The sequence below is a fragment of the Pseudomonas sp. R2-7-07 genome (assembly GCF_003852355.1).
Taxonomy (GTDB): Bacteria; Pseudomonadota; Gammaproteobacteria; order Pseudomonadales; family Pseudomonadaceae; genus Aquipseudomonas.
In genome coordinates this window covers 5,430,433-5,486,861 of sequence record NZ_CP027759.1, presented here as the reverse complement: position 1 = coordinate 5,486,861, position 56,429 = coordinate 5,430,433, and the positions used below count along the sequence as shown (strand labels likewise).

Annotated in this window: 50 protein-coding genes and 1 pseudogene (1 of these 51 running past the window's edge); 29 read left to right on the top strand and 22 right to left on the bottom strand. The window is 61.8% G+C overall.

Translation table 11 applies throughout. The features are described 5' to 3' along the window. Positions 1 to 75: 75 nt before the first annotated feature. On the bottom strand, positions 76 to 828 hold the full coding sequence (locus tag C4J86_RS25320; RefSeq protein ID WP_124364861.1) for a DUF2059 domain-containing protein: 753 nt from the start codon (positions 826 to 828) through the stop codon (positions 76 to 78). Between the two features lie 131 nt (positions 829 to 959). Between C4J86_RS25320 and C4J86_RS25315 the strand changes: the two genes are divergently transcribed. Further along, a complete protein-coding gene (locus tag C4J86_RS25315; protein WP_124372483.1) occupies positions 960 to 1,592 on the top strand; it encodes a 2OG-Fe(II) oxygenase in 633 nt (210 codons plus the stop codon). A 125-nt stretch (positions 1,593 to 1,717) separates the two neighbouring features. Here C4J86_RS25315 and C4J86_RS25310 read toward each other — a convergent pair whose 3' ends face one another. Further along, positions 1,718 to 2,197, bottom strand: coding sequence for a transporter substrate-binding domain-containing protein (locus tag C4J86_RS25310; RefSeq protein ID WP_124368739.1), 480 nt, complete (start codon positions 2,195 to 2,197; stop codon positions 1,718 to 1,720). 132 nt (positions 2,198 to 2,329) lie between these two features. On the opposite strand from C4J86_RS25310, the gene C4J86_RS25305 reads away from it, so the two are divergent. Beyond that, entirely contained in the window at positions 2,330 to 2,770 is a 441-nt protein-coding gene (locus C4J86_RS25305) for a DUF4399 domain-containing protein (protein ID WP_124372208.1), read from the top strand. A gap of 68 nt (positions 2,771 to 2,838) precedes the next feature. Here the strand turns inward: C4J86_RS25305 and serA are convergent, their stop codons facing one another. After that, the gene (serA, locus tag C4J86_RS25300; RefSeq protein WP_034116292.1) at positions 2,839 to 4,068 is read right to left on the bottom strand and encodes a phosphoglycerate dehydrogenase; all 1,230 of its coding nucleotides are present in this window, start codon (positions 4,066 to 4,068) and stop codon (positions 2,839 to 2,841) included. Positions 4,069 to 4,434: 366 nt separating this feature from the next. Between serA and C4J86_RS25285 the strand changes: the two genes are divergently transcribed. The 4 genes from C4J86_RS25285 (at position 4,435) to C4J86_RS25270 (ending at position 8,656) form a co-directional block, all read left to right on the top strand. Beyond that, positions 4,435 to 5,829: an FAD-binding oxidoreductase gene (locus C4J86_RS25285; protein ID WP_124372207.1), complete on the top strand. Its 1,395-nt coding sequence runs from the start codon at positions 4,435 to 4,437 to the stop codon at positions 5,827 to 5,829. 24 nt (positions 5,830 to 5,853) lie between these two features. Continuing rightward, entirely contained in the window at positions 5,854 to 6,519 is a 666-nt protein-coding gene (locus tag C4J86_RS25280; RefSeq protein ID WP_124372206.1) for a fumarylacetoacetate hydrolase family protein, read from the top strand. 181 nt (positions 6,520 to 6,700) lie between these two features. Then, complete coding sequence (locus C4J86_RS25275; protein ID WP_124368735.1) at positions 6,701 to 7,627, top strand: SdiA-regulated domain-containing protein; 927 nt, start codon at positions 6,701 to 6,703, stop codon at positions 7,625 to 7,627. Positions 7,628 to 7,747: 120 nt separating this feature from the next. After that, a complete protein-coding gene (locus C4J86_RS25270) occupies positions 7,748 to 8,656 on the top strand; it encodes an SdiA-regulated domain-containing protein (protein WP_124364855.1) in 909 nt (302 codons plus the stop codon). Here C4J86_RS25270 and C4J86_RS25265 read toward each other — a convergent pair whose 3' ends face one another. Both C4J86_RS25265 and rpiA read right to left on the bottom strand, forming a co-directional pair. Then, positions 8,657 to 10,603 carry an autotransporter domain-containing protein gene (locus C4J86_RS25265; RefSeq protein ID WP_124372205.1) on the bottom strand — a complete coding sequence of 649 codons (1,947 nt, stop codon included), beginning with the start codon at positions 10,601 to 10,603 and terminating at the stop codon, positions 8,657 to 8,659. Between the two features lie 336 nt (positions 10,604 to 10,939). Then, positions 10,940 to 11,611 (bottom strand): ribose-5-phosphate isomerase RpiA, encoded by a 672-nt coding sequence (gene rpiA, locus C4J86_RS25260; protein WP_124372204.1) that lies wholly within the window; start codon positions 11,609 to 11,611, stop codon positions 10,940 to 10,942. A gap of 138 nt (positions 11,612 to 11,749) precedes the next feature. Here rpiA and ilvA point away from each other — a divergent pair, with 138 nt between their 5' ends. Genes ilvA through C4J86_RS25240 form a run of 4 tightly spaced genes read left to right on the top strand, consistent with a single transcriptional unit; the run spans position 11,750 to position 15,458 of the window. Next, the gene (gene ilvA, locus C4J86_RS25255; protein ID WP_124372203.1) at positions 11,750 to 13,264 is read left to right on the top strand and encodes a threonine ammonia-lyase, biosynthetic; all 1,515 of its coding nucleotides are present in this window, start codon (positions 11,750 to 11,752) and stop codon (positions 13,262 to 13,264) included. Positions 13,265 to 13,304: 40 nt separating this feature from the next. Then, positions 13,305 to 13,718 (top strand): DUF2269 family protein, encoded by a 414-nt coding sequence (locus C4J86_RS25250; RefSeq protein WP_124372202.1) that lies wholly within the window; start codon positions 13,305 to 13,307, stop codon positions 13,716 to 13,718. Positions 13,719 to 13,728: 10 nt separating this feature from the next. Continuing rightward, the gene (locus C4J86_RS25245) at positions 13,729 to 14,994 is read left to right on the top strand and encodes an SDR family oxidoreductase (protein ID WP_124372201.1); all 1,266 of its coding nucleotides are present in this window, start codon (positions 13,729 to 13,731) and stop codon (positions 14,992 to 14,994) included. Further along, the gene (locus C4J86_RS25240) at positions 14,991 to 15,458 is read left to right on the top strand and encodes a DUF2269 domain-containing protein (protein WP_124372200.1); all 468 of its coding nucleotides are present in this window, start codon (positions 14,991 to 14,993) and stop codon (positions 15,456 to 15,458) included. The genes C4J86_RS25245 and C4J86_RS25240 overlap by 4 nt, the downstream gene beginning before the upstream one ends. Positions 15,459 to 15,553: 95 nt before the next feature. On the opposite strand, the gene C4J86_RS25235 is transcribed toward C4J86_RS25240, so the two are convergent. After that, positions 15,554 to 16,210: an HAD family phosphatase gene (locus C4J86_RS25235; RefSeq protein WP_124372199.1), complete on the bottom strand. Its 657-nt coding sequence runs from the start codon at positions 16,208 to 16,210 to the stop codon at positions 15,554 to 15,556. A 143-nt stretch (positions 16,211 to 16,353) separates the two neighbouring features. On the opposite strand from C4J86_RS25235, the gene C4J86_RS25230 reads away from it, so the two are divergent. Next, entirely contained in the window at positions 16,354 to 16,833 is a 480-nt protein-coding gene (locus tag C4J86_RS25230) for an RNA pyrophosphohydrolase (RefSeq protein ID WP_003176750.1), read from the top strand. A 22-nt stretch (positions 16,834 to 16,855) separates the two neighbouring features. Then, complete coding sequence (gene ptsP, locus C4J86_RS25225) at positions 16,856 to 19,135, top strand: phosphoenolpyruvate--protein phosphotransferase (RefSeq protein WP_124364847.1); 2,280 nt, start codon at positions 16,856 to 16,858, stop codon at positions 19,133 to 19,135. A gap of 126 nt (positions 19,136 to 19,261) precedes the next feature. On the opposite strand, the gene C4J86_RS25220 is transcribed toward ptsP, so the two are convergent. After that, a complete protein-coding gene (locus C4J86_RS25220; protein ID WP_124372198.1) occupies positions 19,262 to 20,008 on the bottom strand; it encodes an NRDE family protein in 747 nt (248 codons plus the stop codon). Positions 20,009 to 20,226: 218 nt separating this feature from the next. Between C4J86_RS25220 and lgt the strand changes: the two genes are divergently transcribed. Continuing rightward, the gene (gene lgt, locus C4J86_RS25215) at positions 20,227 to 21,039 is read left to right on the top strand and encodes a prolipoprotein diacylglyceryl transferase (RefSeq protein WP_122542012.1); all 813 of its coding nucleotides are present in this window, start codon (positions 20,227 to 20,229) and stop codon (positions 21,037 to 21,039) included. 51 nt (positions 21,040 to 21,090) lie between these two features. Continuing rightward, positions 21,091 to 21,924 carry a thymidylate synthase gene (locus C4J86_RS25210; RefSeq protein ID WP_124364845.1) on the top strand — a complete coding sequence of 278 codons (834 nt, stop codon included), beginning with the start codon at positions 21,091 to 21,093 and terminating at the stop codon, positions 21,922 to 21,924. A 68-nt stretch (positions 21,925 to 21,992) separates the two neighbouring features. Here the strand turns inward: C4J86_RS25210 and cadR are convergent, their stop codons facing one another. After that, on the bottom strand, positions 21,993 to 22,433 hold the full coding sequence (gene cadR, locus C4J86_RS25205) for a Cd(II)/Pb(II)-responsive transcriptional regulator (protein WP_124364844.1): 441 nt from the start codon (positions 22,431 to 22,433) through the stop codon (positions 21,993 to 21,995). Between the two features lie 85 nt (positions 22,434 to 22,518). On the opposite strand from cadR, the gene C4J86_RS25200 reads away from it, so the two are divergent. From C4J86_RS25200 to C4J86_RS25175, 6 genes are all read left to right on the top strand, one after another. Further along, positions 22,519 to 24,771, top strand: a complete 2,253-nt coding sequence (locus tag C4J86_RS25200) for a heavy metal translocating P-type ATPase (RefSeq protein ID WP_124372197.1) — start codon at positions 22,519 to 22,521, stop codon at positions 24,769 to 24,771. 16 nt (positions 24,772 to 24,787) lie between these two features. Continuing rightward, complete coding sequence (locus C4J86_RS25195) at positions 24,788 to 25,651, top strand: LysR family transcriptional regulator (protein WP_124372196.1); 864 nt, start codon at positions 24,788 to 24,790, stop codon at positions 25,649 to 25,651. Between the two features lie 262 nt (positions 25,652 to 25,913). Next, positions 25,914 to 26,978: a putative 2-aminoethylphosphonate ABC transporter ATP-binding protein gene (locus C4J86_RS25190; protein WP_124372195.1), complete on the top strand. Its 1,065-nt coding sequence runs from the start codon at positions 25,914 to 25,916 to the stop codon at positions 26,976 to 26,978. A gap of 7 nt (positions 26,979 to 26,985) precedes the next feature. Continuing rightward, complete coding sequence (locus C4J86_RS25185; protein WP_177413174.1) at positions 26,986 to 28,692, top strand: putative 2-aminoethylphosphonate ABC transporter permease subunit; 1,707 nt, start codon at positions 26,986 to 26,988, stop codon at positions 28,690 to 28,692. A gap of 20 nt (positions 28,693 to 28,712) precedes the next feature. Then, positions 28,713 to 29,735 (top strand): putative 2-aminoethylphosphonate ABC transporter substrate-binding protein, encoded by a 1,023-nt coding sequence (locus C4J86_RS25180; protein WP_124364839.1) that lies wholly within the window; start codon positions 28,713 to 28,715, stop codon positions 29,733 to 29,735. A 128-nt stretch (positions 29,736 to 29,863) separates the two neighbouring features. Then, a complete protein-coding gene (locus tag C4J86_RS25175) occupies positions 29,864 to 30,994 on the top strand; it encodes a TIGR03364 family FAD-dependent oxidoreductase (protein WP_124372193.1) in 1,131 nt (376 codons plus the stop codon). 7 nt (positions 30,995 to 31,001) lie between these two features. On the opposite strand, the gene C4J86_RS25170 is transcribed toward C4J86_RS25175, so the two are convergent. Together C4J86_RS25170 and C4J86_RS25165 are read right to left on the bottom strand one after the other, a co-directional pair. Beyond that, on the bottom strand, positions 31,002 to 32,369 hold the full coding sequence (locus C4J86_RS25170; RefSeq protein ID WP_124372192.1) for a DUF3482 domain-containing protein: 1,368 nt from the start codon (positions 32,367 to 32,369) through the stop codon (positions 31,002 to 31,004). Beyond that, the gene (locus C4J86_RS25165; protein ID WP_124372191.1) at positions 32,362 to 33,741 is read right to left on the bottom strand and encodes a DUF2868 domain-containing protein; all 1,380 of its coding nucleotides are present in this window, start codon (positions 33,739 to 33,741) and stop codon (positions 32,362 to 32,364) included. Before C4J86_RS25165 ends, C4J86_RS25170 begins: the two co-directional genes overlap by 8 nt. A gap of 69 nt (positions 33,742 to 33,810) precedes the next feature. Between C4J86_RS25165 and C4J86_RS25160 the strand changes: the two genes are divergently transcribed. Further along, positions 33,811 to 34,323 (top strand): dihydrofolate reductase, encoded by a 513-nt coding sequence (locus C4J86_RS25160; protein ID WP_124372190.1) that lies wholly within the window; start codon positions 33,811 to 33,813, stop codon positions 34,321 to 34,323. Positions 34,324 to 34,407: 84 nt separating this feature from the next. Here the strand turns inward: C4J86_RS25160 and C4J86_RS25155 are convergent, their stop codons facing one another. After that, positions 34,408 to 35,799 (bottom strand): L-cystine transporter, encoded by a 1,392-nt coding sequence (locus tag C4J86_RS25155; RefSeq protein WP_124372189.1) that lies wholly within the window; start codon positions 35,797 to 35,799, stop codon positions 34,408 to 34,410. A gap of 241 nt (positions 35,800 to 36,040) precedes the next feature. On the opposite strand from C4J86_RS25155, the gene C4J86_RS25150 reads away from it, so the two are divergent. Further along, entirely contained in the window at positions 36,041 to 37,099 is a 1,059-nt protein-coding gene (locus C4J86_RS25150) for a haloacid dehalogenase-like hydrolase (protein WP_124372188.1), read from the top strand. 193 nt (positions 37,100 to 37,292) lie between these two features. Here the strand turns inward: C4J86_RS25150 and ilvD are convergent, their stop codons facing one another. Together ilvD and C4J86_RS25140 are read right to left on the bottom strand one after the other, a co-directional pair. Further along, on the bottom strand, positions 37,293 to 39,134 hold the full coding sequence (gene ilvD, locus C4J86_RS25145; protein WP_057723488.1) for a dihydroxy-acid dehydratase: 1,842 nt from the start codon (positions 39,132 to 39,134) through the stop codon (positions 37,293 to 37,295). A gap of 309 nt (positions 39,135 to 39,443) precedes the next feature. Then, the gene (locus C4J86_RS25140; RefSeq protein WP_053127951.1) at positions 39,444 to 40,640 is read right to left on the bottom strand and encodes a class I SAM-dependent rRNA methyltransferase; all 1,197 of its coding nucleotides are present in this window, start codon (positions 40,638 to 40,640) and stop codon (positions 39,444 to 39,446) included. A 295-nt stretch (positions 40,641 to 40,935) separates the two neighbouring features. Here C4J86_RS25140 and C4J86_RS25135 point away from each other — a divergent pair, with 295 nt between their 5' ends. Beyond that, entirely contained in the window at positions 40,936 to 41,748 is an 813-nt protein-coding gene (locus tag C4J86_RS25135) for an HDOD domain-containing protein (RefSeq protein ID WP_177413172.1), read from the top strand. 21 nt (positions 41,749 to 41,769) lie between these two features. Next, the gene (gene mutM / locus C4J86_RS25130) at positions 41,770 to 42,582 is read left to right on the top strand and encodes a bifunctional DNA-formamidopyrimidine glycosylase/DNA-(apurinic or apyrimidinic site) lyase (protein WP_124364828.1); all 813 of its coding nucleotides are present in this window, start codon (positions 41,770 to 41,772) and stop codon (positions 42,580 to 42,582) included. Positions 42,583 to 42,698: 116 nt separating this feature from the next. On the opposite strand, the gene C4J86_RS25125 is transcribed toward mutM, so the two are convergent. The 5 genes and pseudogenes from C4J86_RS25125 to C4J86_RS25105 form a co-directional block, all read right to left on the bottom strand. After that, positions 42,699 to 42,950, bottom strand: coding sequence for a YfhL family 4Fe-4S dicluster ferredoxin (locus C4J86_RS25125; RefSeq protein WP_003195146.1), 252 nt, complete (start codon positions 42,948 to 42,950; stop codon positions 42,699 to 42,701). Between the two features lie 102 nt (positions 42,951 to 43,052). Next, on the bottom strand, positions 43,053 to 43,532 hold the full coding sequence (gene coaD / locus C4J86_RS25120; RefSeq protein WP_049711086.1) for a pantetheine-phosphate adenylyltransferase: 480 nt from the start codon (positions 43,530 to 43,532) through the stop codon (positions 43,053 to 43,055). Positions 43,533 to 43,635: 103 nt separating this feature from the next. Next, complete coding sequence (locus C4J86_RS25115) at positions 43,636 to 45,231, bottom strand: GMC family oxidoreductase (RefSeq protein WP_124372186.1); 1,596 nt, start codon at positions 45,229 to 45,231, stop codon at positions 43,636 to 43,638. Between the two features lie 37 nt (positions 45,232 to 45,268). Next, positions 45,269 to 45,814 (bottom strand): twin-arginine translocation pathway signal protein, encoded by a 546-nt coding sequence (locus C4J86_RS25110; protein ID WP_124372185.1) that lies wholly within the window; start codon positions 45,812 to 45,814, stop codon positions 45,269 to 45,271. 27 nt (positions 45,815 to 45,841) lie between these two features. Next, positions 45,842 to 47,284: pseudogene (locus C4J86_RS25105) on the bottom strand (coniferyl aldehyde dehydrogenase); the annotation flags it as partial. Between the two features lie 129 nt (positions 47,285 to 47,413). Between C4J86_RS25105 and C4J86_RS25100 the strand changes: the two are divergent. Further along, positions 47,414 to 48,085: a TetR/AcrR family transcriptional regulator gene (locus C4J86_RS25100; protein ID WP_124372183.1), complete on the top strand. Its 672-nt coding sequence runs from the start codon at positions 47,414 to 47,416 to the stop codon at positions 48,083 to 48,085. Between the two features lie 33 nt (positions 48,086 to 48,118). After that, a complete protein-coding gene (locus C4J86_RS25095) occupies positions 48,119 to 48,973 on the top strand; it encodes a sulfurtransferase (protein WP_124372182.1) in 855 nt (284 codons plus the stop codon). Between the two features lie 297 nt (positions 48,974 to 49,270). On the opposite strand, the gene C4J86_RS25090 is transcribed toward C4J86_RS25095, so the two are convergent. From C4J86_RS25090 to C4J86_RS25075, 4 genes are all read right to left on the bottom strand, one after another. After that, positions 49,271 to 50,266, bottom strand: coding sequence for a hydrolase (locus tag C4J86_RS25090; protein ID WP_124368707.1), 996 nt, complete (start codon positions 50,264 to 50,266; stop codon positions 49,271 to 49,273). A 132-nt stretch (positions 50,267 to 50,398) separates the two neighbouring features. After that, entirely contained in the window at positions 50,399 to 51,004 is a 606-nt protein-coding gene (gene rsmD, locus C4J86_RS25085) for a 16S rRNA (guanine(966)-N(2))-methyltransferase RsmD (RefSeq protein WP_124364821.1), read from the bottom strand. Further along, on the bottom strand, positions 51,004 to 52,494 hold the full coding sequence (locus C4J86_RS25080; protein WP_124372181.1) for a pitrilysin family protein: 1,491 nt from the start codon (positions 52,492 to 52,494) through the stop codon (positions 51,004 to 51,006). The genes rsmD and C4J86_RS25080 overlap by 1 nt, the downstream gene beginning before the upstream one ends. Then, a complete protein-coding gene (locus C4J86_RS25075) occupies positions 52,487 to 53,842 on the bottom strand; it encodes a pitrilysin family protein (protein ID WP_124372180.1) in 1,356 nt (451 codons plus the stop codon). The genes C4J86_RS25080 and C4J86_RS25075 overlap by 8 nt, the downstream gene beginning before the upstream one ends. 231 nt (positions 53,843 to 54,073) lie before the next feature. Here C4J86_RS25075 and ftsY point away from each other — a divergent pair, with 231 nt between their 5' ends. The 3 genes in view from ftsY to ftsX are tightly spaced (each overlapping or abutting the next) and all read left to right on the top strand, a layout consistent with a single transcriptional unit that may run on beyond the window. Next, the gene (ftsY, locus tag C4J86_RS25070; RefSeq protein WP_124372179.1) at positions 54,074 to 55,453 is read left to right on the top strand and encodes a signal recognition particle-docking protein FtsY; all 1,380 of its coding nucleotides are present in this window, start codon (positions 54,074 to 54,076) and stop codon (positions 55,451 to 55,453) included. Then, complete coding sequence (gene ftsE / locus C4J86_RS25065; protein WP_003213784.1) at positions 55,450 to 56,121, top strand: cell division ATP-binding protein FtsE; 672 nt, start codon at positions 55,450 to 55,452, stop codon at positions 56,119 to 56,121. Before ftsY ends, ftsE begins: the two co-directional genes overlap by 4 nt. After that, positions 56,118 to 56,429, top strand: partial view of a permease-like cell division protein FtsX gene (gene ftsX / locus C4J86_RS25060; RefSeq protein WP_124368703.1) — the start only. It continues 711 nt past the right edge of the window; 312 of the gene's 1,023 nt are visible here — the first part of the coding sequence; its start codon is at positions 56,118 to 56,120; its stop codon lies beyond the right edge, outside the window. Before ftsE ends, ftsX begins: the two co-directional genes overlap by 4 nt.

Genomic DNA, 56,429 nt, shown 5'->3' with positions numbered 1-56,429 from the left:
GATAGCGGTGTATCAGTCAACTTATGTGTAGCTGACACACCGCAATCGGGAGCAAGCCCCCTCCCACATTTTTTTCTACTGCGTAAGACTGGAGGTGCTTTGGCCGACCGCAAGGCCTGCGCGGATGGCGGCGAGCGCTGCCTGGTAATACGCCTTGCCTTCCGGCGATTCGGCAAACGTCGCGAATTCTTCCAACTCCGGGTCAGACAAATCCCGATAGACATACAACAGCGTGTTATTCAGATCCTTGTCGATCTGCTGCATCAGCCGCTCACGCTGCCCATTCAACATGCCCTGAGCCTGACCACCGCCCAACAGGCCGGGGATCATCTGGCTCAAGCTGTCCGCCGCCACGCCGGCAATCGCCAGGCTGACTTCGGCGCCCGCTTCCCGCGCGGGCAAGGCCTGGGCCAGGTGGCCGATGATCAGGCTGCGGGTGGCGTCGGCTTGGATTTTCGGCAGGCCCTGGGCGTTTTTCGCCAATTGGTCGCGACGTGTGGCGAGCAGTTCGGCGGCGACAATCTTGCGGCCCAGGGGCGACTGGAAAAAAGCCAGCGCCGGTTTCGGGTCCGCCAGGTGCTTGCGCAACTGGGCCTCGGCGCGCTGGTCCATGGCCTGGGCCGCGAAGCGTTTGTTGCTGTTGTCCACCAGCGCCTGGTACACCGCCGGCGGCAGGCTGTTGCGGTAGCGCTGTTGGGCGGCACTGAGGGCGTCATTGAAATGCGCACGTTGTTCGGCCCAGCCGGCAACCTTGTACAACTGGTCATGGCCGTCTGCCCAGGCGGGCAAAACGCAGAACATCAGCAAGGAAAGAAACAAACGACGCATAAGGACTCCTGTCAGTCGGCCACTATTGTCCGTGTCGGGCGTAGGATTTGTCGAGAAGTCCTATCGGTCACCTGACTAAAGTGTATTCGAGCGCCCGACGGCGCTGTCGGATTTACAGGCGTATGGATACTATGCGCGCCATGCAAATGCCCCTTGATCACCCCCTGCTGCAACGCATTGTCGACGACCTGGCCGAACAAGGCTGGTCGCAGCAGAATGCCTTCCTGCCCCAGGCTCTGACCCTGGAGCTGGCGGCTGAGTGCCGTAAACGTGCGGCTGAAGGTGAGCTGGCGCCGGCGGCGGTGGGGCGCGGGCCCGCCCAGGAAATTCGCGAGGGGATTCGCGGCGACCACATCCAATGGCTGGAAGAGGGCGATGCCGCCGTTTGCGATACCTACATGGCGATAATGGACGGCCTGCGCCTGGCCATGAACCGTGGCCTGTTCCTTGGCCTGGAAGACTTCGAAAGCCACTTCGCGATGTACCCGCCCGGGGCGTTCTACCTCAAGCATGTGGATCGTTTTCGCGACGATGACCGGCGCATGGTCTCGGCCGTGATCTATTTGAACGACGCCTGGCTGCCCGAACACGGCGGGCAGTTGCGCATGTACCTCAAGGGCGGCATCGAACACGACGTGGTGCCCACCGGCGGCAGCCTGGTGGTGTTCCTCTCCGGCGAAGTGCCCCACGAGGTCCTGCCTGCCACGCGTGAACGCCTGTCCCTGACCGGCTGGTTCCGTCGGCGCGGTAACGAGCCGTTTTAAGCCGGCGTCAAGTCTTGCCTGGAACAAAATGTGGGAGGGGGCTTGCCCCCGATAGCGGTGGCTCAGTCAGCTAATTTTTTGTGCCTGACACTCCGCAATCGGGGGCAAGCCCCCTCCCACATGGGTTATCGCGTATTTCCGTCGAGCCACTTCTCTTCCAGCGCCTTTAACCGACCATCATCCTTCACCCGCTTCAACGCATTGTCCAGGCTGCTCTTGAACGCCGGATTGCCTTTCTGGAACGGGATCACCAGCTCCGGCGTCTGGTGATACGCCGCGCTGAAATCGAACTGATCCTCAAGCTCGGCAGTCATAGCGATATGGTTAAGCGCCACGTCATATTTGCCGGTCGCCACGCCAGGCAACAGGTCGGCATCATCGGTGGTGATAAACGAGGAGCGTACGTCCATCTCCTTTGCCAGCAGTTCACCCAGCTCAACCTCAAAGCCGGTGAGCTTCTCGCCTTCCTTGAAATTGTAAGGCGGGGTGTTGGCTTCAAGGGCGATGCGCAGCTCACCGCGATCGTTGACATCATCGATCAGCTCGGCGTGAGCCGGGGCGCTTAGAAGGGGAAGCAGCAGTAACAGGCCAGGCGAAAAGCGCATGGTCACTCCTAAAGAATTCGTACGGGCGAGACGCCGTTCAGCATCGCTTTGCTATGGTGTCGAGTGCCTTGGACAGCAATTTGTCGCGAAGTTGTCATAACCCTACAGATTTCACGAAAACTGGAGAAGCGAATGAAAGCCCTTTTGTCCCGTGCAACCCTGGCCTCTTTGATGCTGGGTGCTTCGATGTTGGCCACTGCCGCCGACGGCATCCCGCGCAGCGCACCACCTGAAGGCGCGAAAGTATTCATCGTCTCGCCCAAGGACGGCGCCACCGTCGATAAGACCTTCACCGTAAAATTCGGCATGGAAGGCCTGCAACTGGCGCCGGCCACCGACCAGACCGCCGGCACCGGCCACCACCACCTGCTGATCGACCAGAAAGAATTGCCTGATGCGAAACTGCCGATTCCGGCCACCGACACCGTGATCCATTACGGCAAGGCTCAGACCGAAACCGAATTGACCCTGACGCCCGGCAAGCACACCTTGCAACTGGTGGCCGGCGACAAACTGCACATGCAGTTCAACCCGACGGTCGCCTCGAAAGTCATCACGGTTAACGTCAAGTAAGCGCTGTTCAGGCAAAAAAATGGGAGACCCCCTGCGGGTCTCCCATTTTTTATGCCGCATTTAAAGCGTCAGAACAACACACGGCTGCGAATAGTGCCGTTGATGTGCTGCAGCTTCTCTTGCGCCAGGTCCGAGTACTCGGCGTCGACGTCGATCACCACGTAGCCGACCTTCTCGTTGGTCTGCAGGAACTGACCGGAGATGTTGATGCCGTTTTCCGCAAAGACCTTGTTGATCTCCATCATCACACCCGGAATGTTCTGGTGGATGTGCAGCAGGCGGTGCTTGCCAGGGTGAGCCGGCAGGGCCACTTCCGGGAAGTTCACGGACGATACCGAGGTACCGTTGTCGCTGTACTTGACCAGTTTTTCCGAGACTTCCAGGCCGATGTTGGCTTGGGCTTCAGCGGTAGAGCCGCCGATGTGCGGGGTCAGGATCACGTTGTCCAGGCCGCGCAACGGGCTTTCGAAAATGTCGTCGTTGGAGCGTGGCTCTACCGGGAACACGTCGATGGCGGCGCCGATCAGGTGCTTGTCCTTGATCGCCTCGGCCAGGGCGTCCAGCTCGACCACTGTGCCGCGCGCGGCGTTGATCAGGATCCCGCCTTTCTTGATGGCGCGGATTTCCTTCTCGCCGATCATCCACTGGGTCTCGGCAGTTTCCGGAACGTGCAGGGTGACGATGTCGGACATGCCCAGCAGCTCGGTCAGGCTCGACACCTGGGTGGCGTTGCCCAAGGGCAGCTTGGTCAGGGTGTCATAGAAGAACACCTGCATCCCCAAGCCTTCTGCCAATACCGACAGTTGAGTGCCGATCGAACCGTAACCGACGATACCCAGCTTTTTGCCGCGGATTTCGAAGGAGTTGGCCGCGCTCTTGATCCAGCCGCCACGGTGGCAGGAAGCGTTCTTCTCGGGGATACCGCGCAACAGCAGGATGGCCTCGGCCAGCACCAGCTCCGCCACGGAACGGGTGTTGGAGTACGGTGCGTTGAACACCGCGATGCCGCGTTCGCGTGCTGCGTTGAGGTCGACCTGGTTGGTGCCGATGCAGAAGCAGCCGACCGCCACGAGTTTCTTGGCGTGGTCGAAGATCTCTTCGGTCAACTGAGTGCGGGAGCGAATGCCGATAAAGTGCGCGTCGGCGATCTTTTCCTTGAGCTGGGCTTCCGGCAGAGAACTGGTGATGTACTCAATGCTGGTGTACCCGGCGGCTTTCAGAACGTCGACAGCCGATGGGTGGACGCCTTCCAGAAGAAGGAACTTGATCTTGCTCTTATCGAGAGAAGTCTTGCTCATCTGCGTAAACCTGTATCCCGGAGAAAAATGGCAGGGAATCGAGCAGCCGGATGTGCCCTGATTCACCAATACTGTTCCTGTTTGACGGCGTCTGTTGCCGTCATGCTGCGTTGCCGCTCCTCCCCATAGCCAGCTATGAGTCGTCGCGGCGCCTTGCCTGACGACAACAGCCACTCGTCATACAGAAACGTATTGGCGAATCAGGGCACAGAGCTGACCCGGACGGCAGGAAAGCCGTCACCGCAGAAACGCCCTTGGGCTCTGTCCTGCGGGGGCGGTATGCTAGCATACGCGCCCCGCTAAACACCTATTCCTGCGACGTGAAGCGTTCTCAGGATGACCATGAATTGTTCGAGAGTTCTGTCGATGACCCATCCTGCCCTGATTGATGAGCTGAAGACCCTGGTTGAGCCCGGCAAAGTGCTGACCGACGCCGACTCCCTGGAGGCTTACGGCAAGGATTGGACCAAACACTTCGCGCCCGCGCCGTGCGCCATCGTCTTTCCCAAGACCACCGAGCAGGTGCAGGCCATCGTCCGTTGGGCCAATACCCACAAGGTGGCGCTGGTGCCATCCGGTGGGCGCACTGGCCTGTCGGCGGCGGCGGTGGCGGCCAATGGCGAAGTGGTGGTGTCGTTCGACTATATGAACCAGATTCTCGACGTGAACCTTACCGACCGCACTGCGGTGTGCCAGCCGGGTGTGGTCACCAAGCAATTGCAGAACGTCGCCGAAGAAAATGGCTTGTACTACCCGGTGGATTTCGCATCGTCCGGTTCCAGCCAGATTGGCGGCAATATCGGCACCAATGCCGGCGGGATCAAGGTGATTCGCTACGGCATGACCCGTAACTGGGTGGCCGGGATGAAAGTCGTCACTGGCAAAGGCGATGTGCTGGAACTGAACCGTGACTTGATCAAGAACGCCACTGGCTACGACATGCGCCAGCTGTTCATCGGCGCCGAAGGGACCCTGGGCTTCGTGGTGGAAGCCACCATGCGCCTGGACCGTGCGCCGAAAAACCTGACCGCCATGGTGCTCGGCACCACCGACTTCGACTCGATCATGCCGGTGCTGCACGCCTTCCAGAGCAAGCTGGACCTGACCGCTTTCGAATTTTTCTCCGACAAGGCCCTGGCCAAAGTCCTCGGGCGTGGCGACGTGCCAGCGCCGTTCGAAACCGATTGCCCGTTCTACGCGCTGCTGGAATTCGAAGCCACCACCGAGGAAGTCGCCAATCACGCCCTCGAGACCTTTGAACATTGCGTCGAGCAAGGCTGGGTGTTGGATGGCGTGATGAGCCAGAGCGAGACCCAGCTGCATAATCTGTGGAAGCTGCGCGAATATATCTCCGAGACGATTTCCCACTGGACGCCGTACAAAAACGATATTTCGGTCACCGTTTCCAAAGTGCCGGCCTTCTTGAAAGAAATTGACGCTATCGTCGGCGAGCACTACCCGGATTTCGAAATCGTCTGGTTCGGCCACATTGGCGACGGTAACCTGCACCTGAACATCCTCAAGCCGGAAACCCTGAGCAAGGACGAATTCTTCGCCAAGTGCGCCACCGTGAACAAATGGGTGTTCGAGACCGTCGCCAAATACAACGGCTCGATCTCCGCCGAACATGGCGTGGGCATGACCAAGCGCGATTACCTGACTTACAGCCGCTCACCGGTTGAAATCGAATACATGAAGGCGGTGAAAGCGGTGTTCGACCCGAACGGGATCATGAACCCAGGCAAGATCTTCGCTGTTTAAGGACGCTTTTTAAGGAGTCGCTCCATGAGCTATCAGCACAAGTATATCGACGGCACCAGCATCCACTTTCCGGTAGGCAAAGTGGTGTGTATCGGGCGTAACTACGCCGAACACGCCAAGGAACTGGACAACCCGGTGCCGACCGAGCCGTTGCTGTTCATCAAGCCGGGCAGTTGCGTGGTGCCGCTGGAAGGCGGTTTCACTATTCCTGCCGAGCGCGGTTCGGTGCATTACGAAGCGGAAATCGCCGTGTTGATCGGCAAGCCGTTGTCGAACAACCCAAGCCGCGAAGAAGTGCTGGACGCCATCTCCGGCTTCGCCCCGGCCCTGGACCTGACCTTGCGCGACAAACAGGCCGAGTTGAAGGCCAAGGGCCTGCCGTGGGAGATCGCCAAGTCGTTCGACGGCGCGGCGGTGATTGCGCCTTTTGTGGTCGGCAGCACGTTCGCGGACGTGACCGATATCGGCATTCGCCTGACCATCAACGGCGAAGTCCGCCAGAACGGCAACAGCGCGCAGATGCTCAACCCGATCGTGCCGATGATCCAGCACATGGCCGGCTGCTTCTCCCTGCAGGCGGGTGATGTAATCCTGACCGGCACCCCGGCTGGCGTAGGGCCGCTGAATGTCGGCGACAAGCTGGTGCTGGAGTTGTCGGGCGTCAACCGCTTCGAGAGCGTCGTGCGCTGAAAAAATGTGGGAGGGGGCTTGCCCCCGATAGCGGTGTGTCAGTGAGTACATTTGGCACTGACACACCGTAATCGGGAGCAAGCCCCCTCCCACATGGGTTTTGCATTTTTTTCACACGCCATCCGCATAATTCCAGCTTCTTGCTCTATTCCCTACAGCTGACTTCCGGAAAAAGCCCTCAATGGCCGTGCCTCTGCCCACCTCCAAACCTACGCTTCGCTCTCGCTTGACCATGCGCTGGTATTCCTGGGTGTTTCTGGCCGGTGCGATCCTGTATGGCATCGCCTGGGCCATGCACTGGGATGATCGCGGTGTGTTGTGGGTGCTGGAGGGCTTTGAAAGCCCGGCCGAACGCCGGGAAAGCGTGTGGCTGCCGGACTATCACGCGGTCATCGACGCCAAGTTGCTGCCCGGTATGGAGAAGGACGAGGCCTCGGACCTGTCCTACAACCCAAGCACCAAAACCCTGTTCTCCGTGATGGGGAAGAACCCGTTCCTGGTGGAGCTGAGCCTGCAAGGCGACGTACTGCGCAAGATGCCCCTCAACGGCTGGAACAATCCGGAAGGCCTGACGGTGATGGAGAATGGCTTGATGGCCGTGGTCGATGAGCGCGAGCACAGCCTGACCATCGTCAAGGTTGACGCCGGCACCACGGCGTTGAACAAGGCCGATTTCCCCAGTTATGACCTGGGCCCGTCCAAGGACCAGAACAAAGCCTTTGAAGCAATCACCTGGGACCCGCGCAACCAGCAGCTGGTGCTGGGCGAAGAGCGCCCACCGGCACTGTTTACCTGGAAGAGCGACGGCAGCCAGACCCTGGCAGGCGACAAGCAGAAACGGGCGAGTACCGAACTGGACGTGCGCAACCTGTCCGCCCTGGCCGTCGACCCGCGTACCGGGCACTTGCTGGTGCTGTCCGCCGACTCCCACCTGCTGCTGGAGCTGGATGAAACCGGCGAGCAAGTCAGCTTCATGACCCTGCTGGGCGGTTTCAACGGCCTCAAGGACACCATCCCGCGTGCCGAAGGCGTAACCATGGACGAGAGCGGTACGCTGTATATCGTCAGCGAGCCAAACCTGTTCTATCGGTTTGAAAAACAGAAATAACCTACGTCTTACGTCGGACGCGTCTTAAAAAGCGGCATTCACCAGACAGCCCGTTGCGTTTAAGTTTAAATTCAGGCGATCTTGATATCTATTCGCCAGTTTTTCTCTGAGCCCGCCACGATGCGTCGATTTGCCCGCCCCAAACCTGCTCTTTTAATCCTGCTGTTGATTGCGCTGGTCGCTGCCGCGATCGTTGCGCAGCAATTCCGTCTGTTCGAGCGTGCCTGGTTCAACTGGCAGGTGTGGCACCAGCCAGCGGATGAACGCGGCATCGGCCTGGCCGATTACCGCGTCTCCCTGGAAGGCCAGGTGATCGAAGGGCTCGACGACGATGTGTCGGCCCTCACCTACGACCCGGTGCGCAAAAGCCTGTTTACCGTCACCAATAAAAACGCCGAGTTGGTCGAGCTGTCCCTGCAAGGCAAGATCCTGCGGCGTATTCCCCTGGTGGGGTTTGGCGATGCCGAGGCGGTGGAGTTCATCAGCGACAATATTTACGTGATCAGTGACGAGCGCCAACAGCGCCTGATCAAAGTGCATGTGGACGATGACACACAATTTCTCGATGCCGCCGATGCGGAGCAGATGACCCTGGGCGTGCACATTGGCAGCAACAAGGGTTTCGAAGGCCTGGCCTATGACTCGGTGGGCAAGCGCCTGTTTGTCGCCAAGGAACGCGACCCGATGGTGATCTATGAGGTCCACGGCTTTCCCCATTTCAAAGCGGAAAAAACCTACTCGGTGCATGTGATCAACAACCCCAAGCGTGATGCCGGGTTATTCGTGCGCGACCTGTCGAGCCTGCAATACGACGAGCGCAGCGGCCATTTACTGGCGCTTTCCGATGAGTCGTTCCTGGTGCTGGAACTGGATATCGATGGTCGCCCGTTAAGCAGTCTGTCACTGCTCAACGGGCGCCATGGCCTGAAAAAACGTGTGCCGCAGGCCGAAGGGATCGCCATGGATGACGAGGGCACGCTGTACCTCGTCAGTGAGCCGAACCTGTTCTACGTGTTCAAGAAGCCCTGATCAGAACATCCACTGCACACCCAGCGAGTAGCCGGTCTGGCTGCCCTCGGCATGGCCGAGTCGACTGTTCACTTCGGCGTACACCCCCAATTGCGGGGTGATCGCCAATTGGCTGCCGAGCTGCGCACGGCCAAAACGTTTATCGACTGACCCCAGTTTGGCGGTGCGGGCCTGGCCATCGGCGCGGGCGGTCAGTTGCAGGTCGTCGAGACGCCCATCGGCCAATTCCTTGACCCACGCGATGTTGCCGTAAGGCATCAGGCTCAAGCCGTAAGGCAGAGCGACAGCACCGCGCGCGCGCCACCCCAGGCTGGCTTCCAGGGAATCGAACGACTGTTCTTCGTAGTCCAGCGCGGTGCGCAGGTTCTGCTTCTCGTGGAACTGGTCGATGCGGTAGTGGCTGTAATCGAGCCCGGCAAAGGGTCCGCTCTGAAGGGCACCAAAATCGAAGTCATAGCCGCCCAGCACCCGTGCGCCGAGGGACAGCGCGTCGGTCTTGCCGGTCAGGTGCTGGTTGAGCAGCACCGGCCCGCCGCTGGCCTGGATCAGCAGGTTGCGTTTGGAATCGAAGCGCGTGTGGCCGACGCTCAGATCACCGGCCAGCCAGCTCGGCCCGCCGTCGTTGAGCAGGGCGTAGACGGCGGCCTGCCAGGTGTCGCTATCGAGTTTGCCGCGGTGCTCCAGCGTGTCGCGGCCGTTGCGGTAGCTCAGGCTGGCGCCGATGTTCAGGGCTGAGCTCAGCTGGTAGTCGCCCAGCGCATGCACGCCCAACTGCCGGGCCTCTGGGTTGGGTGCGCGGTCGAAACCGCTGTCCGGGTTGTATTGACCGTCCACGCCGATTTCGCCATCGAAGCTGCCCACTTCGCGACTGGCCGACTGCAAGGTCAGCCAGCGGCGCTCGTGCAAACGCACGCTGGCCTGGTGCTGGCGCTGCAGGTTGTCCTGCATATTGCGTGCGACGGCGCCGCCCGAGGCAGTCGAGGCCATCAAGTCGGCATTGGTCAGTTCCAGCACCAGGCGGCTGAGCAGGCGCGAATAATCGCGCAGGCGCTGATCGATGCGCGCCTGGCCGAAGGCATCGGTGAGCACGGCTTTATTGTCTTCGTTCGGGTCGTGCCAGGTCGAGCCGCCGGGGATTTTCGGATTGTCGGTCTGGGTGTAGCCATCCAGGTCGCCCAGCTCCCAATTGGTCGCCTCGATATACAGGATCGGAATATTCAGCGGTTCGAACGGTTCGCCATCGCTGCAGCAGCCGGTGCCCTTGGGGTATTGCGGGTCCAGGCCGGGGTTGGTGAACAGGGGGATATTCAGCTCCCTGGCGATCTGGAAGGTGTGTTCGCGCAACGCTGCCAGGCTGGGGTTGGCCGCGCTGTTCTGGCCGGCGTGGGCATACATCATGTCGCCGGTGATCAGGCTGTCGAGGTTGATCATCGCGAGCATGTTGGCGCGTTGGCTTGCGCTCAGGGACTCAACGAAGGCCTTGGACCCTCGCAGGCCTTCTTCTTCCGCGCCGAAGCCCACCACCTGCAAGCCATTTTCCAGTTGCAGCCCGCCCAGGTTCTTCGCCACCTCGGTGAGCACGCTGGCGCCGGAGCCGTTGTCGTCCAGGCCTTGCAGGGCAGGGCGACCGAAGTAGGTATCGAAGTGCGCGCCGATCACCACGTACTGCGGTTTAGTGCCGGCGGCGTAGGCCACCACGTTTTGCGAGGCGCGACTGCCGTTGTTCCAGGTGAAGTCCTGGCGACTGATGCTGTAGGCCGTGCCCATCTGGCTCTGCATCCAATCGGCCGCCCCGGCGAAATTGGCCGTGCCGCGATAACGCCCGGGGTAGTCGTTGATCAGTTTTTCCAGGGTGGTGGTGGCGTGCTGGCCGTAATCATAGGCTTGAAGATGCGTCGACAGCAGAGTGCCGGCGACGCTGAGAGCGAGGGCGAGGGGCTTTATCACAGGGTCTTCCTTGAGGTGATGAGATGTTCAAGCGCAGACGCTTTGCACAATGCGCGCCTCATTCCATGGGCGGCGGCGAATTGGCGCATTGTTAAACGCGTGGGTCGCTTGGTTGTAATTTGTAACGGATTGGATACCAGACAGGGCGTGACAGAGCGCACGGTTTTGGAGAGGAGTGCTGCGAAAAGTAGCGTTTGTGTTACAGAAATCCAGACCGGTTCGCTATCAAATGTGGGAGGGGGCTTGCTCCCGATGGCGGTGTATCAGTACCAGATATTCTGACTGACACACTGCCATCGGGAGCAAGCCCCCTCCCACATTTGAACTGCGGTGTTCTTAAGCTTTGAGGGTTTTCACGCCTTCCGGGGTACCCAACAGCAGCACATCCGCCGGGCGTGCGGCGAACAGGCCGTTGGTCACCACGCCAACGATGGCGTTGATCTGCGTCTCCAGTTCCACCGGGTTGGTGATCTGCATGTTGAACACATCGAGGATGATGTTGCCGTTATCAGTCAACACGCCTTCACGGTACACCGGGTCGCCGCCCAGCTTCACCAGCTCGCGGGCCACGTGGCTGCGGGCCATCGGGATGACTTCCACCGGCAGCGGGAATGCACCGAGCACCGGCACCAGCTTGCTGGCGTCGGCAATGCAGATGAAGGTCTTGGCCACGGCCGCGACGATCTTCTCGCGGGTCAGGGCTGCGCCGCCGCCTTTGATCAGGTTCAGATGGGCATCGCTTTCGTCCGCGCCGTCGATGTAGAACTCCAGGTCGCTCACGGTGTTGAGCTCGTACACCGGAATGCCATGGCCTTTAAGGCGTGCGGCGGTCGCTTCGGAGCTGGCCACTGCGCCATCGAACGCACCTTTATGCTGGGCCAGCGCATCGATAAAGCAGTTGGCAGTGGAGCCGGTGCCGACACCGACGATGCTCTTGTCGTCGAGTTTGGGAAGGATTAAATCGACAGCGGCCTGGGCCACTGCCTGTTTGAGTTGATCCTGGGTCATGCGGGCTCCGGAACGGGCGGGGGAGTGATCGAGGGCGGCGAGTATACCCCAACAAACCTTGGGATTCGTGTGGTCTCCCGGCCAAAAGCCGGGTTAGACTCCCTGGCCATGCCCAACCCCTGAAGTAGATGCCTGCCGATGCTTGAACACTACGTCAAAAAGATCCTCACCTCGCGCGTTTACGACGTTGCCGTAGAAACACCCCTGCAGACTGCCCGCCAGCTTTCCGAGCGGCTGGGCAACCAGATTTGGCTCAAGCGCGAAGACTTGCAGCCGGTGTTCTCGTTCAAGATTCGCGGCGCCTACAACAAGCTGTGCCAGCTCAGCGCAGAGGAGCGCACACGCGGCGTGGTCACCGCCTCGGCGGGCAACCATGCCCAGGGCCTGGCCCTGGCGGCCAAGGTGCTGGGGGTCAAGGCAACGATCGTGATGCCCAAGACCACCCCGGAAATCAAGGTCGAAGGCGTGCGCTCGCGGGGCGGCAAGGTGGTGCTGCACGGTGATTCTTTCCCGGAAGCCCTGGCCTACTCACTGAAGCTGGTCGATGAAAAAGGCTACGTCTACATTCACCCTTATGATGATCCGCACACCATTGCCGGGCAGGGCACCGTGGCGATGGAGATCCTGCGCCAGCATCCAGGGCCGTTGGACGCAATCTTCGTACCGGTGGGCGGCGGCGGGTTGATCGCCGGGATTGCGGCGTATGTGAAATACCTGCGCCCGGACATCAAGATCATCGGCGTCGAGCCGGACGACTCCAACTGCCTGCAAGCGGCGATGGCGGCGGGTGAGCGCGTGGTGCTGCCGACCGTGGGTATCTTCGCCGATGGCGTGGCGGTGGCGCAGATCGGCCAGCACACCTTCGACATCTGCAAAGACTATGTGGATGAAGTGATCACCGTCAGCACCGATGAAATCTGTGCGGCAATCAAGGATATCTACGACGACACGCGCTCGATCACCGAGCCGGCAGGCGCATTGGGCGTGGCCGGGATCAAGAAGTATGTCGAGACCCGTGGCGTCAGCGGCCAGACCTTTGTTGCCATCGACTCCGGCGCCAACGTCAACTTTGACCGCCTGCGCCATGTGGCCGAACGCGCCGAACTGGGTGAAGGCCGCGAAGCCATCATCGCCGTGACCATTCCCGAGAAACCGGGCAGCTTCAAGGCATTCTGCGAGGCAGTGGGCAAGCGCCAGATCACCGAATTCAACTACCGCTATCACACCGGCAGCGAGGCGCACATCTTCGTCGGCGTGCAGACCCACCCGGAAAACGACCCGCGCAGCGCATTGATCGCCAGCCTCACCGACCAGGGTTTCCCGGTGCTGGACCTCACCGAAAACGAATTGGCCAAATTGCACATCCGCCATATGGTCGGCGGGCATGCGGCCAAAGTCAGTGATGAGCTGGTGTTTCGTTTTGAATTTCCGGAACGGCCGGGGGCGTTGTTCAACTTTCTTAACAAGCTGGGCGGGCGCTGGAATATCTCGATGTTCCACTACCGCAACCACGGCGCGGCTGACGGCCGGGTGGTCGCCGGCCTGCAAGTACCGGCGGACGAGCGCCACCTGGTCCCGGCCGCCCTCGCCGAGATCGGCTACCCGTATTGGGATGAAAGCGAAAACCCGGCCTACCAGTTGTTCCTCGGTTGAGCGACTACGCTGACTGAGCGGCCTTCAAGGAATCGAGACTATGGAAACGCTGACCACCCTCAAGGTTATTCACATCGCCGCCACCGTATTGCTGCTGCTCAGCGGCCTGGGCCTGGCAGTACTGGCCTGGCGCAAGCGCAGCGCCGGACCGGCGGTGATTGTGCAACGCCCGTGGGCGTTCGTCTGGCTGCTGATGGGCATTTGTTTGGTGAGCATGCCGTTCACCGGCTGGTGGATGGTGCACCTGGTCGGCTGGCCGCTGGGGCAAACCTGGATCCTGGGTTCCAGCATTCTGTACACCGTGGCGGCGCTGGCCTGGTTCTGGCTGGTGGCGCGGCTCAATCGGCTGCGTAAAGGCGAGGGCGGTAGCCTGAATTTCACCTTGGTGCTGGCGGTGGTCAGTTTGGTGGGGTTTGTGGCGATTGCCGGGCTCATGGGGGCCAAGCCGGTTTGAAAGGAGCTTCATGAACATTCTTCTGGTAGGCGCCACCGGGTTTGTCGGGCGCCACCTGTTGCTGGCTCTGCAGCAGGCGGGGCATCAAGTGGTCGCTACTTGTCGCGAGCCTCGAAGCCAGAATTGGCCGGGCGTGGAGTGGCGCCCGCTGGATCTGAACCTGCTGGCCGTCGACCCCGAAGGTTTCGACTTTCCCGAATCCGTTGATTTACTGATCAATGCAGCCGGTCTGCTGAGCGTGGATGCGGCCGAGCTGAGCCGGGTGCAGGACCGGGGCACTTGCGCGTTGTTCGATCTGGCGGCGCAGCGCGGCGTGCGAGTGCTGCAGGTTTCCGCCCTGGGCGCTTCAGCGCAGTCCGATGTGCCGTTTCTCGCCAGCAAAGGAGCGGCTGACGACTATCTGCTTGGCCTCGGGATTGAAGCGGTGGTATTGCGACCCTCATTGGTGGTGGGTGAGGGCGGCGCCAGCAGTGCCTGGCTCGCCGCGCTTTCGCCGTGGCCGCTGATCCCGTTGCTGGACCTCAAGGCCCATCTGCAACCGGTGCATATCGCTGACGTCGTCGGGGCCGTACTGGCATTGCTGCGTCGGTGGCCAGTTGAAGCGATGGTGTTGCCATTGGTAGGGCCTGAACCGATGCGGCTGGGCCAGGTCATTGATCACTTGCGCGCCGTACAAGGCTGGGCGCCGGGCCGATACGTCCAGGCGCCGCTGCTAGGGTTGAGCGGTCGGGTGGGCGACCGCCTGGGTTGGCGTGCGCTGAACAGACAAAGCATTACTCTGGCGCAACAGGACAACGTGGCCGACCCCGAGGTGCTGGCTTCGGTCTGCGGTTATTCGGCGGCGCCGCTGTCGTCGCGTTTGCAGGGCTGGCCGACAGCGGCCGTGAGCAGCCAGCTTACGATCCGTCCCTTGATGCTGGCGGTGCTGGTGCTGATCTGGCTGGGCACCGCAGCGGTGTGCCTGGGGCCGGGGTACGAGTGGGGCTTGCGCATCATGGCGCAGGCAGGCGTGCACGGTGTTTGGGCGATGCTGGCGGTGATCGGCGGGTCGCTGTGCGATGGTCTGTTGGGCATCGGGCTGCTGATCAGGCGCTGGCGGCGCCACACCCTGCTATTGCAACTGTTGTTGATGGCCGGATACACCGTAGTCATCAGCTTCGTTTTGCCCCACTACTGGTTCGACCCCTACGCCGCCGTCGCCAAGAACCTGGTGCTGATGGTGGCTACGTTATGGCTTTTTTGGACTGAACCTACTGTGAATGAGTGTCGCCGATGAGTGCTTACCTGCTGCTCAAAACCCTGCATATCCTTTCGTCCACCATCCTGTTCGGGCTGGGCGCGGGCTCGGCCTACTACGCGTTGCGCGCCTGGCGCAGCGGCAAAGTGGAAGTGATCGCCGTAACATTCAAACACCTGGTCTTTGCCGACTGGGCGTTTACCGCGACCACGGCAGTGTTCCAGCCATTGAGTGGGATCGGCTTGATGCATCTGGCGGGTTGGTCATTGCAGCAGAGTTGGTTGCAGTGGACGTTCGGTTTGTATGTGTTGGCGGGGATCTGCTGGCTGCCAGTGGTGTGGTTGCAGATTCGTGTGCACCAGATGGCGGAACAGGCGTTGCGCGAAGGTACGGCGATGCCACTCAAGGCCGCAACCTATATGCGCTGGTGGTTTGGCCTGGGTTGGCCTGCATTCCTGGCGTTCATGGCGATTTTCTACCTGATGGTGGCCAAGCCTATGTAAGGCTTGGGCCCGTGTCGCCTGCATCGGGGGCAAGCCCCCTCCCACATTTGAAATGCATTCCAAGTGTGGGAGGGGGCTTGCTCCCGATGGCTTTATCAGCCGCGCAGCGTAATCACCGGCCAGCCCCGCTTTTCAGCCTCGGCCCGCAAATTCGGGTCTGGATCCACCGCCACCGGATGAGTCACCTGCTCCAGCAGCGGCAAATCATTCATCGAGTCGCTATAGAAGTAGCTGTCTTCCAGGGTATACCCGGTCTCTTCCAGCCAACGGTTCAAGCGCGTCACCTTGCCTTCACGAAAGCAAGGCACATCGGTGCTGCGCCCGGTGTAGCGGCCATTTTCCATCTCGCACTCGGTGGCGATCAGGGTTTCAACCCCCAGCCGTGCGGCAATCGGCGCGGTGACGAAACGGTTGGTGGCGGTGATGATCACCAGCATGTCGCCGGCGGCGCGGTGCTTGGCCAGCAGTTCCACGGCCTTGGGCAGCATGATCGGCTCGATGCAGTCGCGCATGTAGTCGTTGTGCCATTCGTCCAACTGAGCCATCTCGGTGCGGCCGAGGATTTCCAGGCAGAAGTTCAGGTAAGCGGCGTTGTCCAGCTTGCCAGCCAGGTAGTCCTGATAGAACGCGTCGTTACGCGCCTTGTAAGCCACCGGGTCGAGAATCCTGCGTTCACACAGGTAATCACCCCAGGCGTGATCGCTGTCACCGCCCAGGAGCGTGTTGTCCAAGTCGAATAAAGCCAGGCGCATTGCGGTTACTCGCTGAAAAGTCTGTAAAAAGGCGTCCAGAATACGGTCTTTTCACAAGAGTGCACATAAGGTAAGAAGCCTCGTTGCCGCTGGATGAACCTTTGTGGAACAATGCGGCGACATGCGTTTGCGAGGTTGTTGCCGTGATCGACCCCGATGGTTTCCGTCCTAATGTCGGGATTATTCTTACGAATGATGCCGGACAGGTGCTATGGGCTCGCCGAATCAACCAAGATGCCTGGCAGTTTCCTCAAGGTGGGATCAACCCCGACGAAACCCCTGAAGACGCCTTGTACCGTGAGTTGAACGAAGAAGTCGGCCTTGAGCGCGAAGATGTGCAGATTCTGGCCTGCACCCGGGGCTGGTTGCGCTATCGTTTGCCGCAACGCCTGGTGCGTACCCACAGCCAACCGCTGTGTATCGGCCAGAAGCAGAAATGGTTTCTCCTGCGCCTGATCTCCAATGAGCAGCGGGTGCGGATGGATTTGACCGGTAAACCGGAGTTCGATGGCTGGCGCTGGGTCAGCTATTGGTATCCGCTGGGCCAGGTGGTGACATTCAAGCGCGAGGTTTATCGTCGCGCTCTCAAAGAGCTTGCCCCGCGCCTTTTAGCGCGCGACTGACGACGGAGTTCGACCCCGAGCCATGCTCAATACGCTGCGCAAGATCGTCCAGGAAGTTAACTCCGCCAAGGATCTCAAGGCGGCGTTGGGGATTATTGTGTTGCGCGTCAAGGAAGCCATGGGCAGCCAGGTCTGCTCGGTTTACCTGCTGGACCCCGAGACCAACCGTTTTGTGCTGATGGCCACCGAGGGCTTGAACAAGCGCTCCATCGGCAAAGTCAGCATGGCGCCCAATGAAGGTCTGGTGGGCCTGGTGGGGACGCGTGAAGAACCCCTGAACCTTGAAAACGCGGCCGATCACCCGCGTTATCGCTACTTTGCCGAAACCGGCGAAGAGCGCTACGCCTCGTTCCTCGGTGCGCCGATCATTCACCACCGCCGCGTCGTCGGCGTGCTGGTCATCCAACAGAAAGAACGTCGCCAGTTCGACGAAGGTGAAGAAGCCTTCCTGGTGACCATGAGCGCGCAGCTGGCCGGGGTTATCGCCCACGCCGAAGCCACGGGCTCGATTCGCGGCCTGGGTCGCCAGGGCAAGGGCATCCAGGAGGCCAAGTTCGTCGGCGTGCCGGGTTCGCCGGGGGCCGCCGTCGGTACGGCGGTGGTCATGCTGCCACCGGCCGACCTCGATGTGGTACCGGACAAGACCGTTCACGACATCGACGCTGAAATCAAACTGTTCAAGACCGCCCTGGAAGGCGTGCGCGCCGACATGCGCAACCTGTCGACCAAGCTGGCCACCCAGTTGCGCCCGGAAGAGCGGGCGCTGTTCGACGTGTACCAGATGATGCTCGACGACGCGTCCCTGGGTAATGAAGTCAAGACCGTGATCAAGACCGGCCAGTGGGCCCAGGGCGCGCTGCGTCAGGTGGTCACCGATCACGTCAACCGTTTCGAATTGATGGACGACGCCTACCTGCGCGAGCGTGCCTCGGATGTGCGCGACCTCGGTCGCCGTCTGCTGGCCTACCTGCAGGAAGACCGCACCACCAATCTGGTCTACCCCGACAACACCATCCTGATCAGCGAAGAACTGACCGCCACCATGCTCGGCGAAGTGCCTGAGGGCAAATTGGTCGGCCTGGTCTCGGTATTGGGCTCGGGTAACTCCCACGTTGCGATCCTGGCTCGCGCCATGGGCATTCCGACGGTGATGGGCCTGGTGGACCTGCCGTATTCCAAGGTGGATGGCATCGACATGATCGTCGATGGCCATCGCGGCGAAGTCTTTACCAACCCCAGCGAATTGCTGCGCAAGCAATACGCCGAAGTGGTCGAGGAAGAGAAACAACTGGCGCTGGGCCTCGACTCGTTGCGCGAATTGCCGTGCGTGACCCTCGACGGCCACCGCGTGCCGCTGCTGGTGAACACCGGCCTGCTGGCCGATGTGGCCCGGGCGCAACAGCGTGGCGCTGAAGGGGTGGGGCTGTACCGCACCGAAGTGCCGTTCATGATCAACCAGCGTTTCCCGAGTGAGAAGGAGCAGCTGGCGATTTATCGCGAGCAACTGCAGGCCTTCCACCCGTTGCCGGTGACCATGCGCAGCCTGGATATCGGCGGCGACAAGTCACTGTCGTATTTCCCGATCAAGGAAGACAACCCCTTCCTCGGCTGGCGCGGGATTCGCGTCACCCTCGACCACCCTGAAATTTTCCTGGTGCAGACCCGCGCCATGCTCAAGGCCAGCGAAGGCCTGAATAACCTGCGTATCCTGCTGCCGATGATCTCCGGCACCCACGAGCTGGAAGAAGCACTGCACCTGATCCACCGTGCCTGGGGCGAAGTGCGCGACGAAGGCGCCGACGTGCCGATGCCGCCGATTGGCGTGATGATCGAAATCCCGGCGGCGGTGTACCAGGCCAAGGAACTGGCGCGGCAGGTGGACTTCCTGTCGGTAGGCTCCAACGACCTGACCCAATACCTGCTCGCCGTAGACCGCAACAACCCGCGGGTAGCCGACCTGTACGACTACCTGCACCCGGCCGTGCTACAAGCGCTGCAGCATGTGGTGCGCGACGCCCATGCCGAAGGCAAGCCGGTGAGTATCTGCGGTGAAATGGCCGGCGACCCGGCGGCGGCGGTGCTGTTGATGGCGATGGGCTTTGACAGCCTGTCGATGAACGCCACCAACTTGCCCAAAGTGAAGTGGATGCTGCGCCAGGTTGAATTGAGCATGGCCAAGGATTTGCTGGCCGAGCTGATGACCATCGACAATCCGCAAGTTATCCACAGCTCGCTGCAATTGGCGCTGAAGAACCTGGGGTTGACGCGGATGATCAACCCGGCTTCTGCAAAAACGCTCTAGAGACATGCGCTGATCAAAAATGTGGGAGGGGGCTTGCCCCCGATTGCGGTGTATCAGTACCAGATACTCTGACTGACACACTGCTATCGGGGGCAAGCCCCCTCCCACATTTGATTTTCGTTGTGTTTAGAGATTGAGTTCAACCTCGCCCAAGCGGCCACCCTGCGGCCCGAAACTGCGCTCCACCATCCGCCGCGTGCCGTCAGCATTCACGATCAACGCTGTGCTCGCCCGCGTCCCGTAACTCGGGCTGGCGATAAACACACTCGACAGCAAACTCTCCGTCGCCAAGCCCACACCGGTATCCGGCAAGTCAGCAAACGGTGCGGTCTGCGGGTCGCTCAAAATTCCCAGCAACGCGTCCGGCTGTGGATCGTCGAGGATTTCAACGAGTGCCGCCTTGGCTTTGAGCAGCTTCGGCCAGGGCGTATCCAAACCGGCATTGGATAAACCGTACACGCCCGCCTCCAACCGCGTCGGCTCGGTCTCGTTGGCGTTGTAGTGCCAAAGCTCATCCCGCGTGCCCACTAAGAGATTAAACCCGGCGTATTCAATCGAACGACCGTTAACTTCCGCCAAATAATCGTCAATCGGCAGCGAACCACTGAGAAAGCGCGCCACCAGCTCACCACGGGACTTGCGTGACGGCGGCTGGTGCGGGTCGCGGATATTGGTGAGCGCAGCAAAACGCCCCTCGGCGTTCACCCCCAGCCAAGTGCCGCCCGCTTCCTGATCGCGGCCGGCGTAGACCTGTGGTGCATCCGGCCATTGAGCCAGCGGCAGGCTGGGCCGGGCGTAGAATTCATCACGGTTGGCTGCGACGATCAGCGGTTGGGCATGGCCCGGCCGCCAGGCAAAAACAATCAGGCACATCGGGCGATCCCTTGTGTGTTTTTTCTTCACTCTACTCACAGAACCGCAGGCGTTCCATCGTAACGAAGTTGGGCCGCGCACCTTCCATCCGTTAACATGCCGGGCTGTTTGGTGTGTATGTGAACTTCTTAATTTGATCTCGCAGCTGTAACGCAGGCTTAATCGCGCATCGGCATGGTCCGGTGCGTCATGACTAAATGTTTTAACGAGGAGTCGCAATGCTGCCTTACCCGCAGATCGACCCGGTGGCCCTGGCCATCGGTCCGCTGAAAATCCATTGGTATGGGTTGATGTACCTGATCGGCATCGGCGGTGCCTGGCTGCTGGCGTCCCGGCGCCTGAACCGTTTCGACCCGACCTGGACCAAGGAGAAACTCTCCGACATGGTGTTCTGGTTGTCGATGGGGGTCATTGTCGGTGGGCGACTCGGGTATGTGCTGTTCTACGATCTGTCGGCCTACATCGCCAACCCGACGCTGATCTTTGAGGTGTGGAAGGGCGGCATGGCGTTCCATGGTGGGTTTATCGGCGTGATGATCGCCGCCTGGTGGTTTGGCCGGCGCAACGGCAAGTCGTTTTTCCAGCTGATGGACTTCGTCGCGCCGCTGGTGCCGATTGGCCTGGGCGCTGGGCGTATCGGTAACTTCATCAATGCCGAGCTGTGGGGCAAACCGACCGATGTGCCGTGGGCCATGGTGTTCCCGCCGTTCAGCGACCCGGCGCAACTGCCGCGCCATCCGTCGCAGCTGTACCAGTTCGCCCTGGAAGGTGTGGCATTGTTCCTCATCCTGTACATCTTCTCGCGCAAGCCACGCCCAACCATGGCCGTGTCGGGGATGTTCGCGCTGTTCTACGGGATCTTCCGCTTCATCGTCGAGTTCGTGCGCGTACCGGATGCGCAGTTGGGCTACCTGGCGTGGGGCTGGTTGACCATGGGGCAGGTGCTCAGCATCCCGATGATCCTGGTCGGCCTGGGCCTGCTGTGGTGGGCTTACAACCGCCCACAAGGCATCAAGAGCACCGCGCTTTAAATTCGAACGCCGAGGCGTGCGCGCCTCGGCTTCAACGATACGGGTACCCACATGAAGCAATACCTCGAACTCCTGCACGACGTCGTGACCAATGGCCTGACCAAGGGCGATCGTACCGGCACCGGCACCAAGGCCGTGTTCGCCCGTCAGTATCGGCATAACCTGGCCGACGGCTTCCCGCTGCTGACCACCAAGAAGCTGCATTTCAAAAGCATCGCCAACGAACTGATCTGGATGTTGAGCGGCAACACCAACATCAAGTGGCTCAACGAAAACGGCGTGCGTATCTGGGATGAATGGGCCACCGAAGACGGCGACCTGGGCCCGGTGTACGGCGAGCAGTGGACCGCCTGGCCCACGAAGGACGGCGGCAAGATCAACCAGATCGACTACATGGTCGAGACGTTGAAGACCAACCCCAACAGCCGCCGCATCCTGTTCCACGGCTGGAACGTCGAATACCTGCCGGACGAAACCAAGAGCCCCCAGGAAAACGCGCGCAACGGCAAGCAAGCCCTGCCTCCGTGCCACCTGCTGTACCAGGCGTTCGTGCATGACGGCCATCTGTCGATGCAGTTATACATCCGCAGCTCCGATGTATTCCTCGGCCTGCCCTATAACACTGCCGCCCTGGCGTTGTTGACCCACATGCTGGCCCAGCAGTGCGACCTGATCCCCCACGAGATCATCGTCACCACCGGCGACACCCACGCGTACAGCAACCACATGGAGCAGATCCAGACTCAGCTCGCGCGCACGCCGAAAAAGCTGCCGGAACTGGTGATCAAGCGTAAGCCTGCGTCGATCTACGACTACAAGTTCGAAGACTTTGAAATCGTCGGCTACGACGCCGACCCAAGCATCAAGGCTGACGTGGCGATCTAAAGTCTGCCCTGATCTAAATGTGGGAGGGGGCAAGCCCCCTCCCACATTTGGTCCGCGTTCACTTGAGTCTAATGCCCGTGGCTTCTGCCCACATGCGACGGCTCGGCCTCGCTGGCCTGCACGCTGCCGCTGACCTCCAAGCGCTGCAAGATCCCGCACTGCGCCCCGCCGCCACAGCGCTGGCGCAAGTCCAGCAATTGTTCCTGCAACGCCAGCAGCCCATCGATCCGCGCTTTCACATGGTGGATATGTTCGTCGATCAACGCATTCACGCTTTCGCATTGGTCCTGTGGGCTGTCACGCAGGCTGAGCAGGCTGCGGATTTCCTCCAGGGTCATGTCGAGGCTGCGGCAGTTGCGGATAAAGATCAGCCGCTCGGTGTGCGCCTGGGTGTACACCCGGTAGTTGCCGTCAGTGCGCGCCGGGGGTGGCAGCAGGCTTTCCTTCTCGTAATAACGGATGGTTTCCACCGGGCAGTCGGTCAGTTTGGCCAGTTCGCCGATCTTCATCGCAGCAATCTCCAAATGGGTGCTTGACCCTATAGTGGCTACAGGGTCTTTACTTGGCAACAGGCACATCTACGGACGCGACAGCATGAGCGATTCCCTCCACACCCCGCATAAGCACGATCACGACCATGATCATGATCACGGCGAGCAAACGCTCAAGCCGGCGCATGACCACGGCGGCGGGTGCTGCTCCGGAACCCCGGCGCCTGCAAAAGTACAGCTGAGCGACGGCCCCACCGCCGGCTCGCGCCTGAGCACCTTTCGCATCGAAGCGATGGACTGCCCCACCGAACAGACGCTGATCCAGAACAAACTGGGCAAGCTCGCCGGGGTGCAGCAGCTGGAATTCAACCTGATCAACCGCATCCTCGGCGTCACCCATGACTTGCCGAGCACTGCGCCGATCATCGACGCCATCAAATCCATCGGCATGCAGGCCGACCCGATCGAAGAAGGGGCTCCCGCCGCCGCGCCGCCCGCCAAGAAGCACTGGTGGCCGCTGGCAGTCTCGGGCGTGGGCGCATTGGGCGCCGAAGTCCTGCATTTCACGGGCGTGGCGCCGACCTGGGTGATCGCCCTGGTGGCGCTGGTGTCGATCCTCAGCGGTGGCCTCACCACTTACAAAAAGGGCTGGATTGCCCTGAAAAACCTTAACCTGAACATCAACGCGCTGATGAGTATCGCCGTGACCGGCGCCGTGCTGATTGGCCAATGGCCGGAAGCGGCGATGGTGATGTTCCTGTTTACCGTGGCCGAGTTGATCGAAGCCAAGTCCCTGGACCGTGCGCGCAATGCCATCAGCGGCTTGATGCAGATGACCCCGGAGCAGGCCACGGTGCGCCAGGCGGACGGTTCATGGCTGGAACAGGAGGTCAAAAGTATCGATCCTGGCGCCATCGTGCGGGTAAAGCCCGGCGAACGCATCGGCCTGGACGGTGAGGTGACGGCCGGTCAATCCACTATCGACCAGGCGCCGATCACCGGTGAAAGCCTGCCGATCGAAAAAACTGTGGGCGATAAAGTCTTCGCCGGTACGATCAACCAGGCCGGTTCCCTGGAATACAAGGTGACCGCAGCGGCGAATAATTCCACGTTGGCGCGGATCATCCACGCGGTGGAGCAGGCCCAGGGCGCCCGGGCGCCGACCCAGCGTTTTGTCGACCGCTTCTCCAAGGTCTATACACCCGCAGTGTTCCTGTTTGCCCTGGGCGTGGCGGTCATACCGCCGCTGTTCATGGCGGGCGTCTGGTTCGACTGGATCTACCGCGCCCTGGTGTTGCTGGTGGTCGCGTGCCCGTGCGCCCTGGTGATTTCCACCCCGGTGACGATTGTCAGCGGCCTTGCGGCGGCGGCGCGCAAAGGCATTCTGATCAAGGGCGGCGTGTACCTGGAGGGCGGTTACAAGCTCAACTACCTCGCCCTGGACAAGACCGGCACCATCACCCACGGCAAGCCGGTGCAAACCGACTACTTGCCGCTGTTCGCCACGGTGCAGGACAGCGCGCCGGCGCTGGCCGCGAGTTTGGCCGGCCGTTCCGACCACCCGGTGTCCCTGGCGATCGCCAACGCGGCGGTGGATAAAAACCTGGTGTCTTACGTTGTGGATAACTTCGCGGCATTGCCCGGTCGTGGCGTGCGCGGAGACATAAACGGCGAAACCTACCATCTGGGCAATCACCGTCTGGTGGAAGACCTCGGGCTGTGCTCGCCGGCCCTGGAAGAGAAACTCTTCGCCCTGGAAAAACAAGGCAAGTCCGTGGTGTTGCTGCTTGACAAGTCGGGTCCGCTGGCCCTGTTCGCGGTGGCCGACACGGTCAAGGACAGCAGCCGCGAAGCCATCCGGCAACTGCACGAACTGGGCGTCAAGACCCTGATGCTCACCGGCGATAACACCCACACCGCCCAGGCGATTGCCGCCCAGGTCGGTATCGACCAGGCCCAGGGCGACCTGCTGCCCACCGATAAGCTGCACGCCATTGTAGCGCTCTACGGCCAGGGCCACCGCGTCGGCATGGTCGGCGACGGCATCAACGACGCCCCGGCCCTGGCACGCGCTGAAATCGGCTTTGCCATGGCCGCCGCGGGCACCGACACCGCCATCGAGACCGCCGATGTCGCGCTGATGGACGATGATCTGCGCAAGATCCCGGCATTCATTCGGCTCTCCAGGCAAACGTCGAGTATCCTCAAACAGAACATCGCCCTGGCGCTGGTGATCAAGGCCATCTTCCTGGCGGTCACCTTCCTGGGCATGGCGACGATGTGGATGGCGGTGTTCGCCGACATGGGCGTCAGCCTGCTGGTGGTGTTCAATGGCCTGCGCCTGTTGCGCAAATAGACGATGAGAGGGTGGTGTGCTGAGTGCTGAGCTGAAGGCGTTTTTCATGGTCGCCCGCCTGGGCAGCATTACCCAGGCGGCGAAAAAGCTCGGCCTGAGCCAGCCCACGGTCACTACCCAGATCCGCAACCTGGAAAGCCACTACGGCGTTGAACTGTTCTACCGTGGCGGCCGCCGCCTGACCGTCAGCGATGAAGGCGCGCGGCTGTTGCCGATGGTCAAGGCGCTGTTGCAGCAGGAGGCGGACATCGAGTTTTTCCTGCGCAATAACGGCCAGGTCCAGGGCACCTTACGGATTGCCGCCACCGCGCCGTACTACATTCTGGACCTGGTCAAAGCCTTTCGCGAACGCCTGCCGCACGTAGAGGTGTCGGTGGAAATCGGCAATTCCCAGCAGGTGCTCGAAGCGCTGGACGACTACCGCGTCGACGTCGCCGCCTCGTCGCAGTTGGTGGAAGACCCGCGTCTGGTGCGCCGCGTATTGGGCACGGACCCGCTGGTGTTGGCGGTACACCGCAATCACCCGTTGGCCAAGCTTGATCACGTACCGTTGAGCGCGCTCATCGGGCATACCTTGCTGATGCGTGAAGCAGGTTCTACCACCCGCAGGCTGACGGAAGAGATGCTGAAGAACGCGGGCGTGGGGTACGGGCCGTTGCTGGAGATTGGCAGCCGTGAGTCGATTCGCGAGGCAGTGCTGCGCAATATCGGCATCAGCATCATCGCACGCCACGAAGTGCCGCATGATCCACAGCTGAAGGTGCTGACCATCGAGAAGGCGCCGCAGATTCCGGAGTATCTGTACTGCCTCAAGGAGCGTAAAGGTGCCCGGTTGCCGGCGGCGTTCCTTGGCCTGGCCCAGGAAATGTCACCCTTGTAGGAGCGAGCTGATCGTTCCCACGTTCCGCGTGGGAATGCCTCCTGGGACGCTCCGCGTCCCGTCACTGCCGCCCACAGGTGACGCAGAGCGTCACGGGCTGCATTCCTACGCGGGAGCGTAGGAACGATCGGGACCGGCACCACATTTCTAAGAATCCTACACAAATCCACCAATACCACTATCACCCCCTTTAGCCTTCCTGCCACACCAACGACGCATTCCCTCCCTAGCATGGCCCCCATCAGTTCGATGAGGTGCCACCATGAACACAGCCCTGACCCAACCCGGCGCGCCGATGAAGGTGCGCGGTATCCAGAAACGCTTCGGCGCCTTTACCGCGTTGGACAACGTGTCCCTGGACGTCGCCGCCGGCGAGCTGGTGTGCCTGCTGGGCCCGTCCGGCTGCGGCAAAACCACGTTGCTGCGCTGCATCGCCGGGCTTGAGCGCCAGGACAGCGGCGAACTTTACCTGGGTGACCGCGATGTTTCCCAGCTGCCGCCCCAGGCGCGGGACTACGGCATTTTGTTCCAGTCCTACGCGCTGTTTCCCAACCTCACCGTTGAAGCGAACATCGGCTACGGCCTCGCCGGCTGCGGCCGTGATGAGGTGCGCAAGCGTGTCGGGCAAATGCTCGAATTGGTCGGCCTGCTCGGCAGCGAAAAGAAATTCCCCGGCCAGCTGTCCGGGGGCCAGCAGCAACGTGTCGCGCTGGCGCGGGCCCTGGCGCCGGCGCCTTCGTTATTGCTGTTGGATGAACCCATGTCGGCCCTCGACGCGCGGGTGCGCGAGCATCTGTGTACCGAGCTGCGCCAACTCCAGCGCCGCCTGGGCATCACCACGCTGATGGTCACCCACAACCAGGACGAAGCCATGTTGATGGCCGACCGCATCGCGGTCATGCACAACGGCAAGGTCGAGCAGTACGCCACGCCGCAGGAAATCTATGATCGCCCGGCCACGCCGTTCGTGGCGGAGTTCGTTGGTCAGGGCAATTGGCTGCCGTTCAGCCGCAACAGCGCCAGCCATGCCCAGGTCGGCGGGATGAATGTGCGCCTGGCCGACGACGCCGGCATCGCCAAATCCGGCCGGCTGTTCTGCCGCCCGGAAGCGATCAGCATTAATCCACCGGTGCATGAAGAAAACCTGTTCCCGGCCAAAGTTCGCGAAATTACGTTCCTGGGCAATCGCTGCCGTATGAGTTTTGAGCTGGAGCAGTTGCCGGGCCACCCGCTGCTGGCCGAGCTGGCCCCGGAAGCCATGCCGCGCCTGGGGGGCCAGGACATTCTGGTGGCCCTGCCGCCGCGCAGCTTGCAGGTGTTTGCCTGAGATGGCCATGGAGACGGCGATGACACTGCCGCGCGAAATTTCTCGAGCTGAAACGGGCGACCGCCTGTTTGTGGTCGGCGGCAAATTAGTGTGGCTGGGCCTGTTGGTGGTGGCGGTGTTGCTGCCGCTGTTGGCGATTTTCTGGCGTGGCTTCAGCAGCGAAGCCGGGCAGGGTGGCGGGTTGATCGCTGCACGCGAGCTGCTGACCAGTGCCAACTTCCACTGGTTGCTCGGCAATAGCCTGAAAGTTTCCCTGAGCGTCGCGGCCATCGTCGTACCGCTGGCCTATCTGTTTGCCTACGCGCTGCAGCGCACCTTGATCCCCGGCAAGGTGATCTGGCGCGGCGTGTCGCTGCTGCCCTTGATGGCGCCATCGATGTTGCCGGGCATTGCACTGGTGTATCTGTTCGGCAACCAGGGGCTGTTGCGCGGGTTGCTCTCGGAGAATATCTACGGCTTCTGGGGCATTGTGCTGGGTGAGGTGATTTACACCTTCCCACACGCCCTGATGATTCTGCTGTCGGCCTTGTCGCTGGCGGATGCGCGCTTGTTCGACGCGGCCTCAAGCATGGGCGCCAGCCCGGCCCGAGCGTTTCGCAGCATTACCTGGCCGGCAACGCGCCAGGCCGTATTCGCGGCGTTCTGCCTGGTGTTCACCCTGACCATCACCGATTTCGGCGTGCCCGTGGTGGTGGGCGGGGACTACCAGGTGCTGGCGCTGGAAGCCTACAAGGCGGTGGTCGGCCAGCAGCAGTTCGGCCGCGGTGCGTTGATCGGCATGGTGCTGCTGTTGCCGGCGCTGTTCAGCTTTGGTGTGGATGCGTGGTTGCGGCGCCGTCACGGTGACGCCATGAGCGGGCGTGCCCAGGTATTTCAACCACTGCCGTCGCGTTCCAGGGACGGCTGCTACCTGGCTATCGTGCTGCTGATCTGCGCGGCGCTGCTGCTGGTGTTCGGCATGGCGGTGTATTCCTCGCTGGTCAAGTTCTGGCCCTACAACCTGTCGCTGTCCTTGAACCACTACCAGTTCGAAGACACTGCCGGCGGCGGCTGGCTGGCCTATCGCAACAGCCTGACCATGGCGCTGTGCACGGCATTGATCGGCAGTGTGCTGATCTTCACCGGCGCCTACCTGATGGAAAAAACCAAGGGCCAACAGAGCCTGAACCTGGCCCTGCGCCTGCTCAGCTTTGTGCCGATGGCCGTACCGGGCCTGGTGCTGGGCCTGGGCTATGTGTTCTTTTTCAACCTCGGCGGCAACCCGCTGCATGTGTTCTACGGCAGCATGGCACTGCTGGTGGTGTGCACCATTGCTCACTATCTGACCACTGCGCAAATGACCGCCACCACTGCGCTGCGCCAACTGGACGTGGAATTCGAAGCCGCCGCGTTGTCCCTCAAGGCGCCGCTCTATCGCCATTACTTGAAAGTGACGGTGCCGATCTGCCTGCCGGCGCTGCTGGATATTCTGCGTTACCTGTTCGTGTCGGCGATGACCACCGTCTCCGCTGCGATCTTTCTCTACAGCCCCGACACCATCCTCGCCGCCGTCGCCGTCTTGAACATGGACGATGCCGGCAATGTGGGCGGCGCTGCGGCCATGTCGACCCTGATCCTGTTCACCTCAGGCAGCGTCTCGCTGCTGCTGGCGTGGGCCTCACGTGGCGCCTTGCGCCGCTCCCAAGCCTGGCGCCAGACCGCGCCCGGGCAATGATCCTTCAAAGGAGGTATTCGATGTTCAAGCCACTGGCGCTGGTCGCTGCCGTACTCACCGCATTCAGCCTGAATGCCTTCGCCAACACCGAGTTGACCGTGTACACGGCCCTTGAAGCCGAGCAGTTGAAGACCTACAAAAAGGCCTTCGAGCAGGCCAACCCGGATATCCAGATCAAGTGGGTGCGCGACTCCACCGGCATCATCACCGCCAAGCTGTTGGCTGAAAAGGACCGCCCGCAGGCCGACGTGGTGTGGGGCCTGGCCGCCTCCAGCCTGGCGATCCTCGATCAACAAGGCATGCTCGATCGTTACGCGCCGAAGGACCTGGACAAGATCGGCAAAAACTACCGCGACGCCGCCAACCCACCGGCCTGGGTCGGCATGGATGTGTGGGCGGCGACCATTTGCTTCAACACCGTCGAAGCCGAGAAACAGGGCCTGAGCAAACCGGTGAGTTGGCAGGACCTGACCAAGCCTGAGTACAAGGGCAAGATCGTGATGCCCAACCCGGCGTCCTCCGGTACCGGCTTTCTGGACGTGAGCGCCTGGTTGCAAACCTTTGGTGAGCAGCAGGGCTGGCAGTACATGGACGAGCTGCACCAGAACATCGGCCAGTACGTTCACTCCGGCTCCAAGCCGTGCAAGCTGGCGGCGTCCGGGGAGTTTCCGATCGGTATTTCGTTTGAATACCCGGCCGTACAGCTCAAGCGCCAGGGCGCGCCGCTGGACATCATCCTGCCGAAGGAAGGCCTGGGCTGGGAAATCGAGGCGACGGCGGTGATCAAGGGCACGGCCCACGCCGATGCCGCCAGGAAACTCGCGGACTTTTCCGCCAGCCCGGCGGCGATGGAGCTGTACAAGGACAACTTCGCGGTGCTGGCCCAGCCAGGGATTGCCAAGCCGCAGACCGAATTGCCCGCCGATTACGAGCAGCGGTTGATCAAGAACGACTTTGCCTGGGCCTCGAAGAACCGCGACAGCATCCTGGCGCAATGGCGCAAACGCTATGACGGCAAGTCGGAGAAGGTGGCGGGGCAGTAAGGGTACCGATCGTTCCCACGCTCCGCGTGGTAACGCCGCTCCGGACGCTCCGCGTCCGCTCTTGAAGGTCGTGACGCGGAGCGTCACTGGATGAATTCCCACGCGGAGCGCGGGAACGAGAGGACAGTATGAGTAGTGACCTGTTAATTGTCGGCGCCGGCATCCTCGGCCTCTCCCATGCCTACGCCGCTGCCAGGCGCGGGCTCAAGGTCAAGGTTTTCGAACGCAGCGCCACCCCGCTGGGCGCCTCGGTGCGCAACTTCGGCCAGGCGCTGGTCACCGGCCAACCGCCGGGGCCGATGCTCGACCTGGCGCGGCAAAGCCGCGATATCTGGGCACACTGGGCGCAGGCCTGCGGCTTTCAGCTCAAGCGCAATGGCTCCTACCTGTTCGCCCGTACCGAAGCCGAAGAGCACCTGCTCGAAGCCTTCTGCGCCGGGCGTGCCCGCGAGCACGGCTACAACGTGGCGTTGCTGCAAGGCGCGGCGTTGAACGACCTGTACGGCGGCCAGTTCCGCCATCACCGCGCCGCGCTGCATGGCGAGGACGACCAGCAACTGTATTCGCGCGAAGCGATCCCGGCGCTGATCAACTACCTGGCCCAGGAACTGAACGTGGAGTTTCACTTTTCGACCCTGGTGCGCGACGTCGAGCCGGGCCAGTTGCACAGCACGGCGGGGCGTTTTCGCGGCGAGCAGATCATTGTGTGTTCCGGGCACGACTACCAGACCCTGCTGGCCGAATCGATCGCCCCGCTCAACCCACAAATCTGCCGCCTGCAAATGCTGCGTGCACGGCCGGCGCTTGAGCTGAACCTGCAACACGCCGTGTGGACCGGCCTCAGTTGCGTGCATTACGGCGCGTTCGCCGACTTGCCGCAAGCTGCGTCGGTGCAGGCGCAGATCCTGCGCGAAGCACCGCACCTGCACGAGCACGGCATTCACCTGCTGATCAGCCCTACGCCCCATGGCGACCTGATCATCGGCGATTCCCATGATTACGGCAGCGATGCATCGCCGTTCAACGCCGAGCAGGTCGATGACTGGCTGATCGAACTGGCCGAGCAGACCCTGGGCTGCACGATCCAGGTGCTGGAGCGTTGGCAGGGCGTATATGGCTCGCGTGGGCCCGCGCCGTTTTCGTTTGTGCAGGCGGCTGCCGGCATCAGCATTGCGCTGATGCATACCGGTGTGGGCATGAGTGTGGGGCCGGCCATGGCCGAGCGAAATATCACGGCACTGTGGGGGCCGGCGTGCTAATGGCGGATCAGGCTTCGTCCAATCGCTGAGCCAGCGCCTCGATTTGCTCCTGACGCTCGGCCTGGCTCAACCTGGAGTGGGGGTTGAGCGATGACCATTGCGGATAGGCGCGCGCTTTGTTCAAGGCGTCCGGCAGCTTGCCTTCGCGCCAGGTTTTATCCTGGGGCGTATCGACCTTGATGCCGTGCATCGCCGCATGGCCGCGCAGGTTCAAGGCCTTGAGCAACTGGCGTTGGCGCAGGGCGAGCAGGCGCAGCACGCTGTCGTCGACGGTCAGCTCGCGCTGGCCTTTGATTTTGCCCAGCAGGCGGCCGCCATAACTGCGCGCGGTCTGCAGCGCGCCACCGGCAATCGCACCGGCGATGGCGGCAGCGCCGAGGGTCAAGCCGCCGACCAACAGGTCCACGCCCGCGCCGGCTGCCGCGCCTGCGGCGATCCCGCCACCTACGCGCACCCCAAGCTGTTTGAGGGTTTCGGGGTTGAACAGGTCGTCGCCCCAGCGTCCGTCCAGCAGCGGCAGGTCGCTGGCGGCGGCGTCCTGCGGGCGGAAGCCGAACAGCTTGAGCAGGGAATCCACGCACTTTTGTTCGCGTTGGCGCACGGCCTTGCGCAGTTCGCTGATCGCGTGCGGCTCATCTGCGGTCATTACGCTGCGCCGGCACGCTGCACAGTCGATCAACAATTCGGCGATCAAGCGTGCGGCGCTTTGCTGGCGCGCCTGGCGTTGGGCTTGCTGGTCGAGGATCAGCCGTTCCAACTGCGGCCGTGCGTTTTCCAGCAGCAGGGCCAGGCTTTCATACAACCGCTGTTCGCCGTCTTCCGGCGGCGCCACGCTGTCAAAGCGCACCAGCGCATGCAGGCCCAGGCGAGCCAGAGCTTCGCGCCACTGGGGTTCGCGGTGCTCGCTGCTGCTGACGAAATTGAGCACCGGCAGCAAGGGTTTGCCGCAGCTGGCCAGCACCTGCAACTCGTCGCGGTACTTGGCCAGTACCGGTTCGCGGGCGTCGATCACGTACAGGCCGCCATCCGAGGCCAACAGTTGGCGCAGCACCTTGGCTTCCTGTTCGAAGCGTTGGCGCGCTTCGCTGCCTTCCAGGAACCGCGTCAGGCGGGCCGGGCCATCCAGGCGTTCACCGGGGCGGTCGAGGCGTTCGAGGTAGTCGAGCAGGGCGATGGCGTCTTCCAGGCCGGGTGTGTCGTACAGCTCCAGCAAGGCTTCGCCATCCACCGATAAGCGCGCACCTTCGACATGCCGCGTGGTGCTGGGGCGATGGGAGACTTCGCCAAAGCCGACATCGCGGGTCAGGGTGCGCAGCAGTGAGGTCTTGCCCACGTTGGTATGGCCGACTACGGCGAGCTTCAGGGGTTTAGTCATGACCGCTCTCCAGCCAGTTCAACGGTGCGCAGTCGGCGAAGGGCAGCTCAAGCTGTTGCAGCGCGCTGTGCCAGTCGCCCAGGCGCTCGGCATCCAGCGCCTGGCCGGGCGGCGCTTGCAGCAGCCACACCCGTGTGGCCGCGGCACTGCGCGCCAGTTCGGCGATCAGCGCCAGGCTGCCACGGTCGGGCGAGCGACGCGGGTCGCAGGCGATGGCCAGGCGCGCGGGCGGGAAGCGTGTGAGCTGCTCCAGCAGTCTGTTGCGCGATTCACGGCTGTCGAGAATGCCGGCGTTCTTGACCGTGCCGGGCAGTTTGGGCGGCCAGGGGCGCTGGTCGTCCAGTTCGATGGCAACCAGCAGCGCGCCGTCGCTGTGCAGCTCACTGACGCCGCCCGCCACCTGGTGCAGGTGTTCCGGCGCCGCATCGTTGACCCCCAGCCGCTCGCTGCTCGGCATCAGGCGCTCGCGCAGTTGGGCGTAGCCGGGCTGGGTGAGGTCCAGGCCCAAGGCCGCGCGCCCACGTTTCCAGCGCCACAGGCACAGCAGCGCCAGTACCAGCCGGGGCAGCACCCCGTAGACCAGCAACACCCCCACCAACCAGGCGGCCCAGGCCTGGCGGGCGCTTTCGATATTCAGTGCGGAGTCGCCGCTGGCGCGGATCATCTCGACCGTCGGTACGTTGAAGCCGAGCAGGGCGGGCAGTGTGCCAAGGGCCTGAGTGACGGCGATGAAGGTATCCGCTCCCAGGATGGTGGTTTCCCACACGAAGCCGTAACGCCGGGTGGCGAGCAGCATCAGTAAAACCAGCAGGGCGCTGAGCAATGCCAGCAACCACAGGCTGTTGACCAGCACACCAACCGCCCAACGGTTGAGTTTATGGCGCTGCAGCAACAGTAGCAGTGCCGGTGCCAGCTGCGCGGCCTTGGCGTCGCGCGCAAGTTTTTCGCTGAGCCACAGCCACAGGCGACCGAGGCTGGCGCTGTGTTCGCCGGCAAACACCAGGCCCAGGGCCCAACTGAGCAGCAGGATCAGGTTCAGGCCGAGCAGGCTGCCCAGGGCCCAGAACACATTCACCGGGGTAACGCCGTTGCCCAGCGCGGCAAACGCCAGGCCGGCGCCGCTGATAACTGCGACTATCGCCAGCATTACCACGGCCAGGCGCGCGCCTTGCAGCCAGCGACTGAGCGCGCCGGTCAGGCCGTCGCGTTCGGCCAGGTGCAGCGCACGTTGCGCGATACGCGTTGGCAGGTCGCCACCGGCCGAGCGGGCCAGGCGGTTGGCTTCGAGGTCTTCCAGGGGGCCGGCGTGTTCTTCGCGCAGGCGCACGGTTTCGGTCAGCCAGAGTGTGTGCAGCGGGTTCAGTGCAGTCACGCGCCATCCTGTTGTGTTCGTGAGGTTGGAGCATAACCGCTGACTCGCAGCTCTGGTATTCTCGTCGCCATGAAAAAAACTCTCCCTCTAAGCCTGATCGCAGCCCTCGGTGAAAACCGCGTGATCGGCGTCGACAACAGCATGCCCTGGCATTTGCCGGGGGATTTCAAATATTTCAAGGCCACCACCCTCGGCAAGCCGATCATCATGGGGCGCAAGACCTGGGATTCCCTGGGCCGACCGTTGCCGGGGCGCCTGAACATCGTGGTCAGCCGTCAGACCGATCTGGTGCTTGAAGGTGCGCAAGTATTTGCGTCACTGGAAGCTGCGGTTGAACGCGCCGAGGCGTGGGCACTGGAGCAGGGCGTGGATGAGCTGATGCTGATCGGCGGTGCGCAACTGTATGCGCAGGGGCTGGAACACGCCGATCGCCTGTACTTGACGCGGGTGGCGTTGAGCCCGGAAGGGGATGCGTGGTTTCCGGAGTTTGATCAGAGCCAGTGGAAGTTGGTGTCGAATCTGGAGAACCCGGCCGAGGGTGATAAACCGGCTTACAACTTCGAAGTTTGGGAAAAGGCCTAAAAGCATCGGGGGCAAGCCCCCTCCCACATTTGAATGTATTCACAAATCAAAGTGTGGGAGGGGCTTGCCCCCGATAGCGTTCTATCAGGCCTGCGCTAGCTCAGCATGCTCATCGGCATCCAGCAACGCTTTATCCGTCTGCCCCATGAGCTGGCTGGTAATCGCCCCCGCCGTCATCGAGCCATTTACGTTCAACGCCGTGCGGCCCATGTCGATCAGCGGCTCCACGGAAATCAGCAGCGCTACCAGTGACACCGGCAAGCCCATGGCCGGCAGCACGATCAGCGCGGCGAAGGTCGCACCACCGCCAACCCCGGCAACGCCGGCCGAGCTCAAGGTCACAATCGCCACCAATGTCGCGATCCAAAGCGGGTCCAGCGGGTTGATGCCGACCGTTGGCGCCACCATCACCGCCAACATCGCAGGATAGAGCCCGGCACAGCCGTTCTGGCCGATGGTCGCGCCAAACGAAGCGGCGAAACCGGCGATTGACTGCGGGATGCCCAGGCGACGGGTCTGCGCTTCGATGCTCAAGGGGATCGAGGCCGCGCTGGAGCGGCTGGTGAAGGCAAACGTCAGCACCGGCCACACCTTGCGGAAGAAGCGCAGCGGGTTGACGCCGGCCAGCGACAGCAACAGGCCGTGCACCACGAACATCAGGCCCAGGGCCAGGTACGACACCACGACAAAGCTGCCGAGCTTGATGATGTCCTGCAGGTTGGAGCTGGCGACCACCTTGGTCATCAGCGCCAGTACGCCGTACGGAGTCAGCTTCATGACCAGGCGCACCAGGCGCATCACCCAGGCTTGCAGGGTGTCGATGGCGTTGAGCACTTTCTGGCCTTTCTCCACGTCATCCTTGAGCAGTTGCAGCGCGGCAACCCCCAGGAATGCGGCAAAGATCACCACGCTGATGATTGACGTCGGCTTGGCCCGGGCCAGGTCGGCGAACGGGTTGGCCGGCACGAACGACAGCAGCAATTGCGGGATATTCAGGTCGGCGACCTTGCCCGCGTAATCGTTCTGGATCACTTGCAGGCGCGCCATTTCCTGGGTGCCGGCGACCAGGCCTTCGGCGGTCAGGCCGAACAGGTTGGTCAGGCCGATACCGATCAGCGCGGCAATCGCGGTGGTGAACAGCAGGGTGCCGATGGTCAGGAAGCTGATCTTGCCCAGGGACGAGGCGTTGTGCAGACGCGCCACGGCACTGAGGATCGAGGCGAACACCAGCGGAATCACGATCATTTGCAGCAGTTGCACATAGCCGTTGCCGACCAGGTCGAACCAACCAATGGAAGCCTTGAGCACCGGGTGGCCGGCGCCATAGATGGCATGCAATACCACACCGAATACCACGCCAAGCACCAGGGCGAACAGCACCTTCTTGGCAAGGCTCCATTGAGTACGGCCGGTTTGTGCCAGGCCCAGCAACAGGGCCACGAACACCAGTAAGTTGAGAATCAGGGGAAGATTCATTGAAGCTCCGTTGAGAAGGCAGCCAATCGCGTGAGCCTGCGATTGCGAACCGGAGAGCCTAACAGCTTGAAATATATTGATTTAATACCGATATGGAATGGTCACTGTCGTTTTTGGAATAAGCGTTTGACGCTGCCGCGTATGCCGTTGGCGGAATCAGGACGCAGGCCGTCGTGCTCGACGCGAGGACTGTCACACAGATTTGTTAGCGTCGATGTCTTTCACTCAGGAAGGAACGCTTATGAAGCTCGCGCTGAAATTGCTTGCCGCCGCTCTCTGCCTTGGGCTCGCCAGCCAGGCGCTGGCCGCCACCGAGTTGAAACACTGGCCGGCGCCTGCCGCCAAACAATTGAACGAGATGATCGCTGCCAATGCCAACAAGGGCAATTTCGCAGTGTTCGACATGGACAACACCAGCTACCGCTACGACCTTGAAGAATCCCTGCTGCCGTACATGGAGAACAAGGGCCTGATCACCCGCGACAGCCTCGACCCTTCGCTCAAGCTGATGCCGTTCAAAGACACCGCCGACCACAAGGAAAGCCTGTTCAGCTACTACTATCGCCTCTGCGAAGTGGACGACATGGTGTGCTACCCGTGGGTGGCCCAAGTGTTTTCCGGCTTCACCCTCAAGGAACTCAAGGTCCAGGTCGACGAGTTGATGGCCTCCGGCAAGCCTGTGCCCGTCACCTATTTTGAAGGCGACGCGGTGAAGAAATCCGAAGTGCAGCCACCGAAAGTCTTCACCGGCCAGGCCGAGCTGTACAACAAGCTGATGGAAAACGGCATCGACGTGTATGTGATGACTGCTGCCTCGGAAGAACTGGTGCGCATGGTCGCCGCCGATCCGAAGTATGGCTACAACGTCAAACCCGAAAATGTCATCGGCGTGACCACTCTGCTCAAGGACCGCAAAACGGGCGAACTGACCACCGCGCGCAAACAGATCGCCGCCGGCAAATACGACGAGAAGGCCAACCTTGGCCTGGAACTCACGCCTTACCTGTGGACCCCGGCGACCTGGATGGCCGGCAAACACGCGGCGATCCTCACGTACATCGACGCGTGGAAAAAACCGGTGCTTGTCGGCGGCGACACCCCGACCAGCGACGGTTACATGCTGTTCCACGATGTGGACGTGGCCAAGGGCGGCATTCACTTGTGGATCAACCGCAAGGACAAATACATGACCCAGCTCAACGGCATGATGGCCAAGCATGCGGCGGCGCAGGCCAAGGAAGGGTTGCCGGTGACGGCGGACAAGAATTGGGTGATCGTCAAGCCGGAGGATATTCAGTAACAGGCTGAACGCGGTCAAAAAAATGTGGGAGGGGGCTTGCTCCCGATAGCGGTGGGTCAGGCAGCTCATATATTGCCTGACACTCTGCTATCGGGAGCAAGCCCCCTCCCACATTTGATCTTCATCGGTCTTGGGGTTTATCTCCAGGCAAAAAAATGCCCCGCCAAGTGCGGGGCATTTTCATGGGCGAGGCTTACAGTCCGTCTAGCATCGCCTTGTTACGCACAGCGCCTTTATCGGCACTGGTCGCCAACAGGGCATAAGCTTTCAACGCGGTCGTGACTTTGCGCGGGCGCTTCTCCACCGGCTTCCAGCCTTTCTTGTCCTGCTCGACCCGGCGTGCGGCCAGTTCTTCATCGCTGATCAACAGGTTGATCGAACGGTTCGGAATGTCGATCAGCACTTTGTCACCATCCTGCACCAGGCCGATCGCGCCGCCGGCAGCGGCTTCCGGCGAAGCGTGGCCGATGGACAGGCCCGAGGTGCCGCCGGAGAAGCGGCCGTCGGTGAGCAGGGCACAGGCTTTGCCCAGGCCTTTGGACTTGAGGTACGAAGTTGGGTAAAGCATTTCCTGCATACCCGGGCCGCCTTTGGGGCCTTCGTAGCGGATGATTACGATGTCGCCTTCTTTGACTTCGTCAGCCAGGATGCCGCGCACCGAGCTGTCCTGGCTTTCGTAGATCTTGGCGCGGCCTTCGAACACGTGGATGGACTCGTCCACACCGGCAGTCTTCACCACGCAACCGTCGAGGGCGATGTTGCCGTACAGCACGGCCAGGCCGCCTTCTTGGGAATAGGCGTGCTCGACACTGCGGATGCAGCCGTTTTCACGGTCGTCATCCAGGGTGTCCCAGCGGGTCGACTGGCTGAACGCGGTCTGGGTCGGAATGCCTGCAGGGCCTGCCTTGAAGAAGGTGTGCACGGCTTCGTCGTCAGTCTGGGTGATATCCCACTTGGCGATGCCTTCGGCGAGAGACGTGCTGTGCACAGTCGGCAGGTCGGTGTGCAGCAGGCCGCCACGGGCCAGGGAGCCCAGGATCGAGAAGATCCCGCCGGCGCGGTGCACGTCTTCCATGTGGTACTTCTGGATGTTCGGCGCGACCTTGCACAGTTGCGGCACGTGACGGGACAGACGGTCGATGTCGCGCAGGTCGAAATCGATCTCGGCTTCCTGGGCGGCAGCCAGCAAGTGCAGGATGGTGTTGGTGGAACCACCCATGGCGATGTCCAGGGTCATGGCGTTTTCGAACGCCTTGAAGTTGGCGATATTGCGCGGCAATACCGACTCATCGTTCTCGGTGTAGTAGCGCTTGCACAGCTCGACAATGGTGCGGCCAGCCTGCAGGAACAGTTGCTCGCGGTCGCTGTGGGTGGCCAGCGTCGAACCGTTGCCCGGCAAGGCCAGGCCCAGGGCTTCGACCAGGCAGTTCATCGAGTTGGCGGTGAACATGCCGGAGCATGAACCGCAGGTCGGGCAGGCGCTGCGCTCGTATTCCGCGACCTTCTCGTCAGAAGCGCTGGAATCGGCGGCGATGACCATGGCGTCGACCAGGTCGAGGCCGTGGGAGGCAAGCTTGGTCTTGCCGGCTTCCATCGGGCCGCCGGAGACGAAGATCACCGGGATGTTCAGGCGCAGGGCGGCCATCAGCATGCCGGGGGTGATCTTGTCGCAGTTGGAAATGCACACGATGGCGTCGGCGCAGTGGGCGTTGACCATGTACTCCACGGAGTCGGCGATGATCTCGCGGCTCGGCAGCGAGTACAGCATGCCGTCATGGCCCATGGCGATGCCGTCGTCCACGGCGATGGTGTTGAATTCCTTTGCCACGCCGCCGGCGCGTTCGATCTCGCGGGCGACCAATTGGCCCAGGTCCTTGAGGTGGACGTGGCCGGGGACGAACTGGGTGAACGAGTTGGCAATCGCGATGATCGGCTTCTTGAAGTCGTCATCTTTCATCCCCGTGGCACGCCACAGTGCGCGCGCGCCGGCCATGTTGCGGCCGTGGGTGGATGTTTTCGAGCGGTAATCTGGCATGGAGCACTCCGGGCGGCTAATCAGGTATCAAAGGGGAGTGAGCTTCTATTGACGTCTGGAACACCCGAAAAATGGCACTGGTGTCCGGAAGTTGCCGCAAACGTGACGGGATCGCCGTGCGCATTGGCCTTGAGCTCATAAACCCGCCGGGGGATGACTGGCGATGAATAGGCCCGATTCTACACCGTCTTCCTGTAGGAGCGAGCTTGCTCGCGAAAAACGTAAACGATAACGCAGCGCTATCAGGCAGCGCGCGTCGCCTGTTGGTTTTTCGCGAGCAAGCTCGCTCCTACAAGGGAGGTTCCGGTGTTAGCTGTTCGGCAACAACCGGCAGGTAATGCTCTTGATATAGCGTGTCTCGACGATCGCCGGGTGCACCGGATGGTCCGGGCCCTGGCCGCCGCGTTCGAGCATCTGGATATTGCGGTCCAGGTGGCGGGCGCTGGTCAGCAGGATGTTTTGCAGGTCGTCTTCGGGCAGGTGCATGGAGCACGAGGCGCTGACCAGGATGCCGTCCTTGCTGAGCAGGCGCATGGCTTGCTCGTTCAGGCGGCGGTAGGCGCCTTCGCCGTTTTTCATGTCTTTCTTGCGCTTGATGAAGGCCGGCGGGTCGGCGACGATCACGTCGAAGCGTTCTTCGCTGGCTTTGAGTTCCTTGAGCGCTTCGAACACGTCGCCTTCGATGCAGGTCATTTTCTCGGCGACGCCGTTCAGCGCGGCGTTGCGCTCCACGCCATCGAGGGCGAAGGCAGAGGCGTCGACGCAGAACACTTCACTGGCGCCGAAAGCCGCGGCTTGTACGCCCCAGCCGCCGATGTAGCTGTACAGGTCGAGTACGCGCTTGCCCTTGGCATACGGCGCCAGGCGTGCGCGGTTCATGCGGTGGTCGTAGAACCAGCCGGTTTTCTGGCCCTGGATCACCGGGGCTTCGAATTTCACGCCGTTTTCTTCCAGCGCCACCCACTCCGGCACCAGGCCGAACACGGTTTCGACGTAGCGGTTGAGGCCTTCAGCGTCGCGCGCGGCGGAGTCGTTCTTGAACAGGATGCCGCTCGGCTTGAGCACTTGGGTCAGCGCGGCGATCACGTCTTCTTTATGGGCTTCCATGGTCGCCGAGGCGATCTGCACGACGAGGATGTCGCCGAAACGGTCGACCACCAAACCTGGCAGCAGGTCGGAATCACCGTAGACCAGGCGATAGAACGGCTTGTCGAACAGGCGATCACGCAGCGACAGGGCGACGTTGATGCGGTGCACCAGCAGCGACTTGTCCAGCGGCAACTTAATGTCGCGCGACAGCAGGCGGGCGCAGATCAGGTTGTTCGGGCTCATGGCCACGATGCCGAGGGTCTTGCCGCCGGCTGCTTCCAGGATAGCCTGGTCACCTGCCTGGAAGCCGTGGAGTGGGGTGGCGGCCACGTCGATTTCGTTGCTGTAGACCCACAGGTGGCCGTTGCGCAAACGACGATCGGCGTTGGCTTTGAGACGCAGGCTTGGCAGGGACATGACGTCGCTCCGGAAAAAAGAGCGGGAGTATACCGTGTTGTGTAGTTATTGGCCGCGCCGCCGGACATGTGGGAGGGGGCTTGCTCCCGATAGCGGTATGTCAGAAACAGATGAGCTGACTGATCCACTGCTATCGGGAGCAAGCCCCCTCCCACATTTAGTCCGGTTTCAATCGGGCATTTGGGTGTCGGCCACGTCTGCATAAGGGTTAGAATCCCTGCCTAGCCCAGAGTGTGTACTTATGTCCCAAGAGCTTTCCGCCGAACAGATTCAGCAGGTGCTGCAAGGCATCAGCGTGCCGCCCCAGCCGCAAATCATGGTGGATTTGCAGATGGAACAGTACATGCCCGACCCGGACTTGGAAGTGATCGCCCGGCTGATCGCCCAGGACCCGGGCCTGTCCGGCGCGCTGCTGAAAATCGTCAACTCGCCGTATTACGGCCTGAGCAACAAGATCGCTTCGATCCAGCGCGCGGTGAACCTGCTGGGCAGCCGCTCGGTGATCAACCTGATCAATGCGTTGTCGATCAAAGGCGAGATGAGCGATGACACCATCGTCACGCTCAACCGCTTCTGGGACACGGCTCAGGACGTGGCCATGACCTGCCTGACCCTGGCCAAGCGCACCGGCGCTCAAGCGGTCGACGAAGCCTACGCCCTGGGCCTGTTCCACGATTGCGGCGTACCGCTGATGCTCAAGCGGTTCCCCAACTACATGACGGTATTGGAACAGGGCTACGCCAATGCCGGCCCGGATTGCCGCGTGGTCGACACCGAGAACAACGCGTTCAACACCAACCATGCAGTGGTGGGCTATTACACCGCCAAATCCTGGCGCCTGCCGGAGCATGTGACCGACGCCATCGCCAATCACCACAACGCCCTGGCGATTTTCAGCGATGAGTCGTCGCGTAACCCGGTGCTTAAAAACCTGCTGGCGATTCTGAAAATGGCCGAGCACATTTGTTCGTCCTATCGCGTGCTGGGCAACCAGACCGTCGACCGTGAATGGGAGGCGATCGGCCACCTGGTGCTGGATTACGTGGGCCTGTCGGACTACGACTTCGAAAGCCTGAAGTTGTCGATCTGCGAGCTGGGCGCGCACTGAGCCTTTCTTCCCGAGGTACACATGCCTGAGTTACCAGAAGTCGAAACCACCCGGCGCGGGATTGCCCCTCACCTGGAGGGCCAGCGCGTCAGCCGGGTGGTGGTGCGTGAGCGCCGCCTGCGCTGGCCGATTCCGGAAGACCTCGATGTGCGCCTGTCCGGGCAGCGCATCGTGCTGGTGGAGCGGCGCGCCAAGTACCTGTTGATCAATGCCGAAGTGGGCACTTTGATCAGCCACCTGGGCATGTCGGGCAACCTGCGCCTGGTTGAAGTCGGCATGCCTGCGGCCAAGCATGAGCATGTGGATATCGAATTGGAATCCGGCCTGGCCCTGCGCTACACCGATCCCCGGCGCTTTGGCGCGATGCTCTGGAGCCAGGACCCGCACAACCACGAGCTGCTGATCCGCCTGGGGCCGGAGCCGTTGACCGCGCTGTTTGATGGCGAGCGCTTGTTCCAGCTGTCCCGTGGGCGGTCGATGGCGGTCAAGCCGTTCATCATGGATAACGCGGTGGTGGTGGGCGTGGGCAATATCTATGCGACGGAAGCGCTGTTTGCGGCGGGAATCGATCCGCGTCGCGCGGCGGGCGGTATATCGCGGGGGCGTTATCTGAAGCTGGCGATCGAGATCAAGCGCGTGCTGGCGGCAGCCATCGAGCGCGGCGGTACCACGTTGCGCGACTTTATCGGTGGCGATGGGCAGCCGGGGTATTTCCAGCAGGAACTGTTCGTTTATGGCCGGGGCGGCGCGGCGTGCAAGGTCTGTGGGACCGAGTTGCGCAATGTGGTGCTGGGGCAGCGGGCGAGTGTGTTTTGTCCCAAGTGTCAGAGCTGAGTGCTGTGTGATGGCTGATATCGTCATCGGGGGCAAGCCCCCTCCCACATTTGAAATGCGTTCACATGTGGGAGGGGGCTTGCCCCCGATGAGGCCGCTACAGGCGCTGAATAGCCTCAAGCCTTACCGGTAATCTTCCGGTACTTCTCCATCAACTGCTCTTCCGTCTCCGGATGGGCTTCATCCAATGGAATGCAATCCACCGGGCACACCTGCTGGCATTGGGGCTCGTCGTAGTGGCCGACGCACTGGGTGCACAGGTTGGGGTCGATCACGTAGATCTCTTCGCCCTGGGAAATCGCAGCGTTCGGGCACTCGGGTTCGCAGACGTCGCAATTGATGCAATCGTCGGTGATGATCAGGGACATGAAAACTCCTGCCAGGGCCGTCAGCCAAGGCATCTGAAAACTAATGCGCGCAATTGTGCCGCATTGGCGCCCGCAGCGCGAGCGGGCGCCGGTTGAGCGGTCTTACTTCTTGAAGCGCAGCGTCAGCGCGTCCGCAACGGCCGGATGCACGAACTTGGTGATATCTCCGCCCAAAGCAGCGATTTCGCGCACCAACGTCGAGGAAATGAACGAGTAACGTTCCGACGGCGTCAGAAACAGGCTTTCCACGTCCGGCGCCAGTTGGCGGTTCATGTTGGCCAGCTGGAATTCATATTCGAAATCCGACACCGCGCGCAGGCCACGCAGGAACACATTGGCGTTCTGCTCCTTGGCAAAATGCGCCAGCAGCGTCGCAAAGCCCACCACTTCTACGTTAGGCAGGTGCTTGGTGACCTCACGGGCCAGCTCCACGCGTTGTTCCAGCGGGAACAGCGGGTTTTTCTTGGGGCTGGCGGCAACCGCGATGATCACATGGTCGAACAGGCGAGAGGCACGTTCGACCAGATCGCCATGGCCTTTGGTAATCGGGTCGAAGGTACCTGGGTACAACACTCGGTTCATCGCGTCGTCCTGGCGGAGTCCGTTGGGGAACCGGATGGTATCGCAGCCATCCCGGTCGGCCAAGTCGACTTATGTAGATAGATGCCGTGGATCCTGCGATTTTTCACGCTGTTTTCAGACGTTCGGACAAAGCCGACGCCAGTTGGGCAGTCAATCCATACACCGACAATTGGGGATTTGCCCCAATGCTGGTGGGGAACAGAGAGCCGTCGTGAATCGACAGGTTGCGCAGTTGGTGATGGCGCCCGAGGCTATCGGCCACTGCGTTTTTCGGGTCTTCGCCCATGGCACAACCGCCCATCACATGGGCGCTGCCCAGGGTGGTGCGATGCAGCTCGAGGCTCAAACCGTCGATCAAACTACGTGCGTCTGCCAGGTTATTCACGTACCGGGCGTCGTGATGCAGGGGCTTGACCGATTTGGCGCCCGCCGCGAACTGAATCTCGGCCATGCTGTGGAAGGCCCGGCGCAGGCCGTCCCAGGCATAGGGCGAGACCTGATAGTCGAGCACCGGCGTACCGTCACCGCGTAATTCCACTGCGCCGCCAGGGCTGTCGGGGTGAAAGCCGTCTCGCAATAGTGCGAGCATGGCGTGGGTGTGGGGCAATTGGCTCATGTCCAAGGCGTTCTGCGCGCCGTAGCCGCCGAACAGGGTGGTAGCCAGTCCTGGATGCAGGGGCGGAGCTTCTAGTTTGTAGGACATTTTACCGGTGGTGCCGTCCTGCCACTGGAAGTGGTCGGAATATATCGACTGCGGCGCCCCGTAGAAGGGGTTGATCACCTCGTCGAACAACCCGGCGGAGAAATTCACCAGGTGCAGGAAGGTGCGTTTGCCCAGGCGTGAATGCGGGTCGGGCGCGCCCGAGCGCATCAGCAATGCCGGGCTGTTGATGCCGCCGCCCGCGAGTACGTAGTGTTTGGCCTTCACGGTGATCTTGCGCCCGGTAGGCGCCACGCAGCGCTCATCCATGGCCATGCATTCCAGGCTGCTGATCGTGTCGCCGCTGTATTTGAGGCGCTCGGCGCGAGCCAGGTAGAGCAGCTCGCCGCCTTTTTCCAGGGTGGCGGGGATGGTGGTCACCAGCATCGATTGCTTGGCATTGACCGGGCAGCCCATGCCGCAATAACCCAGATTGAAGCAACCGCGCACATTGCGCGGGATCACGTGCCAGCTGTAGCCGAGCTTTTCGCAGCCTTTGCGGATCACGTCGTTGTTGGCATTAGGCGGCAGGGCCCATGGCGCGATGCCCAGGCGCTGCTCCATGGTCTCGAACCATGGCGCCATCTCGGCGCTGCTATGGCCCTTCACCGCGTAGTCGCTGGCCCAATGGGCGAGGGTGGCATCCGGTGTGCGGAAGCTGGAAGTCCAGTTGATCAGCGTGGTGCCGCCCACCGCCCGGCCCTGCAGGATGGTAATCGCACCGTCCTTGCTCATGCGGCCGATCCCTTCCTGGTACAGGCTGGCATAGGCTTCGTCTTCCAGCAGCTTGAAATCGCTGCTGGTCTTGAGTGGGCCTTCTTCGATCAACAGCACCTTGTAGCCAGCGGCGCTGAGGATTTCGGCGGTGGTGCCGCCACCGGCGCCGCTGCCGATGATGGCTACGTCGGCTTCCAGGGTCAGGTCGCTGTCGAGGGCGGCGCCGTTGTGGGTTTTCCAGCCGCGGGCCATGCCGTCGCGGAATAGATCGGGTACGGGCATCAGGTTCGTCTCTGGTTTTTATTGTTGGGGATGCAAATCACATTTTCGGCGGGCCGGGATAGCCGCAATGGGCCCAGGACTCGGGCCGGAAGTACCAGGCCATGGTCACCAGCTTGAGCAGCGAGCCCTGGCCCATGCGCAGCAGGTTCAGGTAGCTGTTTTCCCAACGCTGCAGGAAGTTGCGGATCTGCTCCGCGCTGGCATTTTCCCAGCTGCCCCAGATACCCGTCAGCGGGCCTCGGGTAATGCCCATGCCGAGCACATCGAACAGCTGCTGGGTGAGCTTGAACATCTCGGGTGACAGGTGCTGCAGGCTGTAGTCGAGCTTTTTAAGGGTGTCTTCAATTCCGGCGCTGACGGCCTGGGCGCTGGCCGCGCCTTCCAGCAGTACCGGGATCACCGCGCGCAAAAATGGCAGGTCACTGGTCCGCAACAGCGCAAAGCCGCTGGCCGGCGTGCTGCTCGAGCAGCCGCTGAGGCTCGCCCCCAGCCCGGCGGTGGCCAGGAACGCGCTGGCGCACAGGCCGATTTTCAAGACGCCGCGCCGTGACAGCGCAGGTGTTTCAGTCAGGCTGGGGTTCATTGTTTTTTTGTCCCGCAGGTGAGGTTATCAGCGGATAAACAGCTTCTGGATCAACTTCTGGATGGTTTTCCCGTAGGGCGGGTAGATCAGCTTCGCCGCGTTCAAACGCTGTTTGACCAGCACGCCCTTGGCCTTGCTGAACGTCAGGAAACCTTCGTGGCCGTGGTAGTGGCCCATGCCAGAGGGGCCGATGCCGCCGAATGGCATGTCGTCCTGGGCCACGTGCAGCAGGGTGTCGTTCAGGCACACGCCGCCGGAGTGGGTCTCGTGGAGCACACGGTCCTGTTCGCGTTTGTTGTAGCCGAAGTAATACAGGGCCAGCGGGCGAGGGCGTTGGTTGATGTAGGCAAAGGCCTGGTCGATGCCGCGATAGGGCACGATCGGTAATAGCGGACCAAAGATCTCGTCCTGCATGACCGTCATATCGTCGCTTACATTCAGCAACAGGCTATGGGCCATACGGCGTGCTTGGCCCTGGTCGTAAAGCGGAATCAGGGTGGCGCCCTTGTCGGTGGCATCCTTGGCGTAGGCATTGAGCCTGTCCAGTTGCCGCTCGTTGATGATGGCGGTGTAGTCCGGGTTGTCGGCCAGGGTCGGATAAAACCCGCGAATCGCGTTGGTGTAAGCCTCGACAAAACCGTCCACACGTTCCTCCGGCACCAGCACATAGTCGGGCGCCACGCAGGTTTGCCCGGCGTTCAAGGCCTTGCCGAAGGCGATACGTTCGGCGGCGTCCTTGAGCGGCACGTCGGCGGACACAATGGCTGGCGATTTGCCGCCCAACTCCAGGGTGACCGGTGTGAGGTGTTCGGCGGCGGCCCGCATCACATGCCGGCCGATGCTGGTGGCGCCGGTGAACAGCAAATGATCGAAACGCAACCTGGAAAATGCCACGCCGACGTCAGCTTCGCCGAGCACCACGCACACCAGGTCTTCGGGGAAGATTTTTGCCAGCAATGCCTTGAGCAGTTCGCCGGTGGCCGGCGTGGATTCGCTGAGCTTGAGCATTACCCGGTTGCCGGCGGCCAAGGCTCCGACCAGCGGACCGATAGCCAGGTACAGCGGGTAGTTCCACGGCACGATGACGCCGACCACACCCAGCGGTTGGTAAATGACTTTGGCCGACGCGGGCTGAAAGGCAATGCCTACAGCACGCCGAGAAGGTTTCATCCAGCCTTTGAGGTGTTTACTCGCGTAGTGAATGCCGTGCAGGCTGGGCATCAGTTCGGCGAACAGGGTTTCGTCCGCGCTGCGATGGCTGAAGTCCTGGCTGATCGCATTGATCAGCGCCTGGCGTTCATCGCTGAGCACATCGCGCAGGGCCTTGAGCCATTGCTGGCGTTGCGCGGCCGGCGGCATCGGGTTGGCGGCATAAGCACTACGTTGGGCGTCGAACAGGATCTGGAGTTGATCCAGCGCCTGGGATTGCTGCAGGTAGGCAACGTTGGCAGACATGGCGCGGTCCCGGTTGTTATAGGTCTGCCTGGATTTTTAGAGTCATTACTCTAAATTGTCAAATAACATTGCAGTAACAACCAGATTTATCCTGACCCGGATAGGCCGTAAGATGCCTCATCCTGTGTTTGGAAGCTGAGCCCTATGGCACCACGAGTAAAGACCAGCGAGCGAATTGTGCAAACCAGCCTGGAGCTTTTTAACCAGCAGGGGGAGCGCAGTGTCAGCACCAACCATATCGCTGCCCATATGGAGATTTCCCCGGGCAACCTGTACTACCACTTCCCCAATAAGCAGGCGATTATCGCCGTGCTGTTCCGTGAATACGAAACGTTGGTGGACAGTTTCCTACGCCCGCCCCAGGGGCGGGCGATGGTGGTGGAAGACAAACGCTTTTACCTGCAGGCGGTACTGGCCGGCATGTGGCGCTACCGCTTCCTGCACCGCGACCTCGAACATTTATTGGAAAGCGACCCCGAGCTGGCCACGGGCTATCGGCGGTTCTCCCAGCGCTGCCTGATCCAGGGCGGGGCAATCTACCAGGGCTTTGTCGACGCCGGCATCCTCACGATGGACCCGGTGCAAACCGAGGCCCTGACCCTCAATGCCTGGATCATCCTCACCTCGTGGGTGCGTTTCCTGTGCACCACCAATGAAAATTCCACCCATTTGAGCGCCGAAGCGATAAAACGTGGGGTCTATCAGGTGCTGGTGCTGGAGGCGGGGTTTGTCACGCCTCAGGCAAAAACGGCGGTGGATGCGTTGTTCAAAGAGTTTTACGTGCCATTGAACCAGGCATTGGAAGAAGTGAAGTAAGACCTTTCCCCTTTGTATGCACAGGAGTCAGTCATGCCACTTGCTCAACTGATCAGCCCCCAGGCATTAGCCGAGCGCCAAACGTCGGCCGGGCTGGTGATCCTCGATTGCCGTTTTGCCCTGGAAGACCCGGATTACGGCCTGTGCAGCTATGCCGAAGGGCACATCGAAGGGGCGCAATATGCCGACCTGGAGCGCCATCTCAGCGGCCCGGTGATCAAGGGCGTGACCGGCCGTCACCCGCTGCCCGCGGCGCACGCCTTCATTCAGCAATTGCAGGCATGGGGCATCAGCGCTGACACCGACGTGGTGCTGTATGACGACGGCCCAGGGGCCTTTGCGGCTCGGGCATGGTGGTTGCTGGCCTGGCTCGGCAAGCGCGAGGGTGTGTTTATCCTGGATGGCGGCCTCAAGGCGTGGCACGCGGCGGGCTTCCCATTGAGCCTGGATGCGCCGGTGGTCGAACCAGGCACGTTTGCCGGTACGCCGGATAATCGATTGGTGCTCGATGCCGAGCAGTTACAGAAACGCCTGGGCGAACCGGGCATGACGTTGATCGATGCTCGCGCCCAGGCGCGTTTTCGTGGTGATGTGGAGCCCATCGACCCGATCGCCGGGCATATTCCAGGCGCGCAATGCGCGGCCTTCAATGAAAACCTTGGCAGTGATGGGCGCTTTTTGCCGGCTGAGCAGCTCAAACAGCGTTTTGCTGCGCAGTTGCAGGGCCGGTCGCCGGATGAGCTGGTGGCGTATTGCGGTTCGGGTGTGACGGCGTGCCATAACCTGTTTGCGTTGGGCTTGGCGGGGTACCCGTTGGGCAAGTTGTATGCGGGGTCTTGGAGTGAGTGGATTACGGATCCAGCGCGGGAAATTGCCACTGGCGACTGAGCAATCGGCCTGCGAACCCAATCAAAATGTGGGAGGGGGCTTGCTCCCGATAGCGGAGTATCAGCTAGCTTATCTTTAGCTGATCCACTGCAATCGGGGGCAAGCCCTAATGCCAGTCAGTTAAGAAGTAGAAAGGGTAAAAAGTAACCTGTGGCGAGGGAGCTTGCTCCCGCTGGACTGCGCAGCAGTCCCATTTTTGGGGCCGCTTCGCGGCCCAGCGGGAGCAAGCTCCCTCGCCACAGGTACAGTGTTCGTCCTTAACTGACTGGCATTAGGGCAAGCCCCCCTCCCACATTTTTATCCGTGTTGTGCCAGTAGCCATTGGGGGATGCGGCGTTCCAGGTAGTAGCCGGGGCGTTTCAGCGAACCCTCTACAAACCCCACATGCCCGCCCTTGGCCGTCAGCTCGAACTCGGTACAGTCTGATAGCTCACTGGCTTCGGGCAAACTGTGGGCAAACACAAACGGGTCATCCGCCGCCTGGATAATCAACGTCGGCGTGCGGATAGCGCCCAGGTAGTAGCGACTCGAGGCGCGGCGGTAGTAGTCCTCGGCGCTGAGGAAACCGTGCAGCGGCGCGGTGACCCGGCCATCGAAATCCCAGAACGTGCGCATTTTCTCCAACGGACCCAACGCCTCCAGGGTGTTGAGCCCGTCTTGTCGGCCGTCCTGCAAAAACTGGCGTTGCTTGACGCGGATATAAGCCAGCATCTCGCGCATAAAGTGCTTCTGATACACCCGCGAAAAGCCAATCCCGATGCGATCCGCGCATTGATCCAGGCGAAACGGCACCGATACCGCCGCCGCGCCTTGCAGCCCGGAGGCGTCGCCGGTTTCCCCCAGGTGCTTGAGCAATACGTTGCCGCCCAAGGAATAACCCACCGCATATAACGGCGCCAACGGCCGCTTGGCACGCAGATGGGCGATCGCTGCCGCCAGATCTTCGCTGGCACCGGAATGGTAGCTGCGGGCCAACAAATTCGGCTCGCCTGAGCAACCGCGCCAGTTCAAGGCTGCGCTGGCCCAGCCTTGGGCCGCGAGCGCCTTTTGCAGGCCGGCCACGTAGGGCGAATTGGACGAACCGGTCAGCCCGTGCAGCACCAGCACCAGAGGCGCGTGCACGTCATGTGGGCCGTGCCAGTCGAGGTCCAGAAAGTCGCCGTCCTCCAGCCACAGGCGTTCGCGCTGACGCTCGATATGCGTGGTGGGACGCCATAGCGGCCCCCACAGCGTTTGCAGATGGGGGTTGCCGAGGCCGAAGGCGGGGGTGAAGCGGTCCACAGATGCCGTCATGAAATACTCGCCGCCGGACGAACTTACCCTGACTCCTGTAGGAGCGAGCTTGCTCGCGAAAAACGTAAACGATAACGCAGCGCTATCAGGCAGCCCGTGTCGCCTGTTCGACCTTCGCGAGCAAGCTCGCTCCTACAGGGTGCGGTGCCACAACGCGTAATAAACCCGCCCGGACTTCTGCTCGCGGTGCAAGCGCCAGCTCCCCGGCAGGCCGAGCGTCGACGGCGCTGTCTCGCTTTCAGTGTAGACCCACGCATCCGGCGCCAACCATTGGCGTTCTTCCAGCAATGCACACACGGTCGGCAGCAGGTTCTGGTTGAACGGTGGATCGAGGAACACCACGTCGTATTCGCTGGCCGCCTGGGTTTCCAGGTAGCGCAAGGCGTCGGCGGTCTGAACCTGGCCGTTGGTGCAGCGCAACGTGCCCAAGTGTTCCTTGAGGCTGGACACCGCCACATTGCTCGCATCCAGCGCCTGGGCCTGGGAGGCGCCACGGGACAGCGCCTCCAGGAACAGCGCCCCACTGCCCGCAAACGGGTCGAGCACCTTGGCGCCGCCGATGTAGGGCGCAAGCCAGTTGAACAAGGTTTCGCGCACGCGATCTGGCGTCGGGCGCAGGCCCACGACATCGGGGAAGCTCAGCTTGCGGCTGCCCCATTCACCGCCAATGATGCGCAGTTGGCCCACACCGTTATGTACGTTGTGGACAGGTTTTTTCGGGCGAGATGAACTGGCCATTAATGCTCCGGAACCCCGAGCGGCTGCTCGGCGGGTTTATCAGTGGGGGGCGGTAGTGGCTTTTGCGCAATCGTCGGGCCGGCGGTCACGATGACCATCTTGTCGGCGCTCAAGTGTTTGTTCATTGCAGCCTTGACCTGCTCCACGGTCAGGGCCTGAGATTGTTTCATGAAATCCTCCAGATAGCTCAGCGGCAGGTTATAGAAACCCATGGCGCCGAGCTGCCCGACGATATCGGCGTTGCTCGCGGTGGACAGCGGGAAGCTGCCGGCCAGTTCGCGCTTGGCATCATCCAGCTCCTTCTGGGTGGGGCCGGTCTTGAGGTAGTCGGCCACGACGTCTTCGACCAAGCGCAGCGTGCCGCCGCTCATTTCGGCGCGGGTCTGCAGGTTGATCATGAACGGGCCGCGCACCTGCATCGGCGAGAAGCCGGAGTACACGCCGTAGGTGAGGCCGCGTTTTTCACGCACTTCGCTCATCAACCGCGTGCCGAAACCACCGCCGCCCAGAATCTGGTTGCCCAGGGACAGTGCAGCGTAGTCCGGATCGGCGCGATCGATGCCCAACTGGGCAAACAGCAGGTGGGTCTGCTTGGAGGGAAACTCGATGCGGCTCAGGCCGGCCTTTGGCTCGGTTGGCTGGGCAATCTTCGCCAAGGCCGGGCCCTTGGGCAACGCGGCAGAGACCTTGGCGGTCATGGCTTCGGCTTCGGCGCGGGTCAGGTCGCCCACCACCGCGATCACTGCATTGCCTGCCGCATAAGCCTTGGCGTGGAATGCCTGCAGCTGTTGCACGGTAATCGCCGGCACGCTTTCAGGCGTGCCTTCGCTTGGGTGGGCATACGGATGGTCGCCGTACAGGCGCTTGAACAGCTCGATGCTGGCCAGCTTGGCGGGGTTCTGTTTCTGGTATTCGAAGCCGGCCAGGATCTGATTCTTGATGCGTGCCAGTGAGTCGGCCGGGAAGGTCGGCTTGCCGATCACGTCATCGAACAGCGCGAGTGCGGCATCGCGTTTGTCGCTGTCGCTCAAGCTGCGCAGGGACACCAGGGCCATATCGCGATAGGCGCCATTGCCAAAGTCGGCCCCCAGGCCTTCAAAGCCGCTGGCGATCTGGCTGACGTCCTTGCCCGGCACGCCTTCGTTGAGCATAGCATTGGTCATCAGGGCCAGGCCCGGCACATCGCCGTCCTGGCTGCTGCCGGCGGCGAACAGGATGCGCACGTCGAACATCGGCAGTTCATGGGCTTCGACGAACAGCACCTTGGCGCCTTCGGCGGTGGTCCAGGTTTGCACGTCGAGCTTGCGGTTGGTCGGCGCCTTGCCGTCCAGTTCAGCCAGCGATTGCAGTGTGTTGGCCGTTTGGGCCTTGTCCAGTGCCTGGCTGGCGACCGACTCGCTCGGGCGCAACAGGTACACGGCACCGGCCGCGATCAAGGTGACGGCGATCAGGCCGGGCAGAATCAGGCGGTTGCTCTTGCGGTCACTCATGAGCGGTCTCCTCAGGCAAAACATGGGCGACGCTCAGACGTTCGCGGGTGAAATAGGTGCGTGCAGCTTTTTGGATATCTTCCGGGGTGACGCTTTGCAGGTCGGCAAGCTCAGTGTCCATCAGCTTCCAGGACAAGCCGACGGTCTCCAGCGAGCCGATCGCCGTGGCCTGGCTGGTGATGGAGTCGCGCTGGTAGACCACGCCCGCAATCACCTGGGCGCGGATGCGCTCCAGTTCTTCGGCGGTTGGCGGCTTGGCTTTGAGTTCTTCCAGCAGGCGCCACAGGCCGGCTTCGGCTTGGGCGACGGTTTTTTTCTTCTGCTGGTTGGGCGTGGCGGTCAGCATGAACAGCGTGTCGCCGCGGGTGAAGGCGTCATAATCGGTGGAAGCGGCTGAGACCAGTTCTTCACCCCGCTCCAACTGCTCGGAGATACGCGCGCTATAACCGCCGTCGAGCAGGGCCGAGATCAGGCGCAGGGCTTGTACCGAACGCTTGTCCTCGGCGGTGGCCAGGCTCGGCACGTTGAAACCGAGGAATACGCTGGGCAGCTGGGTTTGCACATGCAGGGTCAGCAGGCGCTCGCCGGGCTCGGCCAGCTCCATCGGGACCTTGGCGGGCGGGACGTCACGCTTGGGGATCGGGCCGAAGTAGCGCTGGGCCAGGTTTTTCACCTCGTCCGGCGTAACGTCACCGACCACTACCAGGGTCGCGTTGTTCGGCACGTACCAGGCCTGGTACCAGTGGCGCAGTTCCTCGACCTTCATGCGCTCAAGGTCAGCCATCCAGCCGATGGTGGGCGTGTGATAGCCGCTGGCCGGGAAGGCCATGGCCTTGAAGCGTTCATAGGCCTTGGACATCGGGTTGTCGTCGGTGCGCAGGCGGCGCTCTTCCTTGATGACCTCGATTTCGCGGCTGAACTCATCGGCCGGCAGACGCAGGCTGGCCATGCGGTCGGCTTCCAGTTCGAAAGCCACGCCCAGGCGGTCACGGGCCAGCACCTGGTAATAAGCGGTGTAGTCATCACTGGTGAAGGCGTTTTCTTCGGCGCCCAGGTCGCGCAGGATCAGCGAGGCTTCGCCGGGGCCGACCTTGGCGCTGCCCTTGAACATCATATGTTCCAGGGCATGGGACAAACCGGTCTGGCCCGGGGTTTCGTAGCTCGAGCCGACCTTGTACCAGACCTGGGAAACCACCACCGGCGCGCGATGATCTTCGCGCACGACCACCTTGAGGCCGTTGTCGAGGGTGAATTCGTGGGTGGGTTGTGGGTCGGCAGCCAAAGCTGAAAGGGGCAGACAAACTGTGCTGAGCAGCAGGCCTGCGGCGCGGCGGGCTAGAGCATTCATTCGTTTTTTAACCTGTTGGACTGCCCGCTTGGTCTTAGCGTCGGCGGGCGAGGAGGTGCTAGGATACCGATCCGACTTAGGGGCGGCCACTGCGGCTGTCTTGTTGAGGCTCTATTTTGGCCTTCAAAATGTTGCGCATGAACGAGCTGGCTAAAAAACAGTCTGTTACGCATCGAATTTTATTTACCGAAGCGCCTGCTGGCGCGTCGCTACCTTGAGATAGCCGTCTCCATGTTTGGTTCCAACGACGACAAGAAGACCCCAGCTGCGGCTGGCGAGAAGAAAGGCCTGTTCGGATGGCTGCGCAAAAAGCCGCAGGAAACCGTCGTCGAACAGCCACAGGTTCAACCTGAACCTATCCCTGAGCCTATAGTAGAAGCCGAGCCGGTTGCCGAAACACCGGCGCCGACGGTGTTGCCGATGGCCGAGCCGGTGCTGCAGCCTGCGGTCGAGCCAGAGCCAGAGCCAGAGCCAGAGCCAGAGCCAGAGCCAGAGCACAAGCCGTGGCCGCAACTGCCGGTGGCTGAGGAGCCGGTGGCGCTGGTTGAAGATGTGCAGGTTGAGCACGTAGCGCCGCCTATTCCTACGGTGGTTGAACCCGTAACGACAGTCGTGCAGACGCCACCCGCCGCCGAAGCCCCCGCGCCTGCCGTCATCGAAGAGCCGGCCGCTGAAACCAGCAAAACCGGCTTTTTTACCCGTCTCAAGCAAGGTCTGAGCAAAACCAGCGCCAGTATCGGCGAGGGCATGGCCAGCCTGTTCCTCGGCAAGAAGACCATCGATGACGAGCTGCTGGAAGACATCGAAACCCGCCTGCTCACCGCAGACGTGGGCGTCGAAGCCACCGCCGTGATCATCCAGAGCCTGACCCAGAAGGTCGCCCGCAAGCAGCTGACTGACGCCGACGCGTTATACAAATCCTTGCAGGCCGAGCTGGCCGCCATGCTTAAACCCGTTGAAGCGCCGCTGGTGATCACCCCGAAGAAGCCATTCGTGATCCTGGTGGTAGGCGTCAACGGCGCCGGCAAGACCACCACCATTGGCAAGCTGGCGAAAAAACTGCAGTCCGAAGGCAAGAAAGTCATGCTCGCCGCCGGCGACACCTTCCGTGCCGCTGCCGTTGAGCAACTGCAGGTGTGGGGCGAGCGCAACAAGATCCCGGTGATCGCCCAGCACACCGGTGCCGACTCCGCGTCGGTGATTTTCGATGCCGTGCAGGCCGCCAAGGCCCGGAACATCGATGTGTTGATCGCCGACACCGCCGGCCGCCTGCACACCAAAGACAATTTGATGGAAGAGCTGAAGAAAGTCCGCCGCGTGATCGGCAAGCTCGACGCCGACGCCCCGCATGAGGTGCTGCTGGTCCTGGACGCCGGTACCGGGCAGAACGCCATCAGTCAGGCCAAACAATTCAACCAGACGGTGCAACTGACCGGCCTGGCATTGACTAAGCTCGACGGCACGGCCAAGGGCGGTGTGATTTTCGCCCTGGCCAAGCAGTTCGGGTTGCCGATTCGTTATATCGGCGTCGGTGAAGGCATCGACGACCTGCGCACCTTTGAAGCCGAACCCTTTGTACAGGCACTGTTTGCCGAGCGGGAGCGTTCATGATTCGATTCGAACAGGTCGGTAAACGCTACGCCAACGGGCATGTGGGCTTGCATGAGCTGAGCTTTCGAGTACGGCGGGGCGAGTTTTTGTTCGTGACCGGGCATTCCGGCGCCGGTAAGAGCACCTTGTTGCGCCTGCTGCTGGCCATGGAGCGCCCGACCACCGGCAAGCTGCTGCTGGCGGGCCAGGACCTGGCCACCATCAGCAATGCGCAGATCCCGTTCCTGCGCCGTCAGATCGGCGTGGTGTTTCAAAACCACCAGTTGCTGTTCGACCGCACGGTGTTCAACAACATTGCCTTGCCCCTGCAGATTCTCGGGCTGTCCAAGGCCGAGATCGTCAAGCGGGTCGATTCAGCCCTGGAGCGCGTGGCGTTGTCGGACAAGACCGACCTCTACCCCGGCGACCTGTCCACCGGCCAGCAACAGCGCGTCGGTATCGCGCGCGCCATCGTCCACCGCCCGGCCTTGCTGCTGGCAGATGAACCCACCGGTAACCTCGACCCGCGTTTGGCGGCCGAGATCATGGGGGTGTTCGAAGACATCAACCGGCTGGGCACCAGCGTGTTGATCGCCAGCCACGACCTGGCGCTGATTGCGCGCATGCGCCATCGCATGCTGACCCTGCAACGCGGTCGTCTGATCGGCGACGGGGAGGCTGGCGTATGAGTGCAACACGCAGCCCTAAAGTATCCGAACGCGTGGCGCCGAAACCGGCCGACCCGCAACCGAAAAAGAAAAAACACGACGAAGACGACGGCCCGGACTTCGGCACCCTGTTGCGTGCCTGGATCGAAAGCCACCGCGCCAGCCTGCTCGACAGCCTGCGTCGCCTGGGCAAGCAGCCGATCGGCAGCTTTTTCACCTGCCTGGTGATGGCCGTGGCCCTGAGCCTGCCGATGGGCTTGTCGTTGCTGCTCAATAATGTGGAGCGCCTGGGCGGTTCCTGGCAGCGCGCGGCACAGATTTCCCTGTAC

Excerpts from the sequence above, each read along its gene's own strand:
- C4J86_RS25320 (WP_124364861.1), bottom strand. The coding sequence starts at position 828 with ATGCGTCGTTTGTTTCTTTCCTTGCTGATGTTCTGCGTTTTGCCCGCC.
- C4J86_RS25315 (WP_124372483.1), top strand. The coding sequence starts at position 960 with ATGCGCGCCATGCAAATGCCCCTTGATCACCCCCTGCTGCAACGCATT.
- C4J86_RS25310 (WP_124368739.1), bottom strand. The coding sequence starts at position 2,197 with ATGCGCTTTTCGCCTGGCCTGTTACTGCTGCTTCCCCTTCTAAGCGCC.
- C4J86_RS25305 (WP_124372208.1), top strand. The coding sequence starts at position 2,330 with ATGAAAGCCCTTTTGTCCCGTGCAACCCTGGCCTCTTTGATGCTGGGT.
- serA (WP_034116292.1), bottom strand. The coding sequence starts at position 4,068 with ATGAGCAAGACTTCTCTCGATAAGAGCAAGATCAAGTTCCTTCTTCTG.
- C4J86_RS25285 (WP_124372207.1), top strand. The coding sequence starts at position 4,435 with ATGACCCATCCTGCCCTGATTGATGAGCTGAAGACCCTGGTTGAGCCC.
- C4J86_RS25280 (WP_124372206.1), top strand. The coding sequence starts at position 5,854 with ATGAGCTATCAGCACAAGTATATCGACGGCACCAGCATCCACTTTCCG.
- C4J86_RS25275 (WP_124368735.1), top strand. The coding sequence starts at position 6,701 with ATGGCCGTGCCTCTGCCCACCTCCAAACCTACGCTTCGCTCTCGCTTG.
- C4J86_RS25270 (WP_124364855.1), top strand. The coding sequence starts at position 7,748 with ATGCGTCGATTTGCCCGCCCCAAACCTGCTCTTTTAATCCTGCTGTTG.
- rpiA (WP_124372204.1), bottom strand. The coding sequence starts at position 11,611 with ATGACCCAGGATCAACTCAAACAGGCAGTGGCCCAGGCCGCTGTCGAT.
- ilvA (WP_124372203.1), top strand. The coding sequence starts at position 11,750 with ATGCTTGAACACTACGTCAAAAAGATCCTCACCTCGCGCGTTTACGAC.
- C4J86_RS25250 (WP_124372202.1), top strand. The coding sequence starts at position 13,305 with ATGGAAACGCTGACCACCCTCAAGGTTATTCACATCGCCGCCACCGTA.
- C4J86_RS25245 (WP_124372201.1), top strand. The coding sequence starts at position 13,729 with ATGAACATTCTTCTGGTAGGCGCCACCGGGTTTGTCGGGCGCCACCTG.
- C4J86_RS25240 (WP_124372200.1), top strand. The coding sequence starts at position 14,991 with ATGAGTGCTTACCTGCTGCTCAAAACCCTGCATATCCTTTCGTCCACC.
- C4J86_RS25235 (WP_124372199.1), bottom strand. The coding sequence starts at position 16,210 with ATGCGCCTGGCTTTATTCGACTTGGACAACACGCTCCTGGGCGGTGAC.
- ptsP (WP_124364847.1), top strand. The coding sequence starts at position 16,856 with ATGCTCAATACGCTGCGCAAGATCGTCCAGGAAGTTAACTCCGCCAAG.
- C4J86_RS25220 (WP_124372198.1), bottom strand. The coding sequence starts at position 20,008 with ATGTGCCTGATTGTTTTTGCCTGGCGGCCGGGCCATGCCCAACCGCTG.
- lgt (WP_122542012.1), top strand. The coding sequence starts at position 20,227 with ATGCTGCCTTACCCGCAGATCGACCCGGTGGCCCTGGCCATCGGTCCG.
- C4J86_RS25210 (WP_124364845.1), top strand. The coding sequence starts at position 21,091 with ATGAAGCAATACCTCGAACTCCTGCACGACGTCGTGACCAATGGCCTG.
- cadR (WP_124364844.1), bottom strand. The coding sequence starts at position 22,433 with ATGAAGATCGGCGAACTGGCCAAACTGACCGACTGCCCGGTGGAAACC.
- C4J86_RS25200 (WP_124372197.1), top strand. The coding sequence starts at position 22,519 with ATGAGCGATTCCCTCCACACCCCGCATAAGCACGATCACGACCATGAT.
- C4J86_RS25190 (WP_124372195.1), top strand. The coding sequence starts at position 25,914 with ATGAACACAGCCCTGACCCAACCCGGCGCGCCGATGAAGGTGCGCGGT.
- C4J86_RS25185 (WP_177413174.1), top strand. The coding sequence starts at position 26,986 with ATGGAGACGGCGATGACACTGCCGCGCGAAATTTCTCGAGCTGAAACG.
- C4J86_RS25180 (WP_124364839.1), top strand. The coding sequence starts at position 28,713 with ATGTTCAAGCCACTGGCGCTGGTCGCTGCCGTACTCACCGCATTCAGC.
- C4J86_RS25175 (WP_124372193.1), top strand. The coding sequence starts at position 29,864 with ATGAGTAGTGACCTGTTAATTGTCGGCGCCGGCATCCTCGGCCTCTCC.
- C4J86_RS25170 (WP_124372192.1), bottom strand. The coding sequence starts at position 32,369 with ATGACTAAACCCCTGAAGCTCGCCGTAGTCGGCCATACCAACGTGGGC.
- C4J86_RS25160 (WP_124372190.1), top strand. The coding sequence starts at position 33,811 with ATGAAAAAAACTCTCCCTCTAAGCCTGATCGCAGCCCTCGGTGAAAAC.
- C4J86_RS25155 (WP_124372189.1), bottom strand. The coding sequence starts at position 35,799 with ATGAATCTTCCCCTGATTCTCAACTTACTGGTGTTCGTGGCCCTGTTG.
- C4J86_RS25150 (WP_124372188.1), top strand. The coding sequence starts at position 36,041 with ATGAAGCTCGCGCTGAAATTGCTTGCCGCCGCTCTCTGCCTTGGGCTC.
- ilvD (WP_057723488.1), bottom strand. The coding sequence starts at position 39,134 with ATGCCAGATTACCGCTCGAAAACATCCACCCACGGCCGCAACATGGCC.
- C4J86_RS25140 (WP_053127951.1), bottom strand. The coding sequence starts at position 40,640 with ATGTCCCTGCCAAGCCTGCGTCTCAAAGCCAACGCCGATCGTCGTTTG.
- mutM (WP_124364828.1), top strand. The coding sequence starts at position 41,770 with ATGCCTGAGTTACCAGAAGTCGAAACCACCCGGCGCGGGATTGCCCCT.
- C4J86_RS25125 (WP_003195146.1), bottom strand. The coding sequence starts at position 42,950 with ATGTCCCTGATCATCACCGACGATTGCATCAATTGCGACGTCTGCGAA.
- coaD (WP_049711086.1), bottom strand. The coding sequence starts at position 43,532 with ATGAACCGAGTGTTGTACCCAGGTACCTTCGACCCGATTACCAAAGGC.
- C4J86_RS25115 (WP_124372186.1), bottom strand. The coding sequence starts at position 45,231 with ATGCCCGTACCCGATCTATTCCGCGACGGCATGGCCCGCGGCTGGAAA.
- C4J86_RS25110 (WP_124372185.1), bottom strand. The coding sequence starts at position 45,814 with ATGAACCCCAGCCTGACTGAAACACCTGCGCTGTCACGGCGCGGCGTC.
- C4J86_RS25100 (WP_124372183.1), top strand. The coding sequence starts at position 47,414 with ATGGCACCACGAGTAAAGACCAGCGAGCGAATTGTGCAAACCAGCCTG.
- C4J86_RS25095 (WP_124372182.1), top strand. The coding sequence starts at position 48,119 with ATGCCACTTGCTCAACTGATCAGCCCCCAGGCATTAGCCGAGCGCCAA.
- C4J86_RS25090 (WP_124368707.1), bottom strand. The coding sequence starts at position 50,266 with ATGACGGCATCTGTGGACCGCTTCACCCCCGCCTTCGGCCTCGGCAAC.
- rsmD (WP_124364821.1), bottom strand. The coding sequence starts at position 51,004 with ATGGCCAGTTCATCTCGCCCGAAAAAACCTGTCCACAACGTACATAAC.
- C4J86_RS25080 (WP_124372181.1), bottom strand. The coding sequence starts at position 52,494 with ATGAGTGACCGCAAGAGCAACCGCCTGATTCTGCCCGGCCTGATCGCC.
- C4J86_RS25075 (WP_124372180.1), bottom strand. The coding sequence starts at position 53,842 with ATGAATGCTCTAGCCCGCCGCGCCGCAGGCCTGCTGCTCAGCACAGTT.
- ftsY (WP_124372179.1), top strand. The coding sequence starts at position 54,074 with ATGTTTGGTTCCAACGACGACAAGAAGACCCCAGCTGCGGCTGGCGAG.
- ftsE (WP_003213784.1), top strand. The coding sequence starts at position 55,450 with ATGATTCGATTCGAACAGGTCGGTAAACGCTACGCCAACGGGCATGTG.